General features: G+C 65.4%; 59 protein-coding genes and 2 pseudogenes (1 of these 61 running past the window's edge). 29 read left to right on the top strand and 32 right to left on the bottom strand.

Annotation, left to right across the window (positions count from 1 at the left end):
• Window positions 1–9: 9 nt before the first annotated feature.
• From F7O44_RS15430 to F7O44_RS15415, 4 genes are all read left to right on the top strand, one after another.
• On the top strand, window positions 10–1,059 hold the full coding sequence (locus F7O44_RS15430) for a hypothetical protein (protein ID WP_162451162.1): 1,050 nt from the start codon (window positions 10–12) through the stop codon (window positions 1,057–1,059).
• A 258-nt stretch (window positions 1,060–1,317) separates the two neighbouring features.
• Complete coding sequence (locus tag F7O44_RS15425; RefSeq protein ID WP_162451161.1) at window positions 1,318–1,719, top strand: hypothetical protein; 402 nt, start codon at window positions 1,318–1,320, stop codon at window positions 1,717–1,719.
• Complete coding sequence (locus F7O44_RS15420) at window positions 1,716–2,615, top strand: hypothetical protein (RefSeq protein WP_162451160.1); 900 nt, start codon at window positions 1,716–1,718, stop codon at window positions 2,613–2,615. Before F7O44_RS15425 ends, F7O44_RS15420 begins: the two co-directional genes overlap by 4 nt.
• Window positions 2,612–2,884 (top strand): hypothetical protein, encoded by a 273-nt coding sequence (locus F7O44_RS15415; protein ID WP_162451159.1) that lies wholly within the window; start codon window positions 2,612–2,614, stop codon window positions 2,882–2,884. Before F7O44_RS15420 ends, F7O44_RS15415 begins: the two co-directional genes overlap by 4 nt.
• A gap of 138 nt (window positions 2,885–3,022) precedes the next feature.
• On the opposite strand, the gene F7O44_RS15410 is transcribed toward F7O44_RS15415, so the two are convergent.
• The 6 genes and pseudogenes from F7O44_RS15410 to metG form a co-directional block, all read right to left on the bottom strand.
• Entirely contained in the window at window positions 3,023–4,024 is a 1,002-nt protein-coding gene (locus tag F7O44_RS15410) for a 4-(cytidine 5'-diphospho)-2-C-methyl-D-erythritol kinase (RefSeq protein ID WP_162451158.1), read from the bottom strand.
• A gap of 18 nt (window positions 4,025–4,042) precedes the next feature.
• Window positions 4,043–4,915 carry a 16S rRNA (adenine(1518)-N(6)/adenine(1519)-N(6))-dimethyltransferase RsmA gene (gene rsmA, locus F7O44_RS15405; RefSeq protein ID WP_162451157.1) on the bottom strand — a complete coding sequence of 291 codons (873 nt, stop codon included), beginning with the start codon at window positions 4,913–4,915 and terminating at the stop codon, window positions 4,043–4,045.
• A 150-nt stretch (window positions 4,916–5,065) separates the two neighbouring features.
• Window positions 5,066–5,302, bottom strand: a pseudogene (locus F7O44_RS32335) (transglycosylase family protein); the annotation flags it as partial.
• Window positions 5,303–5,425: 123 nt separating this feature from the next.
• Window positions 5,426–6,166, bottom strand: a pseudogene (locus F7O44_RS32330) (resuscitation-promoting factor); the annotation flags it as partial.
• A 327-nt stretch (window positions 6,167–6,493) separates the two neighbouring features.
• On the bottom strand, window positions 6,494–7,378 hold the full coding sequence (locus F7O44_RS15395; protein WP_162451155.1) for a TatD family hydrolase: 885 nt from the start codon (window positions 7,376–7,378) through the stop codon (window positions 6,494–6,496).
• A gap of 67 nt (window positions 7,379–7,445) precedes the next feature.
• Complete coding sequence (gene metG, locus F7O44_RS15390) at window positions 7,446–9,029, bottom strand: methionine--tRNA ligase (protein WP_162451154.1); 1,584 nt, start codon at window positions 9,027–9,029, stop codon at window positions 7,446–7,448.
• Between the two features lie 166 nt (window positions 9,030–9,195).
• On the opposite strand from metG, the gene F7O44_RS15385 reads away from it, so the two are divergent.
• From F7O44_RS15385 to F7O44_RS15375, 3 genes are read left to right on the top strand one after another with little or no spacing between them, the layout of a single operon-like run.
• Window positions 9,196–9,813 carry a TetR/AcrR family transcriptional regulator gene (locus F7O44_RS15385; RefSeq protein ID WP_162451153.1) on the top strand — a complete coding sequence of 206 codons (618 nt, stop codon included), beginning with the start codon at window positions 9,196–9,198 and terminating at the stop codon, window positions 9,811–9,813.
• A gap of 9 nt (window positions 9,814–9,822) precedes the next feature.
• The gene (locus F7O44_RS15380) at window positions 9,823–10,266 is read left to right on the top strand and encodes a cupin domain-containing protein (RefSeq protein ID WP_162451152.1); all 444 of its coding nucleotides are present in this window, start codon (window positions 9,823–9,825) and stop codon (window positions 10,264–10,266) included.
• 52 nt (window positions 10,267–10,318) lie between these two features.
• Window positions 10,319–11,275 (top strand): GNAT family N-acetyltransferase, encoded by a 957-nt coding sequence (locus F7O44_RS15375; RefSeq protein ID WP_162451151.1) that lies wholly within the window; start codon window positions 10,319–10,321, stop codon window positions 11,273–11,275.
• Here F7O44_RS15375 and cydB read toward each other — a convergent pair whose 3' ends face one another.
• Both cydB and F7O44_RS15365 read right to left on the bottom strand, forming a co-directional pair.
• Window positions 11,276–12,277 carry a cytochrome d ubiquinol oxidase subunit II gene (gene cydB, locus F7O44_RS15370; RefSeq protein ID WP_162451150.1) on the bottom strand — a complete coding sequence of 334 codons (1,002 nt, stop codon included), beginning with the start codon at window positions 12,275–12,277 and terminating at the stop codon, window positions 11,276–11,278.
• A gap of 33 nt (window positions 12,278–12,310) precedes the next feature.
• A complete protein-coding gene (locus tag F7O44_RS15365) occupies window positions 12,311–13,816 on the bottom strand; it encodes a cytochrome ubiquinol oxidase subunit I (RefSeq protein WP_162451149.1) in 1,506 nt (501 codons plus the stop codon).
• Window positions 13,817–13,965: 149 nt separating this feature from the next.
• Between F7O44_RS15365 and F7O44_RS15360 the strand changes: the two genes are divergently transcribed.
• Together F7O44_RS15360 and F7O44_RS15355 are read left to right on the top strand one after the other, a co-directional pair.
• Window positions 13,966–14,358: a BlaI/MecI/CopY family transcriptional regulator gene (locus tag F7O44_RS15360; RefSeq protein WP_162451478.1), complete on the top strand. Its 393-nt coding sequence runs from the start codon at window positions 13,966–13,968 to the stop codon at window positions 14,356–14,358.
• The gene (locus F7O44_RS15355) at window positions 14,355–15,263 is read left to right on the top strand and encodes a M56 family metallopeptidase (protein WP_222851399.1); all 909 of its coding nucleotides are present in this window, start codon (window positions 14,355–14,357) and stop codon (window positions 15,261–15,263) included. Before F7O44_RS15360 ends, F7O44_RS15355 begins: the two co-directional genes overlap by 4 nt.
• Before the next feature lie 54 nt (window positions 15,264–15,317).
• Here F7O44_RS15355 and F7O44_RS15350 read toward each other — a convergent pair whose 3' ends face one another.
• Window positions 15,318–15,956, bottom strand: coding sequence for an HhH-GDP family DNA glycosylase (locus F7O44_RS15350; RefSeq protein ID WP_162451148.1), 639 nt, complete (start codon window positions 15,954–15,956; stop codon window positions 15,318–15,320).
• Window positions 15,957–16,088: 132 nt separating this feature from the next.
• Here F7O44_RS15350 and F7O44_RS15345 point away from each other — a divergent pair, with 132 nt between their 5' ends.
• Complete coding sequence (locus F7O44_RS15345; protein ID WP_162451147.1) at window positions 16,089–16,550, top strand: VOC family protein; 462 nt, start codon at window positions 16,089–16,091, stop codon at window positions 16,548–16,550.
• A gap of 223 nt (window positions 16,551–16,773) precedes the next feature.
• Here the strand turns inward: F7O44_RS15345 and F7O44_RS15340 are convergent, their stop codons facing one another.
• The 4 genes from F7O44_RS15340 to F7O44_RS15325 form a co-directional block, all read right to left on the bottom strand.
• Complete coding sequence (locus F7O44_RS15340; protein WP_162451146.1) at window positions 16,774–17,853, bottom strand: RNA ligase (ATP); 1,080 nt, start codon at window positions 17,851–17,853, stop codon at window positions 16,774–16,776.
• Between the two features lie 232 nt (window positions 17,854–18,085).
• On the bottom strand, window positions 18,086–18,841 hold the full coding sequence (locus tag F7O44_RS15335; protein ID WP_162451145.1) for an SDR family NAD(P)-dependent oxidoreductase: 756 nt from the start codon (window positions 18,839–18,841) through the stop codon (window positions 18,086–18,088).
• Complete coding sequence (locus tag F7O44_RS15330; protein ID WP_162451144.1) at window positions 18,838–19,845, bottom strand: AAA family ATPase; 1,008 nt, start codon at window positions 19,843–19,845, stop codon at window positions 18,838–18,840. Before F7O44_RS15330 ends, F7O44_RS15335 begins: the two co-directional genes overlap by 4 nt.
• Before the next feature lie 88 nt (window positions 19,846–19,933).
• On the bottom strand, window positions 19,934–21,004 hold the full coding sequence (locus tag F7O44_RS15325; RefSeq protein ID WP_162451143.1) for a DUF4192 domain-containing protein: 1,071 nt from the start codon (window positions 21,002–21,004) through the stop codon (window positions 19,934–19,936).
• Window positions 21,005–21,336: 332 nt separating this feature from the next.
• Between F7O44_RS15325 and F7O44_RS15320 the strand changes: the two genes are divergently transcribed.
• The 3 genes from F7O44_RS15320 (at window position 21,337) to F7O44_RS15310 (ending at window position 23,524) form a co-directional block, all read left to right on the top strand.
• Window positions 21,337–22,104 (top strand): IclR family transcriptional regulator, encoded by a 768-nt coding sequence (locus tag F7O44_RS15320; RefSeq protein WP_187361373.1) that lies wholly within the window; start codon window positions 21,337–21,339, stop codon window positions 22,102–22,104.
• Window positions 22,105–22,175: 71 nt separating this feature from the next.
• On the top strand, window positions 22,176–23,039 hold the full coding sequence (locus F7O44_RS15315) for an A/G-specific adenine glycosylase (protein ID WP_162451142.1): 864 nt from the start codon (window positions 22,176–22,178) through the stop codon (window positions 23,037–23,039).
• Entirely contained in the window at window positions 23,036–23,524 is a 489-nt protein-coding gene (locus tag F7O44_RS15310; RefSeq protein WP_162451141.1) for a DUF2599 domain-containing protein, read from the top strand. The genes F7O44_RS15315 and F7O44_RS15310 overlap by 4 nt, the downstream gene beginning before the upstream one ends.
• A 54-nt stretch (window positions 23,525–23,578) precedes the next feature.
• Here the strand turns inward: F7O44_RS15310 and F7O44_RS15305 are convergent, their stop codons facing one another.
• Entirely contained in the window at window positions 23,579–24,319 is a 741-nt protein-coding gene (locus tag F7O44_RS15305; RefSeq protein ID WP_162451475.1) for an HAD-IIA family hydrolase, read from the bottom strand.
• 184 nt (window positions 24,320–24,503) lie between these two features.
• Here F7O44_RS15305 and F7O44_RS15300 point away from each other — a divergent pair, with 184 nt between their 5' ends.
• The 3 genes from F7O44_RS15300 to F7O44_RS15290 all read left to right on the top strand — a co-directional run bounded on the left by F7O44_RS15300 (window position 24,504) and on the right by F7O44_RS15290 (window position 26,016).
• Window positions 24,504–25,034, top strand: coding sequence for a hypothetical protein (locus F7O44_RS15300; RefSeq protein ID WP_162451140.1), 531 nt, complete (start codon window positions 24,504–24,506; stop codon window positions 25,032–25,034).
• 99 nt (window positions 25,035–25,133) lie between these two features.
• Window positions 25,134–25,535, top strand: coding sequence for a hypothetical protein (locus tag F7O44_RS15295; RefSeq protein WP_162451139.1), 402 nt, complete (start codon window positions 25,134–25,136; stop codon window positions 25,533–25,535).
• 100 nt (window positions 25,536–25,635) lie between these two features.
• Window positions 25,636–26,016, top strand: coding sequence for a hypothetical protein (locus F7O44_RS15290; protein WP_162451138.1), 381 nt, complete (start codon window positions 25,636–25,638; stop codon window positions 26,014–26,016).
• 175 nt (window positions 26,017–26,191) lie between these two features.
• Here F7O44_RS15290 and F7O44_RS15285 read toward each other — a convergent pair whose 3' ends face one another.
• The 5 genes from F7O44_RS15285 to F7O44_RS15265 all read right to left on the bottom strand — a co-directional run bounded on the left by F7O44_RS15285 (window position 26,192) and on the right by F7O44_RS15265 (window position 32,088).
• Complete coding sequence (locus tag F7O44_RS15285) at window positions 26,192–28,729, bottom strand: ATP-dependent Clp protease ATP-binding subunit (protein WP_162451137.1); 2,538 nt, start codon at window positions 28,727–28,729, stop codon at window positions 26,192–26,194.
• Window positions 28,730–29,008: 279 nt separating this feature from the next.
• Window positions 29,009–29,341: a DUF2516 family protein gene (locus F7O44_RS15280; RefSeq protein WP_162451136.1), complete on the bottom strand. Its 333-nt coding sequence runs from the start codon at window positions 29,339–29,341 to the stop codon at window positions 29,009–29,011.
• 270 nt (window positions 29,342–29,611) lie between these two features.
• Window positions 29,612–30,274 (bottom strand): hypothetical protein, encoded by a 663-nt coding sequence (locus F7O44_RS15275; RefSeq protein WP_162451135.1) that lies wholly within the window; start codon window positions 30,272–30,274, stop codon window positions 29,612–29,614.
• 52 nt (window positions 30,275–30,326) lie between these two features.
• Window positions 30,327–30,710, bottom strand: a complete 384-nt coding sequence (locus F7O44_RS15270) for a helix-turn-helix domain-containing protein (protein ID WP_162451134.1) — start codon at window positions 30,708–30,710, stop codon at window positions 30,327–30,329.
• A 58-nt stretch (window positions 30,711–30,768) separates the two neighbouring features.
• Window positions 30,769–32,088, bottom strand: coding sequence for a glycoside hydrolase family 15 protein (locus tag F7O44_RS15265; protein WP_222851398.1), 1,320 nt, complete (start codon window positions 32,086–32,088; stop codon window positions 30,769–30,771).
• A 164-nt stretch (window positions 32,089–32,252) separates the two neighbouring features.
• Between F7O44_RS15265 and F7O44_RS15260 the strand changes: the two genes are divergently transcribed.
• The gene (locus tag F7O44_RS15260) at window positions 32,253–33,500 is read left to right on the top strand and encodes an amino acid permease (RefSeq protein WP_162451132.1); all 1,248 of its coding nucleotides are present in this window, start codon (window positions 32,253–32,255) and stop codon (window positions 33,498–33,500) included.
• Window positions 33,501–33,523: 23 nt separating this feature from the next.
• Here F7O44_RS15260 and F7O44_RS15255 read toward each other — a convergent pair whose 3' ends face one another.
• Both F7O44_RS15255 and F7O44_RS15250 read right to left on the bottom strand, forming a co-directional pair.
• Window positions 33,524–34,471, bottom strand: coding sequence for an asparaginase (locus F7O44_RS15255; protein ID WP_162451131.1), 948 nt, complete (start codon window positions 34,469–34,471; stop codon window positions 33,524–33,526).
• The gene (locus F7O44_RS15250) at window positions 34,461–35,153 is read right to left on the bottom strand and encodes an SDR family NAD(P)-dependent oxidoreductase (RefSeq protein WP_162451130.1); all 693 of its coding nucleotides are present in this window, start codon (window positions 35,151–35,153) and stop codon (window positions 34,461–34,463) included. Before F7O44_RS15250 ends, F7O44_RS15255 begins: the two co-directional genes overlap by 11 nt.
• Window positions 35,154–35,255: 102 nt before the next feature.
• On the opposite strand from F7O44_RS15250, the gene dtd reads away from it, so the two are divergent.
• Window positions 35,256–35,735 (top strand): D-aminoacyl-tRNA deacylase, encoded by a 480-nt coding sequence (gene dtd, locus F7O44_RS15245; protein WP_162451129.1) that lies wholly within the window; start codon window positions 35,256–35,258, stop codon window positions 35,733–35,735.
• A 49-nt stretch (window positions 35,736–35,784) separates the two neighbouring features.
• Window positions 35,785–36,645, top strand: coding sequence for an NAD-dependent epimerase/dehydratase family protein (locus F7O44_RS15240; RefSeq protein WP_162451128.1), 861 nt, complete (start codon window positions 35,785–35,787; stop codon window positions 36,643–36,645).
• A gap of 77 nt (window positions 36,646–36,722) precedes the next feature.
• On the opposite strand, the gene ygfZ is transcribed toward F7O44_RS15240, so the two are convergent.
• A complete protein-coding gene (gene ygfZ / locus F7O44_RS15235; RefSeq protein WP_162451127.1) occupies window positions 36,723–37,718 on the bottom strand; it encodes a CAF17-like 4Fe-4S cluster assembly/insertion protein YgfZ in 996 nt (331 codons plus the stop codon).
• 71 nt (window positions 37,719–37,789) lie between these two features.
• A complete protein-coding gene (locus F7O44_RS15230) occupies window positions 37,790–38,308 on the bottom strand; it encodes a heme-binding beta-barrel domain-containing protein (RefSeq protein ID WP_162451126.1) in 519 nt (172 codons plus the stop codon).
• A gap of 228 nt (window positions 38,309–38,536) precedes the next feature.
• Between F7O44_RS15230 and F7O44_RS15225 the strand changes: the two genes are divergently transcribed.
• Window positions 38,537–38,899, top strand: coding sequence for a DsrE family protein (locus F7O44_RS15225; protein ID WP_162451125.1), 363 nt, complete (start codon window positions 38,537–38,539; stop codon window positions 38,897–38,899).
• A gap of 122 nt (window positions 38,900–39,021) precedes the next feature.
• Here the strand turns inward: F7O44_RS15225 and F7O44_RS15220 are convergent, their stop codons facing one another.
• The 6 genes from F7O44_RS15220 to F7O44_RS15195 all read right to left on the bottom strand — a co-directional run bounded on the left by F7O44_RS15220 (window position 39,022) and on the right by F7O44_RS15195 (window position 42,754).
• Entirely contained in the window at window positions 39,022–39,321 is a 300-nt protein-coding gene (locus tag F7O44_RS15220) for a DUF1416 domain-containing protein (protein WP_162451124.1), read from the bottom strand.
• Between the two features lie 4 nt (window positions 39,322–39,325).
• Complete coding sequence (locus F7O44_RS15215) at window positions 39,326–40,174, bottom strand: sulfurtransferase (protein WP_162451123.1); 849 nt, start codon at window positions 40,172–40,174, stop codon at window positions 39,326–39,328.
• Entirely contained in the window at window positions 40,171–40,614 is a 444-nt protein-coding gene (locus F7O44_RS15210; RefSeq protein WP_162451122.1) for a DUF4395 domain-containing protein, read from the bottom strand. Before F7O44_RS15210 ends, F7O44_RS15215 begins: the two co-directional genes overlap by 4 nt.
• A 285-nt stretch (window positions 40,615–40,899) precedes the next feature.
• Window positions 40,900–41,313, bottom strand: a complete 414-nt coding sequence (locus F7O44_RS15205) for a TlpA family protein disulfide reductase (RefSeq protein ID WP_162451121.1) — start codon at window positions 41,311–41,313, stop codon at window positions 40,900–40,902.
• Between the two features lie 134 nt (window positions 41,314–41,447).
• Window positions 41,448–42,335: a hypothetical protein gene (locus F7O44_RS15200; RefSeq protein WP_162451120.1), complete on the bottom strand. Its 888-nt coding sequence runs from the start codon at window positions 42,333–42,335 to the stop codon at window positions 41,448–41,450.
• A 158-nt stretch (window positions 42,336–42,493) separates the two neighbouring features.
• Window positions 42,494–42,754 (bottom strand): MoaD/ThiS family protein, encoded by a 261-nt coding sequence (locus F7O44_RS15195; protein ID WP_162451119.1) that lies wholly within the window; start codon window positions 42,752–42,754, stop codon window positions 42,494–42,496.
• A 285-nt stretch (window positions 42,755–43,039) separates the two neighbouring features.
• Between F7O44_RS15195 and F7O44_RS15190 the strand changes: the two genes are divergently transcribed.
• From F7O44_RS15190 to F7O44_RS15175, 4 genes are all read left to right on the top strand, one after another.
• On the top strand, window positions 43,040–43,837 hold the full coding sequence (locus F7O44_RS15190; RefSeq protein ID WP_162451118.1) for a winged helix-turn-helix transcriptional regulator: 798 nt from the start codon (window positions 43,040–43,042) through the stop codon (window positions 43,835–43,837).
• 77 nt (window positions 43,838–43,914) lie between these two features.
• The gene (gene mshD, locus F7O44_RS15185) at window positions 43,915–44,826 is read left to right on the top strand and encodes a mycothiol synthase (RefSeq protein ID WP_162451117.1); all 912 of its coding nucleotides are present in this window, start codon (window positions 43,915–43,917) and stop codon (window positions 44,824–44,826) included.
• 73 nt (window positions 44,827–44,899) lie between these two features.
• Window positions 44,900–46,987, top strand: coding sequence for an RNA degradosome polyphosphate kinase (locus tag F7O44_RS15180; protein ID WP_222851396.1), 2,088 nt, complete (start codon window positions 44,900–44,902; stop codon window positions 46,985–46,987).
• Window positions 46,984–48,537, top strand: a complete 1,554-nt coding sequence (locus F7O44_RS15175) for a CHAD domain-containing protein (protein WP_162451115.1) — start codon at window positions 46,984–46,986, stop codon at window positions 48,535–48,537. The genes F7O44_RS15180 and F7O44_RS15175 overlap by 4 nt, the downstream gene beginning before the upstream one ends.
• Window positions 48,538–48,557: 20 nt before the next feature.
• On the opposite strand, the gene F7O44_RS15170 is transcribed toward F7O44_RS15175, so the two are convergent.
• From F7O44_RS15170 to F7O44_RS15160, 3 genes are all read right to left on the bottom strand, one after another.
• On the bottom strand, window positions 48,558–49,169 hold the full coding sequence (locus F7O44_RS15170) for a DUF47 domain-containing protein (protein ID WP_162451474.1): 612 nt from the start codon (window positions 49,167–49,169) through the stop codon (window positions 48,558–48,560).
• 96 nt (window positions 49,170–49,265) lie between these two features.
• Window positions 49,266–50,477, bottom strand: coding sequence for a sensor histidine kinase (locus F7O44_RS15165; protein WP_222851394.1), 1,212 nt, complete (start codon window positions 50,475–50,477; stop codon window positions 49,266–49,268).
• 35 nt (window positions 50,478–50,512) lie between these two features.
• On the bottom strand, window positions 50,513–51,208 hold the full coding sequence (locus F7O44_RS15160; protein WP_162451113.1) for a response regulator transcription factor: 696 nt from the start codon (window positions 51,206–51,208) through the stop codon (window positions 50,513–50,515).
• Window positions 51,209–51,384: 176 nt separating this feature from the next.
• Between F7O44_RS15160 and F7O44_RS15155 the strand changes: the two genes are divergently transcribed.
• The 5 genes from F7O44_RS15155 to F7O44_RS15135 all read left to right on the top strand — a co-directional run.
• Entirely contained in the window at window positions 51,385–52,743 is a 1,359-nt protein-coding gene (locus tag F7O44_RS15155; RefSeq protein WP_222851393.1) for an MFS transporter, read from the top strand.
• A 57-nt stretch (window positions 52,744–52,800) separates the two neighbouring features.
• The gene (locus F7O44_RS15150) at window positions 52,801–53,481 is read left to right on the top strand and encodes a uracil-DNA glycosylase (protein ID WP_162451112.1); all 681 of its coding nucleotides are present in this window, start codon (window positions 52,801–52,803) and stop codon (window positions 53,479–53,481) included.
• Window positions 53,482–53,743: 262 nt separating this feature from the next.
• Entirely contained in the window at window positions 53,744–53,947 is a 204-nt protein-coding gene (locus F7O44_RS15145; RefSeq protein WP_162451111.1) for a cold-shock protein, read from the top strand.
• A gap of 501 nt (window positions 53,948–54,448) precedes the next feature.
• Window positions 54,449–55,024, top strand: coding sequence for an RNA polymerase sigma factor (locus F7O44_RS15140; protein ID WP_162451110.1), 576 nt, complete (start codon window positions 54,449–54,451; stop codon window positions 55,022–55,024).
• A protein-coding gene (locus tag F7O44_RS15135) for a hypothetical protein (RefSeq protein ID WP_162451109.1) crosses the window boundary here: on the top strand, window positions 55,017–55,129 show its 5' end (the start). Its footprint extends 553 nt past the window's final position; 113 of the gene's 666 nt are visible here — the first part of the coding sequence; the start codon lies at window positions 55,017–55,019; the stop codon falls past the right edge of the window. The genes F7O44_RS15140 and F7O44_RS15135 overlap by 8 nt, the downstream gene beginning before the upstream one ends.

Raw genomic sequence — 55,129 nt, 5'->3', positions numbered from 1 at the left:
GAGCCGCTGGTGAGGCCGGATCAATACAGCGGAATCGACCCGGTCGCCGCCAGGGACCTGGCCGCCGCGCTGGACGTCGCCGCCGCCGGACTCGAAGCCGATGGAGCCCGCATCATCGCACTGCTCGACCGGTGGGACGGCGACACCAGCGGCCTGAGCCGCTTCTCCCATGACGCGGACTGGTGCGCCGAGGCCGCGGAAGATGTCCGCTACCGCGCCTGCCTCATCGAGAACGACGCCGAGACTGTCGCCGCGTTGGCCACCATCACCGAACTCGACCACTGGTTCGAGCCGCACATGGTCGACACCATCGAGACCGGCAAAGCCTTCTTCCGACTCGGATCCATCGCCGCCGGAATCGAAGCCGCCGTGCTCGCCGCGCAGGGCCAGCAGATCGCGCCCGTCGGTCACCTGGATCGCATCAACCGAAAGATCGACTACTGGAGCGACCATCTCGATCGCCACCCGATGTCACGACGTGGAAGTGCACGCCTCCAACACTTTCAGGGCGCCCTCACCCAGTACAAGACCACACCGTGGTTCTACCAACAGCAACTTCACGACCTGTGGCGCAGAATACCTTTAGCCCGAAATCTAGCGGACAATAGATTCCTCAACTTTCCACTGACCGGAGCACCAGGCCAAGGCTTACTCAACCGCACCCTCGTCCCGCTGGGAATTGTTACCGGCGCCTACGATATCTTCGCCAATCGAGAGGGATTCGCCTCGGGCGACCCGCGGGCGATCTCGGATCTCGCCGCAGGAACGGCCCAGATCATCGGGACGTTCTCCGTCGCGGGTGTTGGCTTTGTCCCCGTAGTAGGCTGGGCGATTCTTGGAGCCGTGGCGCTCTACCACCTGGGCACGTGGATAGTCGACAACTGGGACGACATCGTGACCTGGGTGGGCGACGTCGGCGAGTGGGTTCTCGACACCGGCGGCGACATCTGGGATTGGGTTCGAGGTAGATACGACGAAGACATCGTGGCCCCCGGACGCCCTGATGACTACTACCCCGACGGACCACCACCTGTTGACGAGCCTATCGTGGTTGCCTGATGATCGCCGCCGCCCTAAACCCAACGACTCCTGGCCCGCCATATGGCAAGTAGCCCGCAATCCTCGGCGGCGCCGATCGACAATGGTGACTCCTTCCTCCCGGCTCGATGGGTTTTCAAATTCAGCGGAATCTACTGGGTTGTTATTGCGTCCCTGATCGCCTTGGCAGGGATAGCAAACGCACTATTCGGGACGATGAGACTTTCAGACCTGATCGAAGTTAATGACCTACTTGCGACCGCTCTCTTTCCTTTCACTATGAGCGTCATATTCGTGCCGGTTTTTATCGGGCAGAAGGCATGGAAATGGGAACTCTGGCCCGACCGCCTCATCGAAGGCCGGCTCAACTTCCCCTTCTTCAAACGCATTCGCACCATGCCCATCACCCACATCACCCGCGTAGAAACCATCCACTCAACCCGATGGCGACACCCCAAAAGCCTCCGCCAAGCCCCCTGGAGCGGCAAAGACGGCTACTTCTACTCCGGCCGCTTCTACGGCTGGATGCACCACGCCGTCGTCGCCTACGCCGACAACCACAACCAAGCCATCGTCATCGGCGTCGCCACCCAACACGACGCCGACACCCTCGCCCACCACATCAACACCCTCACCAAACCCGACTACTGGGACCTACTCCCCGGAGCCCACACCCCATGACCAGCGCCCAACCCACCGACCAGACCTTCGGCCCCGGCCACACGCCGACCCCGTGGTTCGAAGCCGACAACGACGCCACGTACGACGAGATTCTGGCCGACTTCGTCGAGGTGACCAGTACAACGCCCAAAGTGGGTGAGCTGCCGAAGCTGCTCGACGAACACCTCGCGGTGCTCGAAGGTGTCCTTGGCGGACAGCGGCTGGTCCGGCTGCCCACCTTCGAGAAGATCGCTGAACAGAACCGGGACACGGCGCTGGCAACGGCGCTACGCAGCTTGGTCGCGCAAGGAGCGGTCCGCATCGAGAACAGCGATGAACTCGACGAGGCAGTCAGGAACGGCGAGCCGTTCGTGCCGGTCGACCTCCGGCTGCGCCCGATGCTGGCGCTGCTACTCGACCTACGCGCCAGTGCCAAACGGGTGCTCATGGCCGAGCAGTTCGTGGGAGCCGTGCGCGAGTGGTGGTACCTGTACAGTCACGGCGATTTCCTGACTGTCCTCGAAAAGGTGACCGCAAACGGCGAGCACGAGTTCCTCTATCACTCGCCCGCGGTCTCCGCGGACTATCTGCCGTACCTGGTGGACCGCTTCCGCCGGGCCAAGACCGACGGCGAGGTGCTCAACCTGACCACGGACGACATCAAGAAGCGCACAGTCGGTCCACTGGCCGAAGCGGTCGAGGCGACAGAGTGTGTCACCCGGCTGACGGCGCTCATACCGTTCGACCATGGCGACCCCCGGCATGGCGAGCACATCGCCGCGTACTCCACGCCTGACGCTCTGTGGTTCGTTCATGTCGTGCGCCCGCAGGACCAGTCCGGGATCCGGGCGTACACCGTCTCGCCTGACACTCTGCGGGAGACGGTGGCACGGCTCGTCCACGGCGGGGCGCCATGACCGGCCCGAACGAGACCGAATGCCGCGCGGAGATGGGCGAACTCGGTGAGTCGATCGAACGGGTCCGGAACTACCAGACGATCGTCGACGCGATTACCGGTCCCGATGTCATCTCCGGCAAGGCTGGCGACGAACTCCGTGAGGACTGGGACGAGCGGGCGAAGAAACTGCGCAACCTCGCCGACGACGCCGAAGCGCAGATCCCCGACCTGATCGCAGGGGCCCGCGACCGTGACGAAGCACTTCAGGAGGACGCGGAGCACAGCTGATGGTGGATGGCAATCCGCGTCATAGTCACCAGGAAGCCTGATGTCACCGGCCGGCGGCAGTGAGGAAGCTTATTGTTGCTCTGGCAACCACAAGCTTCCTTATGGCCCGCCCGACGACGTCCCACCTCACGTGAGCATTCAAGAAGTGTGGTGTTCACCGAGCACTGGGCGCACTGGTCCTTTGACCGGCTCGGCCGCGAGGCAATGTCCAGTGGCCGCGAGCGTCGTCGCGACCGCTCGAGCATGAGATTCGTCTGCCGCAAGGAAGACACAGGTGGGTCCTGAGCCGGAGACGATACCCCCGAGCGCCCCAGCTTCGTGGCCGGCACGCAATGTGTCCTGGAGCGTGGGCTGCAGATCGACGGCGGCAGCTTGCATGTCGTTGGTCAGCAACGGTGCCACCGCCGAGGCATCTCCATGGAGTACGGCGCTCACGATCCGGGGATCGACGACAGGGCCTGCGGACCCTGGTGCCGCCCCGCCGTGTGCCCCGGCCGTCTGACTCCACAGAGCGGCCGCCTGCGGGCCCTCCTGCGCTCGTAGCGCGTCCAGGCGCCGGTACACGGCAGGGGTGGACAGCCGGGCCTCAGAGACGGCCAGGACCCAGTGCAGGGAGGCGCCGGTGCTCTGGGGCTCCAGCCGCTCACCGCGTCCCGTCCCGAGGGCGGTCCCACCGATCAACGAGAACGGCACGTCGCTGCCGAGACTCGCGGCCACCTCCGCCAGCCGCTCCACGGGCCAGTCCAGGCCCCACAGCTCGGCACAGGCGAGCAACGCACCCGCGGCGTCGGCGCTGCCGCCAGCCAGGCCCGCGGCTACCGGGATGTTCTTCCGGATCCGCAGACTGGCCCGGGGCCGGACCCCAGCGGCGTCAGCCAGCGCGTAGACGGCCCGGACCGCGAGGTTCGACTCGTCGGCCGGCACGCCGGTGCCGTACGGCCCGTCGACCCGCACAGTGACCTGTCTCGCGGCGCTGGCGGGCGGTGTAGGCGCGTCAGCGTCGTCGTCGGAGACGGTGATGTCGTCGTACAGCGACACCGCGTGGAAGAGCGTCGCCAGATCGTGGAAACCGTCCGGGCGCAACGGCCCGATGGCCAGCGCAAGATTGATCTTGGCTGGAACGCGCACATTCACCTGCACGCGACGAGTCTGCCACGATCACTGCCGGGGTGAGGTCCGGGCGGCGGCGATCCGGGCGAAGTCTTGGACGGTCAGCTGTTCACCCCGCGCCTTCGGATCGACCCGGGCCGCCTCGAGCACGTCCTCCGCCGCCGACGCCGAGCCGGCCCAGCCGGCCAATGCCGCTCGCAGCGTCTTGCGGCGCTGCGCGAACGCGGCGTCCACCACGGCGAACACCGCCTTGCGTTCCACGCCCTCGGGTGGTTCCCGCCGCCGCATCAGTACGAGCCCTGAGTCGACGTTCGGCACCGGCCAGAACACGGTGCGCCCCACGGCTCCAGCGCGGGTGACGTCGGCATACCACGCGGCCTTGACCGACGGCACACCGTAGGTCCGCGAGCCGGGCGGGGCGGCGAGCCGGTCAGCCACCTCCTTCTGCACCATGACGAGGACCCGCTGCAAGCTCGGAAAGGTCTCGAGCATGTGCAGGATCACCGGCACCGCGACGTTGTACGGCAGATTGGCTACCAGCGCCGTGGGCGGCGGTCCGGGAAGCTCCGCGACACGCAGCGCGTCGGCCCGCAGCACATCCAGCCGACCGGCCAGCGCCGGCGCGTATTTCTGCACTGTGGACGGCAGCGCGCCGGCAAGCACGGGATCGACCTCAACGGCAATGACCCGGGACACGTGCGGCAGCAATGCCAGGGTCAGCGACCCGAGTCCTGGTCCCACTTCGACCACGACGTCGCCCGGCCCGGATTCGGCGCAGCGGACAATCCGCCGCACCGTGTTCGGATCGGTGACGAAGTTCTGCCCCAAGGTCTTCGTCGGCCGCAGGCCCAGATCTGCCGCCAGCCGGCGGATATCCGCCGATCCGAGTAGCCGGGATTCGACGGAGGTCTCGTCACTCACCACACCCCGAGCATAGGGCCAAGGGACCGGCGTGCTCAGTTGCACGTTCGGGGGCTCCCCATACCGCGTGCCAGGGCATGTCACGCCTTCAGCGGGCGAAGGAGGAGGTGGTCCCTCCTTCACCCGCTGAAAGGGGACGATCGTGTTGAACTAGCTCGTCGGCAAGCCCAGCTTGCGGGCGCATGCAGGCCAGTCGCCGTAGTGGCCACGGGCGCTGCGCACCTTCTCGGCGATGCGGATCTGCTCGGACTTGCTGTTCTCGTGCGGGTAGCCGCTGCCACCGTAGGCATTCCAGGTCTGCAACGAGAACTGCAGGCCGCCGTAGTAGCCGTTACCGGTGTTGATCGACCAGTTGCCGCCCGATTCGCACTGCGCCAAGCGGTCCCAGACGCCGCCGTCGACGTTGTTGTCGCCGCCGCCACCACCGCCGTTGTCGTTGCCGCCGCCGTCGTTGCTGTCGTCTTCTTCTTCCTCAACGACAGGCGGCGGAGCCGGTTGCTTCGTGCCGATCAGCACGACCTCGTTCACCGGTTCGGCGACGACGGTCTCGGAGAGCGTCTCTTTCTCCTCGAGTTCACCATCGATGTAGGTCTTCTCGACCTCCCGCTCCATCAGGCCCTTCTTGCCCTCTGTCGCGACCGAGGTCTTGCCCACCTCGAGGGAGTCGTCTTCTTTCTCGGTGGACTCGAAGTCGATATCCACCTCGACGGTCTCGCGCTCGACGGTGACTCGCTTGACGACCACTTCGGCCTCGTCGCTGAGCTTGGTGTCGAGCGACGGCTCCACGATGTCGAGCTCACCGAGGTCGACGTCGAAGTCGGCGAGAGCCTCGCGGACGGTCAGCGCCGTAATGGTCAGCTCTTCTTCGTCGCCGTCGGCGATCAGCGTGATGTCCTTCGGAGTACGAACCTCGAAGTCCAGACCGCCACGACCGATGTCCAGCGATCGGGCGACCGACAAGTCGGCGCCATCATCACGGATCCCGAGTTCGGCAAGAGCCTCATCGACCGACAAAGCAGTGGTCCAGAAGGTCTCTTCTTCGCCATCGACGGTGACGGTTACCTCACGGCCGTAACGCACGGTGATCTCGGTGCCGTCTTCGATCTTGCTGTCCGGCGACGGAACTACCTCGTCGCGGCTGCCGATCTCGATACCTTGACTCTCCAGCACGGAACCAACGTCGTTGGAGAACGTGTGGACGGTCTCGGTTTCGCCGTCAACGGTGAGGACGACGGCATTGTTGAACGTCATGTACGCGACGCCACCAGCCACGAGGGCGGTGACGACGCTCGCGTTGATCGCGATCGTCTTGAAGGACGGACGCACGGTGCTCCTGTGGTTGCGCTTCCCGGGCACGGGGCAGGCAACTCCCTCTGCTCGCCTCACTTCGCACTCCGCACGGGTCCGAAGACCGGGAGTGCGAAGCTGGTCCGCTTGGTTGTCACCCGGAGCTTCCCCGACTCCGGCTCACAGTCACGGAACGGTAACGTACCTGGCGCAGATGTCAAGCTCGACACCACCTTGCGGCAAGAAATGTGGGCGCATAACCCGCTATGCAACCCCTTGCCGTGATGAGGATCACCATGCGCCGAGTGCCCTGTTTGTGTTGGCTTGGATCGAGTTGCAAACCGTCTCCAGGTCACGTTCCAGGACGTCCGCGATCGTCCGAACTGTCAGCGGGACCAGGTACGACGCGTTCGGGCGCCCGCGGTGCGGGTGTGGTGTGAGGAACGGCGCGTCGGTCTCCACCAAGACCTGGTCGAGGGGCGTCACTTTCAGCGCAGAGCGCAAAGCCTGCGAATTCTTGAATGTGATCGGCCCGGCGAAGGAGAGAAACCATCCTCGCTCCGCGCAATGCCGCGCCATCTCGGCGTCGCCGGAGAAGCAGTGGAACACCACTCGGTCGGGCAGATCCGCGTCGTCGAGCACCCGGAGGATGTCGCCGTGCGCGTCGCGATCATGGATCACCAGCGCAAGGTCACGCCGGCGAGCGATCTCGATGTGTCCACGGAAAGACTCCTCTTGCGGGGCGAACCCCGCCGACGTGGTGCGGAAATGGTCCAGCCCGGTCTCGCCGACGCCTCGCACCGTGTCACCGGCGCCGGCAAGCTCGTCGATACGTGACAGCGCATCGGTCAGCTCACCGCGCCCTGCCAGCCTCGGCGCCTCGTTCGGATGCACCGCGACAGTGGCGACGACATTCGAATATCGCTGTGCCATATCCAGGGCCATCGCCGAACTCGGCAGGTCGACGCCGACCTGGACGACCCGGGAGACCCCGACGTCCGCCGCGGCGGCAAGCGCCTCGTCCGGGCCGAACGTGTCACCGTCCGGGCCGTCGACGATGTCCATATGGCAATGGGTATCCGTCACGGGTGCGGGCAACGGCTCCGGTGCAGGCGGCCGCGAGAGATTCCGCTTCCGCCCGTCCTCCGTCGTTTCCGAACGTTGTATCCGGCTCATCGCTTTCCTTGTAACCCGACCAGGAACGTCGTCGACAGTGACCGTCCGGTCCGGCACGTCGTGACGTTCACGAGGCGTCGAGGCGAGGGAAGAGCGCCTCCCCTTTGGTCACCGTGGCGCCGGGGACGAGCTGCCCCCAGCGTCCGGCGTCACCAAGAGGCTGCCGGGCAAGGGGGCCCAGCGATGGCTCGGCGCCGAGGCTCTCCCATATCTTGACGCACGCCTTGGGCATGGCCGGGTTCAGGAGCACCGCCAGGACTCGCACCGACTCCGCGGCGGCATACAGGATGGTGGCGAGGCGCTCACGCTGTGTCTCGTCCTTGGCCACTGCCCAGGGCTGTTGCTCGGTGATGTAACCATTGACCGCGTCGACCAACGTCCACACCGCGTTCAGCGCTTCGTGCGGAGCGACTCTGTCTACCGCAGCGTCGGCGTCGGCCACCGCCTGCTGGGCGACTCCGGCCAGAACGTCTTCCGCCTCAGTGGACTCCCCTGGCGCCGGGAGCACCCCGTCGAAGTACTTCCCGACCATCGCGGAGACCCGCGAAGCGAGATTTCCCAGTCCGTTCGCCAATTCAGCCTGGTACCGCGCCGCAATGTCCTCCCACGAGAACGACCCGTCTTGGCCGAAGGCGATCGCACGCAGGAAGTAGTAACGGAACGCGTCGGAGCCGAACGTATCGATGATCTCGGCGGGAGCGATACCGGTGAGTTTGGATTTGCTCATCTTCTCGCCACCGACCAGAAGCCACCCGTGCGCAAACACCTTCTTGGGCAGCGGAATGCCGGCCGCCATCAGCATGGCCGGCCAGATCACCGCGTGAAAGCGCAGGATGTCCTTGCCCACGAAGTGGATGTCGGCCGGCCAGATCCGATTGAACCGGTCGTTGTCGGTGCCGTATCCCACCGCGGTCGCGTAGTTGAGCAGCGCGTCGATCCACACATAGATGACATGTGACTCGTCCCAGGGCACCGTGACGCCCCAGTCGAAGGTGGAGCGTGAGATCGACAGATCCTGCAAGCCCTGCTTCACAAAGCTGACGACCTCGTTGCGCGCGCTCTCCGGCTGGACGAAGTCCGGATTCTCCGCGTAGTGCGCGAGCAAACGGTCGGTGTAGGCCGACATCCGGAAGAAGTAGTTCTTCTCCGCCAGCATCTCGACTGGCCGGCCGTGAATGGCACACAGCTGCTGACCAGCGAACTCACCAGTGCCCTCGACCAGGTCGGCAGGCTGTTTGTATTCCTCGCATGCGACGCAATAGGCGCCCTCGTAGGTGCCTTCGAATATCTCGCCCGCCTCGTGGAGGCTCTGCATGAACTCCTGGACGCGGTCGACGTGACGCTGTTCAGTGGTCCGGATGAAGTCGTCGTTCGAGGCGTCGATGGTCTCCAGCACTGGCCGCCACGCGGTCTCGACCAGGCGGTCGGCCCAGGCGCGCGCGTCGACGCCGTTCGCCTCCGCGGTTCGCAGCACCTTCTCGCCGTGTTCGTCGGTGCCCGTCAGGAACCAAACGTCTTCTTGCCGCTGCCGGTGCCAACGGGCAACGAAATCGGTCACCACGGTGGTGTACGCATGGCCGATGTGGGGCGCGTCGTTGACGTAATAGATCGGCGTCGTGACGTAGAAGGCGTTGTCGGCAGACTCGGGCATGGCCTCGATCGTAGTCGTCTCCCACCGGACGCATCACCCGGGTTTGGGCACCTGGCACCGTTCCATGATCATGAGCTTTACATGCCCGAATATGACGCAAAGTGTTCGTGATCATGGCCAGGAGTGAGCTGCGGAAGGCCTAGGGTTAGCTGGTTGGGAGGTGACGATGGCCGATAGTGATCGCGCCGCGGGTACAAGCGTCTCGCTGACGCTTCAGGATCGGCCGCGGCCAGAACGTGCCGATGCCGCCCGAAACCGCAGGATCCTTCTCGATGCGGCTGCCCGGATCCTTCGAGACGACGGCGTGGCCGCGCTGTCCATGGAGACCGTCGCAGCGGCAGCAGGCGTCGGGATCGGCACCGTGTACCGGCGCTTCGGCGACCGCTCCGGTCTGGCGTATGCCCTTCTCGACCAGCACGAAAGAACATTCCAGGCCGGCTTCATGTTCGGCGCTCCGCCGCTCGGCCCGGGGGCGCCAGCGGCCGATCGGCTCCACGCTTTCCTGCACCGATGTGTCGACCTGCTCAGCGAACAGGCCGAGATACTCGCCATGGCCGAATCCAGCAGCCAGCACTACCAAACGGGCGCCTACGGCGTACGACGACGCCACATCTCGATGCTGCTCGACGAGATCAACCCGGAGCTCGACGCCACTTACCTCGCCGACGCACTGCTCGCAACCCTCTCCGGCCGCCTTTTCCTGCACCAGAACACCGACGACGGCATGAGCGCCGATCGCATCAAGTCAGGCTTGGACCAGCTCCTGCGGGGGATAACGGGTTAGTGTGACGCCATGTCTGCCGACCGGCCGCGGCCACACATCGCCGAAGAACTCGACCTCGAGCCGCACCCGGAAGGAGGCTGGTACCGGGAGACCTGGCGTTCCGATACCACTCTCTGGCCGGATGGATACAACGGCCAACGTGCAGCCGCGACATGCATCTACTTCCTTCTCGGCCCCGGTGAAGAGTCACGCTGGCACGTGGTGAAATCCGCGGAAATATGGCTCTGGCACCGCGGCGGCCCGCTTCAAATCAAGCTCGCCGGCGACGGTGAGGCACCCGGTTTGCAGCCGCAGACGCTGGTCCTAGGTCCGAACGTCGCCGCCGGCGAGTCCCCTCAAGTGATCGTCCCGCCTGGAATATGGCAGTCGGCCCAGCCCACCACCGACCAGAGTGTGCTGGTTTCGTGTGTCGTCTCGCCCGGCTTCGACTTCGCCGACTTCCACATGCTGTGAGCACGCGCCGATCCAACGACGCAGTTGCTCCGCTTCTGTTAACGTGCCCGGGATGACCTCGCCTACGCCTGACGCGCTGGCCGCGGCACACACCCTGCGACTACGACGCGTAGACGACGCGCTACCGGCACTTGGTCCGCTGACGCCCACCTCTGGCGCCACGATGATCACTGCCTCGATCGGAGACTCCCAAGCGGCCGGACTCGGCCAGACCAGCCGGGTGGCGCCCGAAGATTTCGCATCTTGTTTCCAGGCACTCCACCAGCATTCCCTCAAGGTCCGGCTCGACGGGTCCGATCTGACCGCCGCGCTGCACGCCCTGCTGAACAAGTGGCGAGATGTCATCGCCGGGGAACAGCAGGCCGACGACGAGACCGCGGCCTCCATCACCTGGCCCAGCCGCGACACCGCCGCTGTCTCCGCGCTGGTCCGGCATGGGTTCTTGCCAACAGCCGCCGTCGCGATTCACGAGCGGCCGGTGTCCACTCCGGGCGACACCGACCCCTCGGTGCGGATACGCCGCGCCGAGCCGGCAGACCTCGACAGCGTCGTGGCGCTTCAGCTGGAAGCGCTCCGCTACGACGAGCAGTTCGGCAGCTGTACCGTGCGCGAACCTACTGAACGGACGCTTCGTGCGCGTCTGACGGCAGCGCTGGCGAGGCACGACGGCACAATCATGCTCGCTGAACGAGGCCCCAAGGCCGTGGGCCTGGTGATCGTCGATCTGCCACCCCGAACGGAGTGGATCACGGGACTGGTCAACGTCAGCCGTGCGGGCTACCTCGAGTGTTTGAGCGTGACCGCTGAGGCGCGCGGGACGGGGATCGGGCGCGCCCTCGTCGATGCGGCGCACGAACGGTTCCGGGATGCCGCCATCGAGACGAAGCTGCTGCACTACTGTGTGGTCAATCCGGTCTCCGCGCCGTTCTGGCACGGACTCGGCTACCGGCCGCTCTGGACCCACTGGACGGCCCGCCCGCACAGCTCGATGTTCGGGCCGTCTCGGTGATCACGGAATGTGCTGGACCCCGATCCGGCGCCGGAACATCCAGTACACCCAGGACTGATATGCCAGCACCATCGGCACCAGCGGCACGGCTGCCCAGGTCATAACCGTCAGTGTGTAATTCGTGGATGACGCGTTCGCGATGGTCAGACCACCGATGTCAGACGTGGAAGGCAACACATTCGGGTACAGCGTGGAGAACAACGCCACACCGACAAGCACCACTGTGGCGAAGGTCGCGATGAACGCCCACCCTTCCCTGCCGCGCGTGTTCATCGCGGCCCCCGTGGTCAAAGACGCGATGGCGGCTGCCCCGGCGATCCACGCCAGCCAGGTCACCGAGCCGCCGCCGTGTGCTGCGACGGTCCAAAGCACGAAGACTCCGGTAGTCAGCACGCTGATCGCAGTGGCCCGGCCGGCCAACGCCCGGGCCCGGGTACGGATGTCACCGACGGTCTTGAGGGCGACGTAGTGCGCCCCGTGCACAAGCGCGAGCATGAGAGTCACGACGCCGCCGAGCAACGTGTACGGGGTGACGATGTCAGCCAATCCGCCGACGAAGTCATGCCGTGCGTCCAACGGCAGGCCTTGCACAAAACCCGCCAGTAACACGCCCCACAAGAACACCGGAAGCGCCGATCCCCAGAAAATCGCCCGGTCCCACCATCGCCTCCATTGCTCTGAGTCGTGTTTGGCGCGGTATTCGAAAGCCAGCCCACGCACGATCAGCGACATCAAGATGAGCACCAGGGGCAGGTAGTAAGCGGACCACGCGGTGGCATACCACTCGGGGAATGCGGCGAACGTCGCTCCGACGGCCGCCACCATCCAGACCTCGTTGCCGTCCCACACCGGCCCGATGGTGTTGATCAGCACCCGGCGCTCACGGTCGTTTCGGGCCAGGTTCCTGGTCAGCAGTCCAACCCCGAAGTCGAATCCCTCCAGCGCGAGGTAGCCGACCCACAAAACAGCTACCAGGACGAACCAGACGGTTGCCAGGTCCATGGCTCACCCATCCTTCTCATTGATCATGTGTGCTCAGTAGGCGAAAGTGAGTGGCTGATCAGCATCGTCATCTGGATCGGGTTGCAAGCCGTCGACGTCGTCGCCACCCGGCCCGGCGGCAGGCTCCCCGGAACGACCTCGCCCCCAGCGCGCCTCAGCACTGATATCGGGCAGGCCGGGGCGGGCGTATTTGACAAGAAGCCAGATCCAGAGCCATGTCAACCCCGCGTAGAGGACGGTGAATGCCGCCAGGGTGGCGAAGACACTGCCCGCGGTTGAGCCTGGAGTCACGCCGGATGCGGTCGGCATGAGGCCGAAGACCAGCCATGGTTGCCGGCCGATCTCGGTGAAGATCCATCCGAACGTATTGGCCGCCAGCGGCAGGAACGGCAGCACCACCGCGGCCCGCAGGGCCCACGCCGACGTCGGCACCCGGCCTCGCCTGGTGGACCACAATTGCCAGGCGGCGATCGCCGCGGCGAGTCCACCGAATCCGATCATGAGCCGGAACGTCCAGTAGGTGGCCGGGATGTTCGGCGCGTAGTCGCCGGGGCCGTAGAGCTCCTGGTACTCCTCCTGGATGTCATCGATCCCCTGGACTTCCCCTTCGAATGACCCGGTGGAAAGGAAGGACAGCAGATACGGGATCTCGATCGAATACAGGGCCCGGCTGCCGTCGAGACTTCCGACCGTGAACAGCGAGTACGGTGCCGCTTCCTGCGTCTCGTAGAGTGCTTCCGCGGCAGCCATCTTCATCGGCTGCACCTCGGTCATGACTTTGCTCTGGATATCACCCGTCACAGCGGTGCCGACACCGCCGATCAAGACGGTAATCGCTCCGATGCGCAGCGCCTTGCGGAACACTCCGGCGTCGCTTGCCCCTCCAGGCTCACCCATGACCGGTTCCCGGCGACCTTGAACCAAGTGCCACATCGCGATGCCGGCTACAACACCCCCGCCCACCAGGAACGCGGCGAAGATCGTATGAGGAAAGGTGATGAGTGTCACCTTGTTGGTCAGTACTGCCCAGAAATCGGTGAGCTCGGCGCGGCCCGCCTCCTCGTTGATCTCGTAGCCGACCGGATTCTGCATGAAGGAGTTGGCCGCCAGGATGAAGTATGCGGAAAACAACGTGGCACATGCGGTGACCCAGATAGCGGCCAGATGCACCTTGGGCGGGATGCGCCCCCACCCGAAGATCCACACCCCGACGAACACCGACTCCAGGTAGAAGGCCAGCAACGCCTCCATCGCCAGCGGCGCGCCGAAGATGTCCCCGACGAATCGGCTGAAGTCGCTCCAGTTGAGCCCGAATTGGAACTCCTGAACCAGCCCGGTCACGATTCCCACCGCCAGGTTGATCAGCAGCAATTTGCCGAAGAACTTGGCCAGCCGCAGCCATCGCTCGTCCTGGGTGCGCATCCAGATCGTCTGCATGATGGCAACGAGGAACGCCATCGAGATCGTGAACGGGACGAAGAAGTAATGGACCACGGTAGTGATCCCGAACTGCCATCTCGCCAGATCGACGACGTCCATCAGCACACTCCTTGATTACTACGAGCCGTCGTAGATACTACTAGGCGTAGTAATTACCTACTACATGGGGTCGTACTACGAGGGGTAGGTATGCTGGACCTGTGGCTCAAGGACGACGCGCGCAACTAGGCGAACTCGAACGGGCGGTCATGGACTATCTGTGGCACCTCACCCACGACTCCAATAACACCGGTCAAGACAGCCTTCCCGCAGGTCAACCGCAGGCGGCCACGGTGCGCCAGGTGCACGACGCACTCGGCAGCACCCGGGACATCGCCTACACCACGGTGATGACCGTGCTGGACCGGCTCGCCAAGAAGGGCGCCGTCGAGCAGATCAGGGACGGCCGCGCCTATCTCTACCGACCAGCTGTCAGCCTGGACGAACTCACCGCGGAGCTGATGCACGACGCCTTGGGCAACGCCGACGGCGCGAACCGCGCCTCAGCCCTCGTCCGCTTCGTCGACACCGCATCCGCTGACGACGCCGCGGCGTTGCGCGCTGCGCTGGCCGAACTGGAACGCCGGGACGACGTGACGTGATCACGCCACTGCCGATCACGGCCACGCCGGTGGTCCTCACCGTGCTGGCGTTGATCCTGGCTGGTCCAGCACCCGAGTGGCTCGCCCGGGCCCAGTGGCAGAGCCGGGTGCCGCGGGCCGCCCTTGTACTGTGGCAAGCGCTCACCCTGGCCGCGTTGTTGTCAGCCCTCGGTGCCGGCCTGTCGGTCGCCACCCTGGCCGCCTACTACGACCGGCCGGGCACCGGCATGCTGATCCTGCACACCGCGGCCGCCACGTTCACATTGTTGGTGCTGGCCCGACTGCTCTGGGCAGCTCACACGCTCGGCACAAGTCTTCGGGCCAGGCGCCGGCGGCATCGCCAGCTCGTTGATCTGGTCAGCCGGAAAGACCACCGTGCACCCGGGGCTCGGGTGCTCGACGCCCAAGAGGCCTTCGCCTACTGCCTGCCGGGACTGTCTGCGCGGCTGGTGGTCTCGTCGTCAGCTGTCGAAACGTTGAACGACGCCGAGATCCGCGCGGTTCTGGAACACGAACGAGCGCACGCAAGGGCCCGCCACGACCTCGTACTCGAGGGGTTCACGGCCCTGCACAATGCGTTTCCGCGGGTGGTACGCAGCCGTGCCGCTTTGGACACGGCCGCCGGGTTGATCGAGATGCTTGCCGACGACGCCGCCCGGCGCCGAGCCGGCGCGCTCCCGCTCGGACGGGCACTGGTCCGTCTGGCCGACGCTCAGGTGCCGGCAGGAGCGCTCGGCTCTGGGAGTGTCTCGCCGCTGGCCAGGATCCAGCGCCTCGGCAAGCCGATGCCACCTGCGCATCGCCATCTCGCAGCCGCGGTCTACATAGGTGCCGCGGCGCTCATCGTCGTCCCTACCCTTACGGTCGCCGGGCCATGGCTAGCTCACCTCGCCACGTTCGGATGACGACGCGCTCTCCTGTCCATCCCGCTTCCACCTACAGCTGAGGCGACGTAGGAGTCACGCTCCTTTCACGTCAGACACGACGTCGTCGCTGAGGGCCGCTCGCACACATCCGGCCGTCAGTGCCGGGAGATCGTCAGTAGACACCAGTTTGGCCAGACGGCCGGGATCGGTCGGGAAATCCAACTTCCGGGCACCGTCCAGCACACGTTTGTCGAGGTAGGGGGCGAGATCGGGCCATACGCCCTGTGCCTCACGGCAGAAGATGGCGGCACCTGCCGATCCGATGCCGGGAAACTCTTGCAACCGCCGCTCAACATCCGGGGTGTCCTCGGACGCCTGGTGCAGAATACGCAGGTCCCCCTTGTAGCGCTCGATGAGCGCCTCGGCGCCGTTGCCAAGCATCGTGGCCGTGCGCTCGTCGTAACGACGGTAGCGGCCTCGCCCAAGCGCGTCCACACGGTCCTGCCAGCTCGCTTCCAACATGCGCTCCGGCGTTCGGTACCCAGCTTTCGACAGCTCTCGGGCGGCAGCGACCGCGATGTCGGCGCTGATGCGGGCGGAGAGCAGCATGGACAACACGAGTAGCTGGTAGAGCGGGGAGGGCTTGTCCGCCATTTTGATGCCTGCCTGCTCAGCGAATGTTGTCCCATGCCGTTCCACGAGGGTCTTGGCTCGGTCGACTTGAGAAGCCATGCGAGCCGGTTACCCACATCGATGGCCGGCACACATGCAGCCTCGGTGCCGGTGGGAGGCCGATTCTGTCAGCGCGAGGTGTCAGGGTAGCTCCATGGATGCAGACGTACCCGCCATGGACGGAGCGCACCGATGAGCCGCCACATCCAGATCACCTTCGATGCCCACGATCCACGCGCATTGTCGTCCTTCTGGCGCGACGTACTAGGCTACGTCCACCCCATCCCGCCCGGAGCCGACCAGACCGCGCACGCCGACCCGCTGGCCGCGTGGGACCACTTCCTTGCAAAGAGCGGAGTGCCGGACGATCAGCGCAACGCCGCAGCAGCCATCGAAGACCCAGACGGACACGGCCCACGACTGTTCTTTCAGCGGGTGCCGGAAGACAAAGTCACCAAGAATCGTGTCCATCTCGATGTCCGTGCAGCCCCCGGGCTAAAGGGCGAGGAACGGATGGCCGCTTTGGAGACCGAGTGCGGACGGCTCGTCGCGCTGGGAGCAACTCGAGTACGTTGCCATGAGCCGGCGCCTCCCATGAGCGGGGGTTTCATCGTGATGACCGACCCCGAGGGCAACGAGTTCTGCCTTGACTGACGCAGCTTGAGCTGGCCTCGCACCCGAGGACGAAAAGATGCCGGGGCGACACGGAGAACGTGCGTGCGTGCGCCCATCCCGCGGCGAGCACATGGCGCGGTCAGACGGCAGTGGTCCGGGCAGGTTGACCGGCTTCGCCGACCCGGGCAAGAGGGGGCCTGGGATCACCCCTCTTGCCCGGGGGTCTCTGATGAGTCGTGCGTCATGGACGCTTCGCGACCGTCTACTCGTACTCCGTTCCGCCTTCACGTGTCAGATATGCGGGCGACACGAACTTGGCCACGGCACGCCCACCGGTCAACGCGGATCTCCGCTCACGGACGGGCCGCGCGACCAGACCTTCGCGCAGGTGCAGAGCGGTACGGCTGATGGATTCGGAACCGTTACTGAGGGCGAACAGCATGTCCTCGTCATAAGGCCCGGCGTAGAGACGTGGAGCCAGCGGAGGCGGATCTTCGAACTCACCCATGATGCTGACGAGCTCATCGGGATCGAGCCACCAGCCCATCGCCGCGGTTTCCACCCGAACATCGAAGACGGCATAACCAGGTCTCGGGCTATAGGCATCGGCACCGTAAGTCAGATCCTGCACTCCTTTTCCGTAGATCTCACCGAAGATGCCGACACTATGCGCGTTCATCATGTTCGCGATGTTGTTAGCGACCCAGGGGATGTTGTAGGCCAAGATGGTTCGCCAATAGAGATTTGATTGACTGTACACAAGGGCTCGCCTCTTCTTGGCATATCCTTTTGATGAGACGAAGTCTGAATTATTCACGCGAGTATAGAGACATGCGGTTCCGTGAATCTTCTCCGTAGCCACGACAGGTTCACCCACCTTGAACATATTCGGATACCGCTTGATGTCTTCGATTTCGATCCATGGCAGCAAGCCCGGCGCCGGCCCGACGGGACCGGCCAGGTGAATCGGCGTAGGCGGGGTCCACTTCGTTATACGCAGGGCGTCGGCGAAGTTGTGCCCACCAGCATGTGCCTTGGCCAAGTCAACTCCGGACAGTGCTGCCGGCCTGCACACTAAGCCCTGGGACAGCTGACCACGTAGCCGAATGGCTTTGACCCGGTTGCGCCCCACGCCTGCCAGCTGCCCAGTCAGGCCGATCTCGGCAATCAGATCGTCCGGCAAGATGGAGCCCTCGGGAATATAGACGGCCCATTCTCCGGTAGCGAATTCACCTTTAGGAACTACAGCCGAAAAGCGCCCGATTTGAGCTATTTCCAGCGAGTCCGCGTCAGGGTGAGGGGAGATGGTCAATTGCTCGGCCGTCACTCGAATGCTTGTCACAAAGAACAGCGTGCCAGGCCGTATACCGGCCCGCTAGGTTCAAGGGGCCCTAGACTTAATCAAGCCCGCACTTGACTTAGTATCGCCGTGGCCATGGCTCGTTGAATACACGCTGCAATGGCCGGAGACTCGCTTTCCAGCGTGTATTCAACGTGCCATCCCGCACGCTCGGCAACCACTCGTCCTGTCTGGCGCTCCCCGCCCCGCCGACTCATCAGGTTGCGGAACAGTTCTAGAATTCGGGCTCTCGCGCCAGCGCAGTCCGGCCGCCGTCGACCGGCACCGTGGCGCCGGTGACGAAACTTGCCTGATCTGACAAGAGGTAGGCGATGGTGGCCGCTGCCTCGTCCGGGCGTCCAATGCGCTCGAGTGCATGCAGCAACTCCGTTTGATGCCCCCACGTCGAACCCCGGGCGGCGAGATCATCCTGATAACGCTCTACCGCGATGGTGCCGAGAGCTACCGCGTTGGCCCGGATGCCATGGGGACCGTAATCGACCGCCACCGCCCGGGTCAGCCCTTCAATGGCGGCTTTCGCCGTCGCGTACGGCAAGCACCCGGGCACCGGCCGCTGCGCCTGATGAGATGACACATTGACAATGGCACCTCCGGTGCCGGCCGCCATGAAAGCCCGCACCGCCGCGGCGCATCCGACGACCACCGGGGTGAGATTGACCGCGATTGCGTCGGCGACCGCCTGCGCACCAACCGAGTGCAGTGAGACATCTCGGAAGACCGCGGCGTTGTTGACCCATCCACGCAGCGGGCCGTGCGTCCCCACGTGCTCGAGCGCGCGAGCCGTCACCGTCTCGTCGGAGGCGTCGCCGGCGACCACCGTCACCCGGTCGGCGGCAGGATGTTCGCCCGCCCATCGCAGTGCCGCGGCATCGAGGTCCAGGGCGACGACATGGGCACCGTCGGCGAGTAACTGTTCCACCACCGCGCGGCCCACGCCTCGGCCGGCGCCGGTGACCACGTACGAGCTCATCGCGCTGCCGCCGGACCGGGCACCTGGTCCAGCACTTCGGCCACCACGGCGGAAGTACTGATCTGCGTGGTCCATGCTTCCGGCGTCAACGTCAGCCGATGAGCCAGCGCCGCGACGGCGACCTCCTTGACGTCCTCAGGCACCACGTAGTCCCGGCCTTCTAGTACCGCCAAAGCACGGGCTGTCAGCAACAGCGCTTGCGAGCCGCGCGGAGAGGAACCGACCTCGATCGAGCGATGTCTCCGGGTAGCCACCGCTAGATCGACGCAGTAGGCGATGATCGACTGATCCACATCGACGCCCTCGACGCCCGCCTGGAGGGTCAGCAGACTGCTGGCGTCGACCACGGCAGACACCTCGGTCTCCTCGCGCCTGCGGGCCACCCGGCGGGCGAGCACGTCGGCCTCACGAGCCGCCTCCAGGTAGCCGGCTGACAGCCGGAGCATGAACCGATCCAGCTGGGCTTCAGGCAATGGATATGTGCCCTCGTACTCGACCGGATTCGAGGTGGCCAACAGATGGAACGGCCGCGCGAGCTGGAACGTGGTGCCTTCGACGGTGATCTGTTTCTCGGCCATCGCTTCGAGCAACGCCGACTGCGTCTTGGGAGGCGTGCGGTTGATCTCGTCCGCCAGCAGCAAACCGGTGAACAGCGGCCCAGGCCGGAACGAGAACTCACGCGGCCCGGGATCCCAGACGTAAGACCCGGTGACGTCGCCCGGCAAAAGGTCCGGAGTGCACTGCAGACGGCGAAACTCGAGGCCGAGAGCGCCCGCCAGGCTGCGCGCCGCCAACGTCTTGCCCAGCCCAGGGACATCCTCGAAGAGCACGTGACCACCTGCGAGGATTGCCGCCAGTGCAAGCCGCAGGCTGCGCTCCATCCCCACGACCGCGGTGCCGACCTCCTTCAAGACCGCCGCGCCGGCCTCCGCGATCTCGGCCACCGTGGCCGGTTGGGGTCCAGTACCGGCTAGGCCCGCCTCGCCAGCTCCGTCCGCCGTCATCAATCGACTCCCTCAACGAGCGCTGCTGAAGATCGCTCTTCAGACGACGTCAACAATATCCCGGTCCGGGTGATCCGGCGCGCCCGGTTCAGGCGGCCTGCTGCTCATTCCCCGTGACGGGCGCCTCCAATACACGGCGCGCACGTACAGCCATGGTGCGGATCTCCCGCGGATGGATGTGGTTGCTCAGCAATGTGTCGAGGATGAGCGCCATTTCGTATTCGGGGTCGTGCCGCAGCGCCCGCTCCAACGCGACCGCGGCGAGCGCGCCTTGGCCGTCTTGGTAGGCCACAGTCGCGAGAACCGTGCAAATCGGCGCCGCATGTTCGTCAACGGCACGCTGCGCCAGAGCCGTCAGGAATGCCAGGAATTCACGGAGATCGGTGTCCACGCTCCAAGCGATCATCCGGTCGCGTAGCCACTTGTCCTGAAGGCAGAGCAGCACATGGACCGCATCGGCGTCGTCGAGGCGGCAGCCCTCGCTGACGAAGCGTTCCAACATCCCCCGCGCGAGGCCCAGCGCTTGCGACCGCACCTGTTCCAGGCCGTCGTCGAGCATCCGCTCCGGCAACCGCGCCGCGGTCTCATCGAAGAGCTGACGCAGTGCGACAAGGCGCAGAGCCACCGGCCCAGCGATACTCTTGGCCAGCGCGTCCCGGTCTGGCAACACCGCCGCCCCGGATAGAGCACGTCGAGCCTCCAGCTCGGTCACCTCGCTGCTGGGCGAGTCCGGCAAGGGTGTGCCGTCCGCCGGACAACATGGTTTGAAGCACGTATAAGAGAACCATCGGCCGTCCCTGACAAGCAGCAATTCCAGCCAGGCAATGCCTCGCTGGTCGAGCTGGTCGAGCAATTGGTCGATCAGACCGGCCTCCGGCAGACGTCCGTCGCTGTCCGCTTGTTCTGTGAAACACACGGCGACCACGGCGTCGGGGTCCTCTCGAGCGATCCGGTCAACGAGGTCTGCCACGAATTCGTGCCGGAACGCCGGATCTGGTAGGTCGGCCCGGAGCGCGGCTCCGTTTCGGCTGCGCGGGCCGTGCAGCCCGACCATGACCAGACTCTCGGCAGGGTGGAATCCGACGAAGGAAGGGATGGCTCCGACCAGGTCGGCCGGCGAGCTCAGCCGTACGGGGCGAGGTTCAAGTATTGGCGTCATGGCCACGACACTCGCACTCAGGTAGTCAGGACCAACACCCGTGAAACACGGAATGTGGATAACTTCTTGTACGACTGTCCCAAGATTGTGGAAAACTATGCCTGCGCCGGCCCGACGGGAGCGGCCCCGGGTGGGAGATCCGCATACAGCCCGAAAGCCACCAAACCACGCAAAGTAGTGTGCGGCAATACTGCCGCCACGCTAATCTGTGTGGTTTCATCAAGTGCAACCTGTTGGCCAAACATATGGGATCGCACAAGCGCGAGGCCGGCCTGGGCTTGTCTGCCGACGCGGCCTTCGAGGTGCTGTTGACGAAATGAGGAGTTCGCGACATGGAACAGCCTGAGAACCCGGGAACGGTCTACTCGATCCGTGCGGTGCAGCGCGTCTGCAACATCCTCGACCTCATCCAGGAGAGCCCCGAAGGATTCTCTCTGACCCAGGTGGCCGAGGTGACACAGTTCCCAAAGAGCTCGGCATACCGCTATCTCGCAACTCTCGAGTCGCGTCGCTACGTGATGCGGGACCCGATCACCGGTCTCTTTCGTATCGGCCCGGCGTTCCTGCCTCTCCAGTCTCGTCAGCTCGCGGTGCTAGCCGACCGCGTCCGCCCTTACCTGACCGCCCTGCGAGACCAGTTCGAGGAGACGGTCAATCTCGGCATCCTCGATGGCTACCGGGTGTCCTACGTCGAAATCATCGAGAGCCCGCACACAGTGCGTCTGGCGGCCCGCGAGGGCGACCGCGACCAGCTGCATTGCACTGCCTTGGGCAAGGCTATCGCCACCACTCTGGACGACGACCGCGTCACCATGATCCTCGAGGCCGAAGGCATGCCGCAGCGCACTCCCAGAACCATCACCAGCATTCCGGAGTACCTTGAAGACCTTGCGGCTTCTCGTCAGCAGGGCTTTGCCATAGACGATTGCGAGAACGAATCCGACGGACGATGCGTCGCCGTCCCCCTCTCGCAGATCGGCATGCAGGCAGCTATCAGCATCTCCGCGCCTTCGTCGCGCCTATCGATGGACGACGTACCGCATATCGCCCACGCCCTCAGCGAGACGGCCAAGGCGCTCGCCAACGACACGAATCCGTGAGGACCGGATCGAGCTCCACAAACGACCTGGTCGATCGGGCGGCCGCCGAACTGTCGGTTAACCTGCTGTCGATGCATGACACGGTCATCGCGTGGTACTCCGCGCACGCCAGGGACCTCCCGTGGCGAGCGCCGGATCGAACGCCCTGGGGCGTGCTGGTCAGCGAAGTCATGCTGCAGCAGACACCCGTGGTTCGTGTCGAACCGGTCTGGCGTTCCTGGATGGCGCGCTGGCCCGAACCCGCGAGCCTGGCTGCCGAGGAGCCCGGTGCCGCCATCCGGGCATGGGGCCGGCTCGGATACCCACGCCGGGCGCTGCGGCTGCACGGTGCGGCCCGGGTCATCGCGGAGCGGCACGCCGGGAAGGTCCCGTCGTCGTATGAAGAGCTCTTGGCACTTCCCGGAATCGGTGATTACACGGCTGCGGCCGTCGCGTCATTCGCTTTCGGACAACGCCGTGCGGTTCTCGACACGAATGTCCGCCGGGTCTTGGCTCGCGCGGTGTCCGGAACGCAGTATCCGCCCAACGCGACCACCGCGGCCGAGCGGCGGCTGGCCGAGTCACTGCTCCCCGACACTGAAACAGCCGCCACATGGTCGGTTGCCGTCATGGAACTCGGAGCGCTGATCTGCACAGCTCGCAAGCCTCGATGCGACGCCTGTCCGATTGCGCATCAATGCGCCTGGCGGCTAGCCGGCGCGCCGCCACACGATGGGCCACCACGCCGCGGGCAGGCATGGGAGGGAACCGACCGGCAAGCTCGCGGCAGGCTGATGGCCGTGCTCCGGGAGGCGGATCATCCAGTTCCCAAGCCGGCCCTCGACGCCGTGTGGCCGGCCGCCGCACAGCGCGAGCGTGCGCTGGACGGCCTCGTGGCAGACGGTCTCGTCGAGCCACTCGACAACAACTTCTACCGGCTGCCGGGGGCAAGATGAAACGCTACGTCGCCGGTGTCGCTGTCGCTGTCGGCGTATTACTGACGAGCCCTTTGCTCGCTGTGCCAGCGCATGGCGCGCAAGGCCCGGCCGCCCGGCCCGATCCAGAACTGCGCGCACACGTGGCCGTGATCACGATCAGCCCCACGTCGCACGCCGGGCGGCCCGGCACGGAGACCAACAGTCCCTCCAGAGGCGAGTTCATCGACCGGGTCGAATGGATTCCGGACCCGAACGGCCGCCGACTCGCGGTGTATCCGACTGGCTACGCCCGGTACGACGCTCCGGCGTCGGAATGGCCGTCCGCATGGGCGGAAGTGATCCGGCTCGAGCCTGAGGCCGACCACGTGAATATGCGCGACCAGTTCCGCTGCCATGTCGAGTTCGCCCGGATCGCTGAGCCGGAGAAGCCGAGCTGGAACCTGGAGCTCTGGCGCCCCGATGCCGGCTATCTTGCGACCGTGCTCACGCAGTGCAACCCGTGATACGCCCGGATTCGCGCGGATCCCTGGACAACCGTTGGGCCGATGGCGGCAACGTCAGATGATCTCGACCAGGTCAGCCACGGAATCGATCACATGGTTCGGCCGGTACGGGTAGCGCTCAATGTCATCGCGCTGGGTGGAGCCGGTGAGCACCAGCCAGGTGGTCAAACCGGCTTCGATGCCGGCCACCACGTCAGTATCCATCCGGTCTCCCACCATCGCGGTGGTTTCGGAGTGTGCTTCTATCCGGTTCAGCGCGCTGCGGAACATCATCGGATTCGGCTTGCCGACATAGTACGGCTCACGCCTGGTGGCACGAGTGATCAAAGCCGCAACCGCGCCGGTAGCGGGCAGCGGACCGCTCTGCGACGGCCCGGTAGCGTCCGGATTGGTGGCGATGAAGCGTGCGCCGGACTCCACCAGCCGGATCGCTTTGGTGATCGCCTCGAAAGAGTAAGTCCGCGTCTCACCGAGAACGACATAGTCCGGTTTGGTGTCGGTGAGGACATAGCCGACCTCGTGTAGTGCCGTCGTCAGGCCTGCCTCGCCGATTACATATGCGCTTCCCCGCGGATGCTGGTCGGCGAGGAACTGCGCTGTGGCCAGGGCCGAGGTCCAGATCGATTCTTCGGGGATCTCGAGCCCCGATGCCGCCAGCCGGGCAGCGAGGTCACGTGGGGTGAATATGGAGTTGTTGGTCAACACTAGGAACCGTCGCTCCCGGTCGGCAAGCCGCTGCATGAACTCGGCGGCCCCCGGGATCGCCTTCTCTTCATGGACGAGCACGCCGTCCATGTCGGTCAGCCAGCACTCGATCTCACGGTCGCTCACATGGCCACTGTACGCCCGAGCCCGCGCTCGAAGGGCGAGCGCTCACCCATCGGACGTGCGGCATATACCAAATTTGTACTGCCCCATCACATCTGTTCGGTAGCCTCTCGACGGTTCGTTTCACAGCAACTATTCAGGAGTAACCACCATGACCCGCAAGAAGAGCATTCTGTCGCTTTTCGGTGCCGCGGCACTGACGATCTCCTTGACAGCCTGCGGCGGCGATGACAACGGCAGCGACAACAACGCCGGCATCACCCCTATGAGTGAAAACAACGACGACGCCACCGAAGACGAGGCGGCAACCGAAGACGAGGCCACCGAGGACGAAGCCACCGAGGACGAAGCCACCGACGAGGAGGCCACCGACAACCAAGCCGGCGGCGCCAGTGGCGAGTACTGCAGCGAGGTCGAGGCCATGGGCCTCGCCATGATGAACCCGCCGGACCCCACTGACGGGGAAGCCGTCGGCAGTGCTGGCGAGTCCTTCCAGGCCATTGCGGATATCGCTCCGGCCGACATCAAAGCCGACTGGCAAGCCATGGCCGACGCCTTTGTGTTGATCTCCGAGATCGACTACACCGACCCGGACTCCATCGCGGCCCTCGAAGAGTTGGACGTCGAGGTCTCCGCCGACCGGATCACCGATCACCTGATGAGTGAATGCGGCGTTAGCTGATCAGCCGCTCTGGAACGCGTAGACCTCGTCATGCGGGTCTCGACATTCCGATACAGTGCTTCGGTCACGTTTCAACTCACGATCCGAACAGGACGATTCATGACCCGTAAGACAAGGTTTGCTGCTCTAACCGCCGCCGTGGCCCTTGCCACGTCGCTTGCCGCGTGTGGCGGTGACGACAACGGTGGCAGCGCAGGGAACTATTGCGATCTCCTCGAGGAGATCGGCAACGCGTACGCCAACCCGGACTTCGAGGACCCCAACGCACTCGACGACATCGCCTCGCAGATGCAGCGCGTGGCTGATGCCGCACCGGACGACATCAAGGCCGACTGGGAGGCCTTGGCCGATGGCTTCGGCGACATTGCCGATGTTGACTTCGAGAACCTCGACCTCGAAGATCCAGCCGCCATGGACGCCCTCCAAGGGCTCGAGGAGCTCGGAGGCGCCAGCGATCGGGTGGGCGACCACATCGAGAGTGAGTGCGGGGACCTCAGTTAGTCCTCACTGAAACACCATCGAGTCCGCGTCATGCGGGTCACAAGATCCGATACAGTTCGTCGGTCTGGCTTTGAAACCAACGATCTGTAAAGGACGGTCCATGACCCGCATGACGCGTTTCACTGCTCTCGCCGCGGCGGTGGCTATCGCGCTTCCACTGGCCTCGTGCGGCGGCGATGCCGACTACTGCGACACCGTCCAAGATGTGATGGACGAGTACCAGGGTTTCGGCGTCGATGACCCCGCAGACTCCGACGGCATCAACGAACTCGCTTCTTCCATCGAGGACATCGCGGACGCCGCACCGGACGATATCGAATCCGACTGGCGAGTCACAGCCGATGCACTGCGTACCCTCGCCGATATGGACGACCCGGAAGTACTTGACCCGGAGACCCAGCAGCAGTTCGAAGAAGCCCAGCCTTCGTTCGACAACATCAGCCAGCATGTCATGGACGAGTGCGACATCGACCTGGCATAGCCGAAAATCGGCACCGGCTTCGCGCGGCGCTGCGACCCTAGACCCGTCCTGGCTCGACGTCGACAAAGCCGCTTCGCAGTTCCGAAATACGGCGGCCCCTGCCGGTAAAGTCCGGAAGGGGCCGCCGTATTCGGTGGTCTCAGCCGCCTGGGCCGATCAGCACAGTGTGCTCGGCTCAGCTGGTCTGGTCCGTCTGGTTCGATGCGCTTGTCGGTGCGGCACCAGCCTCGACCGGAGCCAAGTCCGGCAGCTCCGACTTGGTGGTGCCGGTAAAGGTGAACTTGGCCTCACGGCCTTCCCCTTCAACGTCGACCACCACGATCTCGCCAGCTTTGAGCTCGCCGAACAAGATCTTCTCGGACAGGGTGTCCTCGATGTCGCGCTGAATGCTCCGCCGCAGCGGCCTTGCACCCAGGACCGGGTCGAAGCCGTGCTCGGCAAGCAGTTCCTTGGCGCCCTGGGTCAACTCGAGGGCCATGTCCTTGTCGCGCAGCCGCTCGTCGACCTCCGCGATGCGCAGATCGACGATCCGGAGGATCTCCGTCTGCAACAACTGATGGAAGACGATGATGTCGTCGACACGGTTGAGGAACTCGGGCCGGAAGTGCTGCTTGAGCTCCTCGGTGACCTTCGACTTCATCCGGTCGTAGTTGTGCTCGTCATCCTCCGCGGCGGAGAAGCCGAGGTTGACACCCTTGGCGATGTCTCGGGTACCGAGGTTGGTGGTCATGATGATGATGGTGTTCTTGAAGTCCACCACTCGACCTTGGGCGTCGGTGAGCCGACCGTCCTCCAGAACTTGCAACAGTGAGTTGAAGATCTCTGGATGGGCCTTCTCCACCTCGTCGAACAGCACCACCGAGAATGGGCGCCGACGCACCTTCTCGGTCAGCTGTCCGCCTTCCTCGTAACCGACATAGCCGGGCGGGGATCCGAACAGCCTGGAGACGGTGTGCTTCTCCGAGAACTCACTCATGTCGAGCTGGATCAGCGACTCTTCGTCACCGAACAGGAACTCGGCGAGCGCCTTGGACAACTCGGTCTTACCGACACCGGACGGGCCGGCGAAGATGAACGAACCACCCGGACGCTTCGGGTCTTTCAGCCCGGCACGAGTCCGGCGGATCGACTTGGATAACGCCGAAATCGCGTCTTCCTGGCCGATGATGCGCTTGTGCAGCTCGTCTTCCATGTGCAGCAGCCGGGAAGTCTCCTCCTCGGTCAGCTTGAACACCGGGATGCCGGTGGCGAACGCCAGCACCTCAGCGATCAGTTCGTCGTCGACCTCAGCCACGACGTCAAGATCGCCGGCCTTCCACTGCTTCTCACGCTCGATCTTCTGCGCGATCAGCTGCTTCTCCTTGTCTCGCAAGGAGGCGGCCTTCTCGAAGTCCTGCGAATCGATCGCCGTTTCCTTCTCGCGCCGCACGTCGGCGATACGGTCGTCGAACTCGCGCAGATCCGGCGGCGCCGTCATCCGACGGATCCGCAACCGGGCCCCGGCCTCGTCGATCAGATCGATCGCCTTGTCCGGAAGGTAGCGGTCGGAGATGTACCGATCCGCCAGTTGAGCGGCGGCCACGAGGGCGCCGTCGGTCACGGATACGCGGTGGTGTGCCTCGTAGCGGTCCCGCAGACCCTTCAGGATCTCGATGGTGTGCGCGAGTGTGGGCTCCTGCACCTGGATGGGCTGGAACCGGCGCTCGAGAGCGGCGTCCTTCTCGACGTACTTGCGGTACTCGTCCAGCGTGGTAGCACCGATGGTCTGGAGTTCACCGCGGGCGAGCATCGGCTTCAAGATGCTGGCGGCGTCTATGGCACCCTCGGCGGCACCCGCACCGACAAGGGTGTGAATCTCGTCGATGAACAGGATGATGTCGCCGCGGGTCCGGATCTCCTTGAGGACCTTCTTCAGCCGCTCTTCGAAATCACCGCGGTAGCGCGACCCGGCAACCAGCGCACCGAGATCGAGTGTGTAGACATGCCGGTCCTTGAGCGTCTCGGGAACCTCGCCCTTGACGATCGCCTGCGCCAGGCCCTCGACCACAGCGGTCTTACCGACACCGGGCTCACCGATCAGCACCGGGTTGTTCTTGGTACGGCGCGACAGCACCTGCATGACACGCTCGATCTCGCGTTCCCGGCCGATGACCGGGTCGAGCTTGCCTTCGCGGGCGGCCTGCGTCAGGTTACGCCCGAACTGGTCGAGCACCAGCGAGCTGGACGGCGCCTCACCCTGTGGCCCGGCTCCGGCGGTAGCGGCTTCCTTGCCTCCCTGGTAGCCGGAGAGCAACTGGATGACCTGCTGGCGCACGCGACTCAGGTCGGCCCCGAGCTTGACCAGCACCTGCGCGGCCACGCCCTCGCCCTCTCGAATGAGGCCGAGGAGGATGTGTTCGGTGCCGATATAGCTGTGACCCAGCTGCAGAGCTTCACGCAGGCTGAGTTCAAGCACCTTCTTGGCGCGCGGAGTGAACGGGATGTGCCCGCTCGGCGCCTGCTGGCCTTGGCCGATGATCTCCTCGACCTGCTGGCGCACGGCCTCGAGCGAGATGCCCAAGCTCTCGAGCGCCTTGGCCGCCACACCCTCGCCCTCGTGGATGAGCCCGAGAAGGATGTGTTCGGTGCCGATGTAGTTGTGGTTGAGCATCCTGGCCTCTTCTTGAGCCAGGACGACGACGCGCCTCGCGCGGTCTGTAAACCTCTCGAACATCAGTGGCGCTCCCTTGCCGAGTGGTCGGCTGTGGAGGGCTGGCCCCCAGCTAACCCCTCGATGTTATCTCTGTCTCCTCGCCGAATACCCGGGTGTTCTCCCAGGGATGAGTCGACGTTGGCTCTATTTTCTCTTACCAGTGTGTTGGTCAACCTCTGCCGCCCCTCCCAGTTCGTCGTCCGAAGGCTCGGCGTTCCATAGCAAGAACACCACGTCCGGCCCTAGATGTTCCACTCCAGGCCCCCGTTGACGCCCGCGTTCGCTGCCGGCGAATTATGGCTACCAGGGGCCGTACGGGCCTTCGTTGCGATTCGATCCACGCCGGCCACCCCCGAACGCGCGCACAGCAGGGCGGACATCGATGACGTACACCGCGGCAGCGACAGTTCCCACGAGAGTCAGGATCATCACGCGCATCGGGAAGAAGGCGAGCTCGGTCACGAAAGCGATGACCAGGAAGGACAGCCAGGCCGGCTTGGTCAGTTTGCCAGCCGCCGGGAACGCGTCGGTAGGCACCCGCAACGCGTCGAACAGGGCGTAACCCTTGAGCCCAAGAGCCCCAATGGCCAGTACCAGGATCAGCAGCGCCTGAAAGTCACCGAACAAGTCCACAACACCACTCTACGCGTCAGCCGCCTTCCAGGACTCCTCACGCCCGCTTCCAAATGATCATGTTTGGTGGGTTTTCTCGGGCGTCACCATGCCTGTAGCCCTGTTGATGCCCGAGAAAACCCACCAAACATGATCATTTAGCGAGGGCGGGTCAGAGGGAGGGGAGGGCTCAGAGGGAGGGGAGGGGTGAGGCGAATGGAGATCAGAGCAGCGAGGTGGGAGTGGGGCGGCAGGCTCCGCCCCACTCCCACCTCGCCTCGTGGCTGAGATTCACGCCCGCGGCGTGATGTCCTCGTCACCGAACTTGTTGACGTCGACCTCGACGGCAGGATGATCGACATCCTCAGCCCGCTGGCTCAGATCGTCGGCGACCTGGTCGGCAGCGTCGGCAACGTCCTCCGCGGCGTCGGCTACCCGCTCGCGGATCGCCACCACTCGCTCACCGAGGGTTCGGTCGTATTCGCCGCGCCACTTGGCCACAACGCCCTCGCCGCGCTTGGCGAACTCGTCGTAGGTCTTCGACGCCTGCTCGGCTGCCTGCGTCGCGGCGTCACGCACCTTTGCCGGGATCTCGGTCATGAGTTCGTGCCGGCGCTCCCAGGAGAACGCCTCGCGGGCTCGGCCCGGCCACTCGGCCGCTTTGGTAGGGAGTTCTTTGAACCGCTCCGGAAGCTCTTCTCCGAACGACATCGCCTCCGCCGGCAACCCCGAAACACGCTGGCGCATGTCTTCGCGCACCTTCTCGTCGGTCACCGTGGAAGAGACGCGGGTGGACAGGTCGGCAAACCGGCTACGGACGTCGGCCCGGAACCGCTCGTCCGACACGGTCTCGACCACCCGCTCGGAGATCTCCCGGAGCGACGTCGCAGCCGCGTCCGCGGCGCCCGCCAGGGCCCGCACCGCCTTGTTTTCACTCGTTTGCTGAACAGACATGGTCACATCACCTTTTCTTGCTCTCGGAGCTGCTCGGTCGATCCGAGGACTCCTAGCTCTCCTGGCTGACTTCATCGCCGCTGGGCGGCTGGTCGACTCGGCCGGTGCCGTTGGCGGAGCGGAACGACGAGTAGATCTCGAGCAATGCTCGCTTCTGCGACTCGTTGAGCGCCGCGTCGGCGAGGATCGCGTATTCGACGTCGTGCCCCTCCCCCGTGTCATCCAGCAGGCCGGCCCGGACGTACAGCGCCTCCGACGAGATCCGTAACGCTTTCGCAATCTGTTGAAGCACCTCGGCCGAGGGCTTGCGCAATCCGCGCTCGATCTGGCTCAGATATGGGTTGCTCACCCCCGTGAGTTCGGCGAGTTGCCGAAGCGAGAGCTGCGCGGAGTTCCGCTGCTCTCTTAGGAACTCACCAATATTGGGCTTGGCCATGACTCACATGGTAGCTAACAATTGCAAGCAGATTGCAAGCGAATCCACGGGATCCGCGTCACAACACGGCTGGCACCACTGGGACGCCGCGCTCCATTTCAATCAGAGTCAGAATGACGATGGCCCCGGTCAGGCCGAGCGGCGCGACCGAAGCAGGGCGACCGCTCGCGTCGACCTTCTCCGGCAACGCACCTAGACCGGTGCGATGAAGATCAAGGAAATCGAGCAGACGTCTCGCGTCGGCGTGATCGCCGTGGCCGGCCAGCGCCAAGGCCAGCATGGCCGTCTCCGGGGTCCAGCCGACGTTGACGTCCTTTGCCCAGATCTCACCTGGCTTGTGCCCGCCGTTGGGGACCCGCAGGGCGCTCTCGGTGGCCAGAACGGCCCGGCGCACGCTCTCGGACGCGGGAGCAAACGGCGGCGCCAGGAAACTCACAGCCGCGTCCAGGCCGCCATCCGGAGCGGTCCGCGGGTATCCGTGAGGACCGAACTCCCGATCGATCGCCGCCTCGAGATCGAGCGCGGCCTGCCGCCAAGGCTCGGGATCGACGTCCAGGCCCGGCGCCAGCGCAATAGCCGAGCGCAATCCGAGCGACATGGGAGCAACAGTGCCGATCGTGACCTCGGTCTCGGGTCGCTCCCAGTAATCCGACGACGGCTCCGGCAGGCCGTCGTCACCGATCGAAGCCGTGATCGCATCGGCCGAAGCGATCACCGCCGGAGCCATCATCCGGGTCACCGCGGCGGCATGCGCCGGATCGGGCGCGGATTCGACCGCCAGCCAGGTGGCCCACGGTACCCAGCCGGCACCGTCCATCTGAGGTGCGCGCCCGTCGCTGACCGGGCCGGAGCCGTCGCTTCGGTACCGCGCCTCCCACAAGCCGTCCTCGGGGGCCACGCCGGCAAGAAAGCTGAGTACGAGGGCGGCGTCATAGTGGTACCCGGTCGTGGCCAACGCGGCCGTCACGAAGGCCGCATCGCGGGGCCACACATGCCGCCAAGCGGTGACCGGTGCCGCGATCGCGGCACCGGTCGAGTCGGTGAGCAGCCTGATGTCGCGAATCGCGCGCTCGGCCATGTCCGCGTACGCCCCGGACGGCGGTGTGCCGGCATTGAACCATGCTTGCTCAGCGGCGGCCGATTCCCAGGCCGGTTCATCACGGCCCACGGTCGACAGCACGCTGGTGCCTTCGTGATACTCGGCGCCGCTGTTGGCCTGAACCACCACGGGCGAGCCGTCGTGGCCGATCGCCAGCCCGTCAGCGCGCAGCGGGAGGACCGTGCCGTGGATCGGCGCCGCCGCCAGCGATGCAAAGGCCACCCCCGCCACCAGGACGGGAACTCCAAATCGGAACGGCAATCGGCGCGGCAAACCCATCGGGCCAGGTTACGAGAGGACGACCGGGGGGCCGACAGCGGCATGCGGGGTGAAAAGACCGGTCACCCCTCCGGCCTACTCACCCCCGAAAAGGTACCCGCCGTCGCTGGTTCCGTCCCGGTCCCATTGGCGGGAGGCAACGCGCCAAAGGCGAGAATGGGGGCGTGACCCCACCAGAATCCCGGCTCTCGCGCCGGCTCGGCACGGCCGACGCCGTCGTCATCGGGCTCAGCGCCATGATCGGCACGGGCGTGTTCGTGGTCTGGCAGCCGGCGGCCGAGCAGGCCGGTTCCTGGCTGATGCTCGGCCTGGGCATTGCGGCTGTCGCGGCGTTCTGCAATGCCACGTCGACCGCGCAACTGGCCGCGGTACATCCCCGAGCTGGGGGTGCCTACCACTATGGGCGAGAACGGCTTGGTCCACACTGGGGTGCCCTGGCCGGCTACGCGTTCGTCGTGGGCAAGATCGCTTCATGTGCCACGGCCGCGCTGGCCGTTGGGACATATTTGTGGCCGGAGCACGCGACCGCCGTGGCCCTCGGCGCCGTCGTGTTCCTGACGACGATCAACCTTGCCGGGGTCCAGAAGACCGCTCGGACCGCACGCATCATCCTGGCGGCAGTGCTCGCCGTGCTCGTTGCGGTCAGCGTCGGCGGCCTCGTGGGCACCGGTGACGCACCGGAACTGACCACACCCCTCGACGACGTCGGGCCACTCGGCGTGCTGGCCTCGGCGGCCGTCCTCTTCTACGCCTTCGCCGGTTACGCCCGGATCACGGTGCTCGGAGAGGAGGTTCGCGATCCGGCACGCTCGATCCCCCGCGCGGTGACCATCGGCCTGCTGCTCGTCTTCCTTTTGTACGTCGCGGTCGGAGCCGTCGTCCTCGCCGTCCTCGGAACGGAGGGGGCCGCGGCTTCCGAACAGCCGCTGCGAGCGGTGGCCGAGACAGCTGACGCCGGGTGGCTGGTCCCTGTTGTCACGGCCGGCGCGGGTGTCGCCGCCCTGGGAGCGCTACTGTCTCTGCTCGCCGGCGTCGGGCGGACATCGTTCGCCATGGCGGCCGAGGGTGACCTCCCACGCGTGCTGGCCGCTGTGCACCCGACCCGCAAAGTGCCCCACCTCGCCGAGCTAGGAGCCGGAATCGTCACCGCGTTGGCCGTGCTCTCCGGTGATCTGGTGCAAACCTTGTCGATCAGTGCCTTCGCCGTGCTGGTGTACTACGCCGTGGCCAATCTCGCGGCGTGGCGACTGAGTGCCGAGGAACGGCGGTGGCCACGCTGGCTGTCCGGACTCGGACTCGTGTTGTGCATCGCACTGGCCTTGTCGCTGCCGGCACGTTTGGTCGGCTTGGGAACGTTGCTGCTCGCGATGATGCTGGTGCTGCGCGCCGTCGTCGCGCGTATACGCAGGTAGGGCATCCGGCTTCGCCCGCCCAGCTAAACGCAAGGGCGAATCTCGCCGACCGGCCGGCCGCCGCCGAGCACCGGGGTGCTGATCAGTTCGTCGAGCACGGACGCCTCAACACCCAGCCGGCGCAATGCCGCCGCCATGACCACCGGGCGCGCCCGCGAGTTGCCGTCCTCGATCTTCAGGGCGACCGCCCGGCCGTCGTCCAGCGCCACCGCGTACACACCTTCGGCACCAGACTTGCCGAACAGGCCCGGAACGGCACTGATCAGCTTCGCTTCGTCGCGCCTCGTGCCGCTTGTGTACTCCGGGTGCGCCTGAATCGAACTCACGACGCGGCGCTCCGGCGAGTCAAGCGCCGCCACCGCCAACGTGCGGAACATCCGGGCCACACCAGCCAGCGTGATGGCATACAGCGGCGCACCACAGCCGTCCACGCCGGTATGCCCGACCGCATCCCCGGACAGTTCGCCCAGGGTGTCGCTGATCGCTCGCTGCAGCGGATGACCGGCAGCCAGGTAGTCCTGGGTGGACCACCCATTGACCACACAGGTCAAAAGCATCGCCGCATGTTTGCCTGAACAGTTGGCAGCGATGGCCGACGGCTGCTCGCCATGTCGGATGGCTGCGTTCCGAAAGGTCTCGTCCAGCGGCCAGTCCGGTGTGTTCCGCAGCGCCGACTCCTCCAAACCGGCCTTCTGCAGAATCCGGCGAGCACCGTCGAGGTGGAATGCCTCGCCGGAGTGGCTGGCGGCCGCGAGCGCCAACAACTCGCCGTCGAGCGGCGCACCCAGCCGGGCCATGGCCACTGCCTGCACCGGCTTGCTGGCAGAGCGCGGATACATCAAACGATCGGTGGGGCCCTCGCGAAACGCCACCGAACCGTCTGCGGCTAGCGCGATGATCGACCCCCGGTGCCGCGACTCCACCATCCCGGAGCGCACGACCTCGGCCATCACCACTGGATCAGTCGACATGGTGCGATCGTCGCACAGCGGCTCGCATCGTCGAGGCAGACGCCGATTGCGTCCTGCAAAGCGTGCCCTGGAGCGCTCGCGTCGCAGGACGCAGTCGTGGCGGCTTCAGACCAGGATTCACGAGGTTCACCGTGATACCGCGTGGCCCGAGATCACGCGCCATACCCTTCGTCATACCGACAAGCGCCGTCTTGCTCATGGCGTACAGGCTGTGGCCCGGGAACGGCAGGTACTCAACGACGTTGCTGCCGATGTTGATGATCCGGCCGCCTTCTGCCATGTGCGCCGCGGCCGCCTGGGCTGCGATGAACGGCCCGCGCACGTTGGCGGACAGGGTTCGGTCGAGCTCCTCCAGCCCAGCATCGGCCATCGGAACCACTGGGTACAAAGCCGCGTTGTTGATCAAGATGTCCAGCCCTCCAAGCTCGCCCGCGGCCTGGTTGACCGCGTCTACCAGCCCGGCGGCGTCGCTGCTGTCGACGTGCAGGGCCACCGCCCGTCCCCCACGTTCCCGGATCGCGTCCACGACTGCCGTAGCGCTGTCTTTGTCGTTGAGGTAGGTGATGGCGACATCCGCCCCGTCGGCTGCCAACCGTGCGGCGACGGCAGCTCCGATGCCCCTGCCGCCCCCGGTGACGAAGGCGATCTTGCCGCTGAGTTTGTTCAGATGTGTGCTGTTCATGAAGTCGATATTGGCAAGCTGAGCAGCGACGTTCCGGCGGGAATCGGACGTCGCGCGCGGCCGGTCGGCGGTGTCGCTCCGGCTGGTGACAGGATCGTGCTCATGCGAGCTGTAGTTCAGCGTGTGACGTCGGCATCGGTCCGCGTGGGCGGCGAGGTAGCCGGCGCCATCTATCCCGGGAGCGAACCTGGCGGCCCAGATCCGGCGGCCGGAGCAGCCGGCGCTTCGGGCCAGGGATTGCTCGTCTTGCTCGGTGTCACACACGACGACGACGAGGAGACCGCCGCCAAGCTGGCGCGTAAGGTGTGGGATCTGCGCATCCTCGACGGGGAGAAGTCCGCGTCCGACGTGTCCGCGCCGATCCTCGTCGTCAGTCAGTTCACCTTGTACGCCGACACCAGGAAGGGACGGCGGCCGTCATGGAGCGCCGCCGCCCCGGGCTCGGTCTCAGAGCCGCTGGTGACCGCATTCGCCGCGGCCCTGGGGAAGCTGGGCGCCAAGGTGGAGACGGGTGTGTTCGGGGCGGACATGAAGGTCAGCCTCGTCAACGACGGCCCGGTGACCCTCATCCTCGACGCCTGAGCAACCAACCACCAACGCACCGGACTTTTGCCGACGAAAGGCAGAGAACATGATCATCGTCACGGGTGGCAGCGGCAAGGCGGGCCGCGCTTGCGTCGCCGACCTGACCGAGCACGGGTACGACGTCACTTCCGTCGACCTTGTGCCGCCGGCCGACCCCACCGTCCGGCACACTCGTGTTGATCTGACCGATTTCGGCCAGGCGGTCTCCGCGCTCGGCGGCATCGACGAGCGGGTCTCCGGCGTCACCGGCATCGTGCATCTCGCCGCCATTCCCGCCCCCGGCCTGGCCTCCAATCCAGTCACCTTCAGCGTCAATACGGTCAGCACGTACAACGTGTTCGAGGCGGCCCGGCAGCTGGGCATCAAGAATGTGGTCTGGGCCTCGAGCGAGACCGTCCTCGGGCTGCCGTTCGATGTGCACCCGCCGTACGTCCCGGTGGACGAGGAGTACCCAGGGCGACCGGAAAGCGCATACTCGTTGTCCAAGCTCCTCGGCGAGGAGATGGCCAAGCAATTCTGCCGATGGGACCCAGAACTCAAGATCATCGGCCTGCGGCTTTCCAATGTGATGGAGCCGGACGACTACGTCCGCTTCGCGGATTTCCAGGACGAGCCCGGGCTCCGGAAGTGGAACCTGTGGAGCTACATCGACGCGCGAGACGCGGCACAGGCGATGCGGCTGGCGCTCGAATCCGACATCACCGGAGCGGAGGTGTTCGTGATCGCCAATGCCGACTCGGTCATGGAGGCAGGCAACGACGATCTGCTAGACGCGATCTATCCGGATATACCCAGGAAGAAGGCGCTGGACAGTCACGAGACACTACTGAGCATCGACAAGGCTCGGCGGATCCTTGGATACGAACCTCGGCACGGCTGGCGCAAGCCGGAACACCCTCCGAACTGATCACGGTGCGCACGGCGACGCCCGTGGCTGAGCGGTGCGAGTCGGGTCACGGCCACCGGGCGCCGAGGCACCTCATTTCACCGGAGCTGCGGGCGTACGTGCAAGCCAATCTCGGGGTCGACAACGACTTCCTGCGACGCCGCGACACCTCCGGCATCAAGGGGTGCGTCCACCGGGACGTTGCGCTTGATCACAGCCAGGGCGATCGGCCCGAGTTCGTGATGCCGCGCAGCCGATCCGACGAAGCCAACGGTCCGCTCGCCGGCCTTGACCTCGTCGCCATGCTCCGGCAGGTGGTCCACCGAGCCGTCGAGATGCAGCATGACCATCCGGCGAGGCGGCCGTCCGAGGGTGTGTACCCGCGCCACCGTCTCCTGGCCGCGGTAGCAGCCTTTGTCCAGGTGGACCGCTGAGTCGATCCAGGCAACCTCGTGCGGGATCGTGCGCTCGTCGGTTTCCCGGCCCAAGCGAGCTTCGCCCGCCTCGATTCGTAGTGCTTCGTAGGCCCAAATGCCTGCCAGTCCGGACTCGTCGCCCACGTAACTCCGTAGCTGTGACCGCGGAACGAATACATCCCGGCCGCGTGCGGTGACCCGGCTCAGATGAGCGGCCGCGGTGGTGACCGGCTCCCAGACCATCGCGAAATCATCCGTGACGTCGGCGACTTCGACCTGTGACCAGAAACGCATCGAGTCCAGATACCTCACGAGGCTCTCGGCTTGTCCGGGCTCCGTGTGGAACCAGATCGCTTCCGCGTCGTCAACGCCGTACAGCGCGTGTTCCACCCTGCCGTTGGCATCAAGCAGCAGGGCCGAGGTCGCCTCGCCGGGTTGCAGGCGTTCCATGTGCTGGGTCAAGAGCTGATGTAGCCAGGTCAGCCGGTCAGGTCCCGATACCCGGATCACGTCACGGTGCGAGAGATCGACCAATCCGGTACCGGCCGCCAGGCGCCGCTGTTCGCGCAACGGGTCACCGTAGTGGGCGGCGACGCCCTCGTCCGGCTCGAGAGCCTGGACGGCGCCGGAGGTGTCGAGCAAAGGACTGCGATACGACGGATTCACACTCACGACCATATGCAACACCGGCTCGGCCCGCGAGCTTCCCGTACCGGCGCCGAGTAACGGACCGGCACACAACGGGCCGGTCAGTCCGCGGCTTGGGACCCGCCGGTGACGCGCTTGAGCTCCGCCGACAGGTGTGGCTGGAGCTCCTGCCCCATGGCCGACATTTCGTACACATACATCAGGCTGCCGTCTACCAGGCCATACAGACGGTGGCCACTGCGGTAGTCCTTCGCGGTCTCGGTCTTCAGCACGCCGCGAGTGGCTAGTTCGACTCGAGCCGGCTCGATCTGGCCCAGATAGATCTCGACGAAACCGGTGGGATGAGTCAGCAGCACTTCGACTTGGTGATCGGGCTGCGGTCTCCAATAACCGGTCTCGCGCGCCGCCGGACGGGTGAGGTTGCCGTCTTCGTCCAGGATCCAGCTGCGGCTGACGTATGAGAGAAACGGCTTATGCGGTACGTACGTGAATTCGATCTCCTGCCCGAACCGGAACGACTCGATCGTCGGATAGTCGCCGAGCCCGGCGCCTTCCCACCGGCCGAGCAGCCAGGCGATGGGGACACAGTCCGGGTGGAGGTCGTCAGGGACTTCGATCACGGCGCCAAACCTCGGTGGGGGATCACGAGTTCAACCGACGACGTCAGGACTGGCCTTTGAAGAGCCTGAGCACGACGAGCAGCGCCATCAGGCCACTTGCGACGGCGACAAGCACCATGAGACTCGTAAACACGATTTCCAGCACGCCAAGAGTTTATCGGTAGGCTCCCGCGGCCCGGCAATCGGTCTCGCGAAACTCGTTGCGCCGGCACTGAATATCGTGGAGCCATGACCCAAACACTCGTCGTCAAGGTCACCGCCGGAGCAGACGCGCCCGAACGCTGCTCACAGGCGTTCACGGTCGCCTCCACCGCGCTCGCCAACGGCGCCGACGTCTCACTCTGGCTGACCGGCGAGTCAGCCTGGTTCGCGCTGCCCGGCCGGGCGGCAGAGTTCGATCTCCCGCATGCCGCGCCGCTACCCGACCTCCTCGACACGCTGCTGGCTAGTGGCACGGTGACGTTATGCACACAGTGTGCGGCGCGCCGGGAGATCGGCCCGGACGACGTGCTTCCAGGTGTGCGCATCGCTGGTGCGGCAACGTTCGTCGAAGAAGTGTTCGGCGACGGCGTGCAGGCCCTCGTCTACTGATTCCCGCGGCCTCCGGGAGCTCAGATGGTCAGCCGCTGTATCGGCAATGACGGCGTGAGCTTGTTCACCTGATCGCTCGTGCGGAAGCGATCAGGTGAACAAACGCCGCTCAGGCGAAGACGTCAGACAACGGTCACGTCGAGGGTATTGATAGCGCCCTTCGACGCCACAATCGAACGGTCCACCGGCTGCGCACCAGGCGCCAGCGTCCGGACCGTCCACTGCCCCGGTCCGGCGAAGAACCGGTACTGACCTGTCGCGCTCGTCGGCACCTCAGCCGTGAACTCTCCCGAGGCGTCCAGCAGGCGGACGTAGGCGCCGGACAGCGGCGCGTCGTCCCGGGAAACGACCCCCTGGATGACGGTCTCCTTGGCGAGATCCACTCCGTCGAGCGAAACGCCACCAGTTGTTGCTCCGCACATGTGCTCAGGCCTCCCCAGGCTCATCGCCGAGCGCCACAGGCACACCGACCAGCGAGCCGTACTCGGTCCACGATCCGTCGTAGTTCTTCACGTTCGGCACACCGAGGAGCTCCCGCAGCACGAACCATGTGTGCGACGAACGCTCGCCGATGCGGCAGTAGGCGATGGTGTCCTTGTTGAGGTCCACGCCTTCGTCGGCGTAGAGCTGGCGCAGCTCGTCGTCGGACCGGAAGGTGCCGTCGTCGTTCGCCGCTTTGCTCCAGGGAATGTTGGCCGCCGTCGGGATGTGGCCAGGAACCTGAGAAACCTCCTGGGGCAGGTGGGCCGGGGCGAGCAGCCGGCCTGCGTACTCGTCTGGCGAGCGGACATCGACGAGGTTCTGCGCACCGATGGAGTTGATCACTTCTTCGCGGAAGGCGCGGATGGAGTTGTCCGCCTCTTGCGCGACGTACTGCGTCGGCGCCCGCTCCGGGACGTCCTCTACGAGTTCGCGGTTGTCGAGTTCCCACTTCTTCCGTCCGCCGTCGAGCAGCCGGACGTCGGCATGACCGAACAGCTTGAACTGCCAATACGCGTACGCGGCGAACCAGTTGTTGTTGCCGCCGTACAGAATCACGGTGTCCGACGGCGAGATGCCGAGGCGGGAAAGCAGCGCCTCGAACTGCTCCTTGTTGACGAGGTCACGTCGCACGGGATCCTTCAGATCGGCGTTCCAGTTGACCTTGACCGCGCCCCGGATGTGGTTCTTGTCGTATGCCGTGGTGTCTTCGTCGACTTCGACGAGGACGACCTCGGGGTTATCGAGATTCTGCTCGACCCAATCGGCCGAGACGAGTACGGACTCGCGGCTCATGGAGTGACCTCCGGTGGTGTGTTGTTGGAACTACGGGTGGACAAAATACGGCGATAGGCCAGGTAGACCTCGCAGCCGAGACAGAAGCCGAAGGCAGCATTGAGAAACGCCGCCGCCAGCGCCGCACCAACTGCGATATAGGCCAGGACGGTCGCCCCCGCCAGGAGACCGATCAGACCCACGATGGCGAAGCCCAGCCCGACAGCCTGGGCGAACCGGGGTGGCGCCGGGTCTTCCAGGTCGGCGGGTGGTCCGAGCCGCGGCCGGACCAGCCGGGCGTAGACGAACGAGTACGGCGATGCCGCAGGGCCCCCCACCGCCCCGAGAGCGAAGACCAAGGCTTGAAAGCCCAGCAACCACGGGTTGCCGGTGATCAGCACTAGAGCAAGCACAACCGTGGTGATAGCGGCGGCAAAGCGTGGACCTCGTGGATCGATCATCGTAGAGATCTCCTGACGTGGACGGGCCGGGGAAGAACGCACACGTAGGGAGCGGGCAGCGAAAGCCACGCTGAAGGGCAGGCGGAAACCGCTCCCGTCAGGACATTCGACAGAGCATGGTGGACACGCGCCGGTAGTCGATGGCGCGGCGGCGGGTCAGCTCTGTGCGGAACACGCCTCTGAGACTAAGCCCCTTTTCCTCCCACGTCACACTGCGTCTCGTATTTTGATACGGCGCGTCTCATTTTTTGGGCGGCCCTGGTCAGCGGCTTGCTCCGCCGGGCATCACGCGGGCGGCAAAGAGGCCCGGACGTCGTCGAGGCTCGGCACACCCGTAGCCCGGCCCACCACCCGCCCCGCACCGTCGAGGACAAGCGTGGTGGGGGTCCTGGCGATACCCAGCCTGCGGACCAGGTCGAGATTGCTCTCCGCGTCGACCTCGATATGTTCGACGCCGCGCTCGGTGCCCGCCACATGCGACAACGTCCCACGCACGGCACGGCATGGCTGACAGAACGCCGTGGAGAACTGCACCAGCGTGGCACGGTCGCCGAGATCGCCACCGAGCTGCTCGCTGAGGTCAGGCTCCGCGTCGGAGACTTCCGGCACCGCACGCATGGTGCCGTCGCTACGGCGTCGCCACAGCCCGAAAGCCGTGGCCAGCGCGAGCACCGCTACCACAACGACAAGTCCGGTCATAGGCTCCATAACTCTCCCGGTGCCCGGTTTTCTTCCTTCGACGACACTCCGCACGGCCCGAGCCGGTCATCCGTGTCCACGCCGAAAGCGCATACAACGGTAAAATCACCGTAGCGCGCGACCCAAAGCCCTGGTCAGCCGACCAGCAGGCGCCCGAGCACGTAGGCGGTCGGCGCGGCCGCCACGAACGGCCCAGCGACACGTAGCGGCACGATTACCGACAACGCGGCAACAGCGCGCGGCTCGACTGTGGCACGCTCCGGAGCCTCGACGTCGATAGACGACGCCTCGCCGCCCTGGGCCGAGGCTAGATCCGGCACGGTGACTTCTTCTGGAACGGACACCAACGCCGGGGCCTCACCGGCGCTGACCTCACCGGCAAGCCGATCGGCGATCGCGGAAGTCACTGCGGCCATCACACCGGCGAAAGCGGAGATCACGACGGCGCTGACCGCCGGCACCGCGTCGCCGACCGGGCCCACCACGACGACAAGGACGGCAGCGGCAATGCTGGCCAGCAGCACGCCCAGGACCCTGCGGATGGCTCTCGATATGGGCAGCACCTCGGCCAATGCCGCGGCGGCCACGCCCAGCAGCGCCAGCGCGACGACCGCTGTGCCGTCGGGCGTGAGCCGTAATGCCAACCACGCCACGGGCAAGGTGGCCAGCACACATGAAGTGACTACCAGCGCCAGAGCTGAGTTGAGTCCCGGCCGCCCGTCACGACGCAACAGCTGGACGACGAAGGCGACCAGCACGGTGGGCCCGAGCACGACGGCCATCGGCGCGAGCTCCGGAGTGCCGTTGAACTCGACCCAGATCAAAGTGCCAAGTCCACCAGCCAGCGCCAGCCATGCGGCTGGGCGCGCCGAGCGCATGTTAGACGCACGCACCACGCCCATGGCGAATACGACCTGGATGAGGGCGATCCCACCAGCCATCAAAGCCGTACTGGAGGCTGAGGCCAGAGTAAGCACACCTGCCAGCAAAGCAGCGATGAAGGAATACCGGGCGGAAGGCACTCATCAATCCTTACAGACCGACTCTGCCGGCTTCCGCCGGTTAGGCAACAACTCGGCAACAGTCCGGTCAATGACCGGCCTGTAACGTGACCCACGACACAGCCGACCCGTCCGGTGGCGGTGTGACAGCGAGACCGAAGCCACCGTTTCGGGTTCTATCAACCGCCGGCGTAGGGCGGCAGCAGTTCGACCACCGAGCCTTCGGCGAGCAGAACCTGCGCCGGATCACGGGACCCGGCCGGTGTTTCGTCCACGATGACCGCACAGATGCCGAGCACGGCGGAAAAACGAGAGTCCTCACCGTGCACCGTACGGGCTGCCCGAAAGGCCTCGTCAAGAGTCGAAACGTCGAATGCCTCCTCGGTCACGCCGGCCGCGGCACGCAAGGCGGCCCAGTAGCGCAGCGTCACTTTCGCCATGTCGTCATCTCATCACACTTTCGGCGTTGTTTCGCCAGCTTCACGCCATGCGAATAGTTGTACTCGCCGGCCGGTGGCCAGCCGGGCAACGTCCGGCGATGCCGTCCGATCAAGGCGGTCCCGCACCCGGATGCCCCCTGTACGACGGCGTCAGCGACGGCTGGAGCCGGGCTCGATTCACCGCAAACCCACTCCGTTCGCTATTGTTAGCGGCAGGTAAGGACCTGGGCGACGGAGCTCCCCGGGTCCTTTTGCGTTTACACGGCTGGCGACAGGAGACGTGATATGGCAACTATCGTCCTACTCACCAACGCCCCACAGCCCTCTGACGAGGTCCTTCCGGCGCTGGGGTTGCTCCTGCACGACGTGCGGGTTCTGCCGGCCGAAGGATCGGCATTGGTCGACGCGCCGGCCGGTGACGTGATCATCGTCGACGCCCGGCGTGATCTGCCTCAGGCGCGCAGTCTGACCCGGCTGCTGCGCACCACCGGTGTCGACGCCCCGCTCCTGGCCATCGCCACCGAAGGCGGCCTGGCCGCCATCACGGCCGACTGGGGCATAGACGACGTCGTCCTCGAAAGCGCGGGACCAGCCGAGGTCGAAGCCCGGCTGCGGCTCGCGCAAGGCAAACTCGCCGCTGTGCACGACGACGAGCCCAACGAGATCCGCTCCGGTGATCTCGTCATCGACGAAGCCACGTACACAGCGCGAGTCGGGCGTCGCACTCTTGAACTCACCTACAAAGAGTTCGAGCTGCTCAAGTTTCTCGCCCAGCATCAGGGCCGGGTCTTCACCCGGGCTCAGCTCCTCCAGGAAGTGTGGGGGTATGACTACTTCGGTGGCACCCGGACGGTGGACGTCCACGTGCGCCGGCTGCGCGCCAAACTCGGCGCCGAACACGAAGCGCTGATCGGCACCGTCCGCAACGTCGGCTATCGGTTCGTACCACCACAGCAGCGCGCATCCAGGCAGACCACCTCCGCGCCGTCCGTCGTCGAACTTCCCGAGGACAACCATTCAGTTGAACTCACAGTGCGAGACGACTCTCCTACGTCCCTGGATGCGGTGCGCTTGCAGCGCTGATCCCGTACCCGCGCCGGCCATGCTCGCCGCCCTGACCCGCACCGGGGCCGGCTCACTTCATCCGCGATGATGCGGATGTGAGAATCCTCAGGGACACGACATTCAACGACACGGTTCTGGACGAGTTGCGTGCGCTCGCCGAACGCGCTGAAGCCACGGACGGCCACGCGCCGTTCTCCGACGACCTCTGGCAGCACGCGCTGGCCGGGCGGATCGACGTCGCGCTGGTCGCAGGGCCGGACTCGGGCGGGGCTGCCCCGAAGGGCGTGGCGTTCGCCGGCTCGCAAGGCACCCGCCGCGCCGCGGAACTCCTGGTCGATCCGGAGGCGCGCGGTCAGGGCTATGGCGCGGCCCTCCTGACGGAGCTGCTCTCGTCTGTGGACGACGAGCTATGGATCTGGTCACACGGTGACCACCCGGCAGCGCGTGCGCTCGCGGCGCGACATGACCTCGTTCGGGCCAGAGAACTACTTCAACTGCGCCGGCCCGCATCCGCGCCGGTGCCGGAGACGATCGCACCGGAGGGCATCACCGTCCGTACCTTCGTACCCGGACAAGACGAAGCAGCCTGGGTCTCGGCCAACGCCGCCGCCTTCTCCTGGCATCCGGAGCAGGGAAGCCGCACGCTCGCGGACATCCGCGCTGCGGAGGCGGAGCCCTGGTTCGACCCCGAAGGCTTCTTCATCGCCGTCGACCCGGCCGGTGACGTCGCCGGCTTCCACTGGACCAAATGCCATCCGCCAGCCCCAGACCTTCCGGAGGCACGGCCGGTGGGCGAGGTCTATGTGTTGGGCGTCATACCGCGCGCTCAGGGCAGCGGGCTCGGCGCCCATCTGACGGCCCTGGGCCTGGCGCACCTCGCGTCCGTCCCTGGCGTCGACGAGATCATGCTCTACGTCGAAGGCGACAATGCCCCGGCGTTGAAGGTCTATGAGCGGCTGGGTTTCCGCCGGCATTCCGTCGACGTGGCCTACCGCAGGCGCGCCTGAAAGCGATCCGTCAGGTTACCGCCGCATCACGAGGACCAACGCATCTACCTACTGTTCATATGATCATGTCAACATGGGTGATATGGCCCCTGAGCAGTCCACCCCGGAGGAACGCTACCTCGACCGCGAGCTGTCCTGGTTGGCTTTCAACACCCGGGTCCTGGAACTCGCCGAGGATCCAGACGTGCCACTGCTCGAACGGGCCCGCTTTCTCTCCATCTTCTCCAGCAATCTGGACGAGTTCTACATGGTCAGGATCGCGGGCCTGAAACGCCGCATAGCGGCCGGTGTGGCCGTTCCGGCCGCCAGCGGGCTGCTTCCCCGGGGGCTGTTGGAACGCGCCCTCGAGCGCTCGCGAGAGCTGATGACGCGGCAAACCCAGTGTTTCCGAACCGACGTGCTCCCCGCACTGGTCAAGGAGAACATCGAGCTCCCCCGCTGGGACGACCTCGACGCCGCCGAACACGACAAACTCCGCACGCTGTTCCAAGAGCGAATATTCCCCGTCCTCACACCGCTCGCGGTCGATCCCGCGCACCCGTTCCCCTACATCTCCGGGCTATCGCTCAATCTGGCCGTCATGCTCCGCAACCCGCTCAACGAGACCGAGCATTTCGCCCGGGTGAAGGTGCCACCGAACTTCCCGCGTTTCCTGCCGGTGTCCGAACAACGTTTCGTTCCGCTCGAAGACATCATCGCCGCGCATTTGTCGTTGCTGTTCCCCGGCATGCAGATCCAGCAGCATCACACGTTCCGGGTCACGCGCAACGAGGATCTCGAGGTGGAGGAGGACGACGCCGAGAATCTGCTCACGGCGATGGAACGCGAGCTGATGCGGCGCAGATTCGGGCCGGCGGTACGGCTGGAAGTCGAGGAAACGGTCGATCCACACGTCCTGGACCTCCTGCAACGCGAACTCGGTGTGAGCCACCACGAGACGTTCTCACTACCCGGCCCGCTCGACCTCACTGGTCTCAGCGGCATTGCCGACCTCGACCGAGCTGAGCTCAAGTACCGCCCGTTCCTTCCTGCCACCCATCGCGACCTGCCCGACGTCGAGTCAGCAGCGCCGGCGGACATGTTCGCGGCCATCTCCCAGGGAGACGTCCTCGTCCATCATCCGTACGACTCCTTCTCGACCAGCGTGCAACGGTTCATCGAGCAGGCGGCGGCGGATCCCCACGTGCTGGCGATCAAGCAGACGCTGTACCGCACCAGCGGCGATTCACCTATCATCGACGCACTCGTGGACGCCGCGGAGGCAGGCAAGCAGGTCCTCGCACTGGTCGAGATCAAAGCCCGGTTCGACGAACAGGCCAACATCACGTGGGCACGAAAGCTCGAGCAGGCGGGTGTGCACGTGGTCTACGGTCTGGTGGGGCTGAAGACACATTGCAAGCTCTGTCTCGTGGTTCGCGACGAGGCGGGCGGCATCCGGCGTTACAGCCATATCGGCACCGGTAACTACCATCCCAAGACCGCACGGCTCTACGAAGATCTGGGGCTGCTCACCGCCGATCCCGACGTCGCCGAGGATGCCAACCACCTGTTCAACACCTTGTCGGGTTACTCGATCGAGTCGGAGTACCGCCGTCTGCTGGTGGCACCGCATTCGCTGCGTCCAGGCATCCTGAACCGGATCCACCGGGAGATCGAGCATCATGAAGCCGGCCGGCCGGCACGGATCCGGTTCAAGCTGAATTCGTTGGTGGACGAAGAGACGATCGATGCCTTGTACGCCGCATCCCAGGCCGGTGTCCCCGTCGACATCTGGATCCGTGGCATCTGCAGCCTGCGTGCGGGGGTTCCCGGCCTCTCGGACAACATCCGCGCGGTCAGCATCCTCGGTCGCTTTCTCGAGCACTCGCGCATCATGGCGTTCGAGAACGGCGGTCAGCCTGAGTACTGGATCGGTTCGGCCGACCTGATGCACCGCAATCTCGACCGCCGCGTCGAGGTCCTCGTCAAGCTCAACAGCACCCAACATCTAGAGGACCTGAACGCCATGTTCGATCTCGCCTTCGAACCTGGTACCTCCGCCTGGCATCTGCAGCCGGACGGCGTCTGGAAACGCGTTCACACCGGGCCCGACGGCGAACCGCTCGCCGATCTGCAGCAAGAACTGATCGATCGCAAGCGACGCCGGAGGACTGCCACGTGACAGAACCGGGACAGATGTCTCACCCTCACACCGAGCGTGAGGTCGAGCACAAGTTCCGCGTTCATGGGCTGTTCAACGTCCCGGATCTGCATGGTGTCGAAGGCGTGGACGCCGTTGACGACCTCGGCACGGTCGAGCTCGTGTCGTCCTACTTCGACACGCCGGACCTCCGGCTCGCCCGGGAAGGCATCACGCTGCGGCGCCGTACGGGCGACGATCAAGGGTGGCACCTGAAGATCCCGGCTGATCGCACCTCCTCCGAGGTGCGCGATGAGATCCGGTTGCCACTAGAAGCATCCGCCGCCGCTCCGCCGGTGGCGCTGCTCGACATCATCCGGGTCATCGTCCGGACGGCGCCCGTGCAGCTCGTCTCGGTCCTTCGGACGGACCGCTCGAAATTGGAGATTCGGAACGGCAAGGGCAGGCCTGTCGCCGAACTCGTCGACGACACCGTCCATGTGATCTCGCCGGATGGCACTGTCACCGCACGATTCCGGGAGCTGGAACTCGAGCAGCGCCAGGCCGGTAAGGTCCTCGATCACGTCGCCGAAGCCTTGGCCTCAGCAGGCGCGGTCAGCGGCGAGTTCGTGGCGAAGGTCGTGCGCGCGCTCGGCCCTGCCGCTGCCTCGGCAGCTGAGATACCACCGGCCGAGCCTCCACAGCCGGACAGCCCCGCGGGCAGCGCCGCAACCGCCTACGTCGTCAAGCAGGCGCGGGCCCTGCGCGACGCCGACATCGCCTTTCGCCGCCATCCGGAGCAATCGGAAGACGCCGTACACAAGATGCGGGTTGCGGCACGCCGGCTGAGGTCGGCCATCCGTACCTTCCGGCCGCTGCTGGACCCAGGGTGGGCCGGCCACATGCGCGGCGAGCTCGCATGGTTCGCCCGAGGCCTGGGTGAGCTACGAGAGTACGAGGTACTGCGGGCACGGCTGCGCGCCCACGTCACAGAACTCCCGGCTGAAGTACCCGCTGAGCGGGCCCGTCAATATCTGGACGCCGAGCTGGAGACCTCGGTCCAACGCGCCCGGGCCGCCGCATCGGAGTTGCTCGGCGCCGGCCGCTACGTGGCGCTTCATGAGGAGTTCGCCCGTACCGGGGGCCGTCCGCCACTGACCGGCCAAGACCCGGGGCTTGCCCGCGACGTTCTCCCACAGTTGGTGCGCGGGGCGTGGGAGCGGCTGTGGTCCGCCGCCAGTGATCTCAACGGTGAGTCGGACCCGCAGCAGTGGCATGACGTACGGCTCTTGGCCAAGCGCACTCGCTATGCTGCTGAATGCGTCGCCCTCGCACTGGGCGACGATGCCAGGGCGTTCGCCAGGCAAATGGAGCGTTTGACCGAACTGCTCGGCGAACACCAGGACGCCGCCCAAGCGGGCGAGCTGCTAGAGCGCCTCGCTCAACAGTCGCACGACACCGAGACGGCCTTCGGGCTCGGCGCGCTCGCCACTATCGAGCGTGGTTACGCACGGGAGGCCCGGCAGCGGTTCGCTTCGATCTGGCTGCAAGCCAGCCACCCACGATGGCGTGGCTGGTTCACCGCGCTCTAAATGGCCTGTGCTTGAGCCGGTCACGACTCTTTCAGGGCGATCTGTTCGACGATGTTGGCCACCGTCTCGAACCCGTCCACGGCCGATTCCAGGATCTCGATCACGTCTTTGAGTTTGTGCACCGTCAAAGCGTCGTACTCTCCGGAGAAGATACGGGCCAGTAACCGGCGATAGGTCTGGTCGGCCTCGTTCTCCAAGCGGTTGATCTCGATCCAGTACTTCGTGAGCTGGGCGGCGGTCCGTAGCCGCGGCATGGCCTCGGCCGTGAGCTCAGCGGCGCGGTCCAGCACATCCACCATCGCGGCGACGCCGGTCGGCAGGTCCTTGACCCGGTACAACACCATGAAGTCGAGTGCGGCCTCGACGTCGTCGAGGATGTCGTCGAGCCCGCCTGCGAGCCGGTAGATGTCGTCCCGGTGAAATGGTGGTTTGGTCCCGGAGTTGACCCGCTTCATGATGTCGTGGGTGTGCTCGTCACCGGTGTGTTCGATGTCCTTGAGCGTCGCCACCAGGGCGGCTCGGTCGGCATCCGGGGCGAGCGCCTCGGACAACACCCGAACCCCGGCCCGGAGGTTCTGCGCCGAAGCCGTGAACAGATCGTAGAAGATGGGGTCACCTGGTGAAAGTCGCATCCGTAGGCGCACGAGTAACTTCCTGACGAGGGATGGGTCTGGAGGCGGTGCCTCGCATGGCCGGACGGTAGACACGCTAAAGCGTCGAGATGAACCCTAGCGCAACGGACCGCGCTCGAAGTCAGTCATCTTGCTCACATCATCCCTTAAGTGGACCGTGAAGCGACAGCCGTGGTGGTGATTGGTAACCGAAACCGACCCCGAGTGCGCCTCGATGAGACCTTGGGCAATCGCCAGGCCGAGTCCGCCGCCACGCTCGTCGCGTATCCGGGAGTCGTCACCACGGAAGGCGATGTCGAACACCCTCGGCAAGTCCGCCTCTGGGATGCCACCGCACTCGTCGACGACGCTCAGCGACACCGCTCCCTCGTGAATCTCGGTCTCGACCGCGACCGTCCCACCGGCAGGCGTGTGCCGGATCGCGTTGTCGAGCAGATTGTCCAGCGCCCGGCAGAACTCGCGGGCCGATACCTCGACGGCTGGAAGCCGGCCGATCCGTTCGGTGATCTGCACACCCTTCACCTCGGCCGCGGCGTAGGCGTTGGCCATGGCGTCCGCGACCACGTCTCCCAGCCAGACCCTCTCCTTGGCCAGCCGCAGTGCCCCGCTGTTGATCCTGGACAACTCGAACAGATCCTCCACCAGGCCGGTGAGACGCTCGGCATCGGACCGGATCTGCCGGTGATATCTCGAGATGGTCGTGGCGTCGTCGGCGACATCGTCGTCGAGTGCTTCGGCCATGGCCCGGATGGTCGCCAGCGGCGCGCGCAGGTCATGTGACACCCAGGCGATCAGCTCTCGGTGTGAACCTTCCAGCGCGCGCTCCCGCTTCCGCGACTCGTCGAGTTGCCGGTACACCTCTGCCAGCTCGGTCGCGAGCGATCCCAGCTCCCCCGGCCCGGTGACCTCCGGCACGCCCGTGATGACGCCGTCACCACCGACCATGGTCCGGGCGTACGCCCCCACTTGCCGGGTGCCGACGCCGATGTCGTCGCCCATCTGAAATGCCGCGCCCACGGCCACGGCCGCCGCGACGACCAGGACGATGGTCAACGCGACGAGGTCATGGGTGGAGATGAACATGGCGAACGCGGCCGCCACGACGCCGGCCACGGTGACCAGCACTGACGAGAGGGCCACGATCAGCGCCTGCGCCCGCACCGGATGCCCTCTGGAGCGGCGCAGCACCGTCGCGCCGATCACTCCTGCCCCGGCGGAGGCGACCAAGGTGATCCCTAGCAGGATCACCGCCTCGTCGACCGGCACACCGCAGATCACGGCGATGACTCCGGCCACGATCAGAGCCACCACCAGGATGGTCCCTGTGAGAAGCCACCGCCTGATCATGGCTGGAACCGATACCCGACTCCGCGGACCGTCTGGAGGTGCCGTGGCGCGGATGGATCGCGTTCGATCTTCTCGCGCAGCCGCCGCACGTGGACGGTCACGGTGGACGTGTCTCCGAAACGCCACCCCCACACGGTCTCGAGCAGTTCCTCACGCCGGAATGCCCGTCCTGGATTGGCAAGAAAATGAACCAGGAGGTCGAATTCCTTGGCGGTCAACGCGATCTGTTCGCCCCCGAGCACGGCTTCGTGACCGACGACGTCGATCTCGATGCCGCCTCCGGACAGTGTCTCGACCGAACTGTGCGCCACGCCGCCTGTCGAACGGCGCAGTACCGCTCGCACCCGCGCGGCGAGTTCACGTGGCGAGAACGGCTTGGTGACGTAATCGTCCGCACCGATGTCCAGCCCGGTGATCCGATCGCTCTCTTCACCGAGCGCGGTCAGCATCACCACCGGTATCGGCGCTACCTGACGCAGCCGCCGACATACCTCGAGGCCGTCCATGCCCGGAAGCATCAGGTCGAGCACGACGATGTCCGGCAGCGTGGCAAGAGCCTGTTTCAGCCCTGCCACACCATCGGTGGCGTAGTCCACCTCGAAGCCGTCCCGGATCAGGTACCGGCCGACTACGTCTGCCAGCGCCGGATCGTCGTCCACCACAAGCACCCGCGAGGCCGCGTCAGTACTCATGGACTCAACAATCGCCCATCGGCACCCGAGATGTCGCCCCCGCGGGCGATGTTTTCCCACTTCGTAAGGTTTGCGCCCAGGTAGGCAATGGGGCGCTGCCCGGTAGACAACGCGCTCACCGAGCACGGAGCCCGTCTCGGTACATAACGATGCCGTAACATGGTCCGATCCGTTCGGTGCTGTTCAGCGCGGTACAGCTCGAACCGTCCGCACCAACCAGCTCGACCAAGGAACTCTTCCTTTTGCCTGCGCTCATCCCCCTCTCGCGTCCGTCCTCATACCGACCGTCGTCATACCGCAAGGCGAACAGCTTCTACGGCTGGCACATCGTCGCGTACTCGACGATCGCTCTGGCCGCCTCCGGACCCGGGCAGACCGCGGCCGTGTCGGTTTTCATCGATCCGATGATGGCCGACCTCGGTATCTCTCGCTCGGCCATATCCACGGCCTATCTGATCGGCACGCTGGTCGGTGCGCTGATCATGCCGTGGATCGGCCGGGCGCTGGACCGCTACGGTGTCCGGCGCACCATGGCTACCATCGGCGCGGCGTTCGGCGGGGTCCTGGTCTCGCTCGCGGCCGTCAGCGAGATCGTCGGCCTGACGGCAGGGTTCGCCGGAATCCGGATGGCCGGACAAGGGGCTCTGTCGCTGACCGCCACAACGGCGACCGCCCTGTGGTTCACCCGCCGGCGAGGGACCGCGATGGGCATCGTCTCGGCGCTGGGAGCGGTCGGAATATCGATGACACCCCTGGTCATGGAGGGGTTCATCGCAAGCCACGGATGGCGGCTCGCCTGGGCGGTCGAAGGCGTGGCGATCTGGCTGGTCGTCATTCCCATCGCGCTGCTCGGCATGCGTGACCGGCCGGCGGATCTCGGTCAGCTCCCCGACGGCGATACTCCGTCCAGCGACAGCAACGCCGATCGAAACGCCGCCTGGGGAGCAACCGTCGCACAGGCCGTCCGGGCGCCCTACTTCTGGGTGGTCACGGGAGGGGTGGCCGCCTGCGGGTTGTTGTCGACCGCGGTCAACTTCCACCAGATCAGCCTGCTGTCCGAACGCGGCCTCTCAACCACCGCGGCTGCCGGCAACTTCCTGTGGCAAACGATCGCCATGCTGCTGGCCACCCTCGCGGTGGGCGCGCTCACGGATCGAGTCCGGCCTCGATGGCTGATCGTCGGCGCCATGCTCAGTTTGTCGGCCGGGCTCGTCTGGGGCACCCAGATCACCCCTGGGATGTCAGCCGTGATCTTCGGCGCACTGCTAGGCGGAGCAGGTGGCGGGATGCGCGTCCTGGAGGCCGCCACGTTTCCGCGGTACTTCGGTACCGCGCACCTGGGCTCGATCCGCGGGCTGGTCACTGCCATCTCCGTCGGATCCACGGCTTTCGGTCCGCTGATCTACGCCTACGCTTATCAGGTCGCCGGCTCGTACACCACGGTACTGCTGGCCACCGCGCCGATCCCGGTCCTGATCGCCATCGCGGCATTACTCGTACGCCCTCCCGCACCTGCCGTGCGTTCACGGCTGTGATGTGCGCCGTCCGGCACCACGCACCGCCAACGCCGGTCTCCCCTAGAGTTGGACACCATGGCGGAGGCTAAACCCTTGCACGAACTAGTAGAGCCGGGCTGGGCACGCGCACTGGAGCCGGTGGCTGAGCAGATCACCGCGATGGGCGCTTTCCTGCGCTCCGAGATCAACGCCGGGCGCTCGTACCTGCCCGAAGGGAAGAACATCCTGCGGGCCTTCACCCAGCCGTTCGAAGACGTCCGGGTGCTCATCGTGGGCCAGGATCCTTACCCCACGCCTGGACACGCGGTCGGTCTCAGCTTTTCCGTGGCACCACACGTCCGGCCGCTGCCACCGAGTCTGGTCAACATCTTCCGGGAGTACTCCGACGACCTCGGCTACCCGGAGCCCAGCAACGGCGATCTCACTCCGTGGACCGAGCACGGCGTCCTATTGCTCAACCGCGCGCTGACCGTGGCGCCACGACAACCGGCAGCACATCGAGGCAAGGGCTGGGAAGTGATCACCGATCAAGCAATCCGCGCTCTGGTGATGAGGAACACACCATTCGTGGCCATCCTCTGGGGACGCGACGCTCGCAACCTTCGCCCACTGCTAGGCGACACACCATGTATCGAGTCCGCGCATCCAAGCCCGATGTCGGCCCACAATGGTTTCTTTGGATCACGGCCCTTTAGCCGAGCCAACAGTCTCCTCAGTACCCTGGGTGTGGAACAGATAGACTGGAAACTTTCTTAACAGATACGATCCCACATTGTTCACGGTTCGGAAGGACCCTTTGACAAAAAGAGCGAACATCGTATGCTGCGGGTCGCGGGCTCAAGGTGGTACTGTTTCCGCGGTTGCAGTAACAGTTCCTCGCACGTCCTTGACCGCCCGTGGATTGTTATAGCGGGCGTTTTTCGCTTCTCTGTGCCCAGCACGGTAGCGGGAGACGGCAGCAGCAACCGGAGTCGCACCGCGCGGCGCCAAAACACCGTCCCCTAGGAGGACACAGCACATGGCACAGGGAACCGTCAAGTGGTTCAACGCCGAGAAGGGTTTCGGCTTCATCGCGCAAGACAACGGCGAAGCCGATGTCTTTGTGCACTACTCGGCCATCCAGGTTGAGGGCTACCGCACTCTGGATGAGAACCAGCGCGTCGAGTTCGAGATCACCCAAGGCCCCAAGGGCCCGCAGGCCGATCAGGTTCGCCCGATCTGAGCCGACGTTCTCCGTGGCGACGGTAGGTATCGAACGCTACTGCCGACCGCTTACCAACTGCTCGCCACAGCACTCCAGTAGTGGAACGCCCCCTTGCACATAGGTCGCCAAGGGGGCGTTCCTCTGCTTTAGAAAGGCTTACCTCTCCTTGCGAGTTCCTTAACGAGAAATGCACTTGTAGGATCCGTTTCGCAAACGATACTAATTTGTTATGTAATCGAGTTCAATCGGGCAAAACGGCAAACGTGTCGCCCGCCACTGATCCTCTCGCACGAATGTTTCCGGCGATCTGCCGTCTGAAATCAAGCATCCTTGTCGACGATAGGCGCTCTCCGAATAAACCACAGAGAGCATGATCAATACGTGGTCACTTCAGTACGCAGCGCGCCTTTCAACGATCACGATTCCGCTCTGGCAGAAGAACGTGTGCGGGTGTGGCCGAAGAGAATGGCGTTCACGCAATCTCTGTGAGCAGTTCGGTCCGTATCCTCAGACGTGCACATGTTCACCCATGCGGATCGAGCCTCGGATGCCGCTCTGGTCGAAGGTCTCGCACTCGGAGACCATCCGGCAGCGGCGGCCTTCGTGCGCCGATTTCAGGGTGCGGTATTCGGCTTGTCGATATCCATCACGCGAGATTCCGCGCTGGCGGAGGATGTGAGCCAGGAAGTCTTCTTGCGCGCGTGGCGTGCGGCGCATACTTTCGATCCCCGGCGGGCATCCGCACTCACCTGGCTGCTGACCATCACCCGTAATGCCGCCATCGATGCCGTCCGAATACGACGTGGCACCCCCATCGACGACGAGGCGCTAGAACGGCTCGTTCACGATGCGCACAGGGAGCCGGACCCGGCGGTGCCGATCCTGCATCGCCTCGAGGCGGAGCGGGCGATCCGCAGGCTCCGGGCCCTGGCACCGGAACAGGCCCGCGCCGTCGTGCTGGCGGTGCTCGGAGGATGCACGGCCGCCGAGGTCGGCCAGCACGAGGGCATCCCACTCGGCACCGCAAAGACACGTATCCGCTCCGGTCTACGGCGGTTGCGTGCCCTGATGGAGACGGAGGAGCGTCATGACTGAACCACATCCCACCGAGGATTCGCTCCTGGATCTCGCCCTCGGTGACGTCTCCGAACCGGCCCAGCAGTCACTGATCCACCACCTGGCGTCCTGTTCCGACTGCCG

This window comes from Phytoactinopolyspora mesophila (assembly GCF_010122465.1).
GTDB lineage: Bacteria > Actinomycetota > Actinomycetes > Jiangellales > Jiangellaceae > Phytoactinopolyspora > Phytoactinopolyspora mesophila.
Note: the sequence above shows the minus strand (reverse complement) of the source record. Positions and strands in the feature narration are given on the sequence as shown.

What these genes read in the sequence shown, in the direction of transcription:
- F7O44_RS15305 (WP_162451475.1), bottom strand. Translation starts at nt 24,319, where the DNA reads ATGGACGGCGTGCTCGTCCATGAAGAGAAGGCGATCCCGGGGGCCGCC.
- F7O44_RS15180 (WP_222851396.1), top strand. Translation starts at nt 44,900, where the DNA reads ATGGGTGATATGGCCCCTGAGCAGTCCACCCCGGAGGAACGCTACCTC.
- ygfZ (WP_162451127.1), bottom strand. Translation starts at nt 37,718, where the DNA reads ATGGTCGTGAGTGTGAATCCGTCGTATCGCAGTCCTTTGCTCGACACC.
- F7O44_RS15160 (WP_162451113.1), bottom strand. Translation starts at nt 51,208, where the DNA reads ATGAGTACTGACGCGGCCTCGCGGGTGCTTGTGGTGGACGACGATCCG.
- F7O44_RS15395 (WP_162451155.1), bottom strand. Translation starts at nt 7,378, where the DNA reads ATGAGCCGGATACAACGTTCGGAAACGACGGAGGACGGGCGGAAGCGG.
- dtd (WP_162451129.1), top strand. Translation starts at nt 35,256, where the DNA reads ATGCGAGCTGTAGTTCAGCGTGTGACGTCGGCATCGGTCCGCGTGGGC.
- F7O44_RS15325 (WP_162451143.1), bottom strand. Translation starts at nt 21,004, where the DNA reads ATGACGCCAATACTTGAACCTCGCCCCGTACGGCTGAGCTCGCCGGCC.
- F7O44_RS15380 (WP_162451152.1), top strand. Translation starts at nt 9,823, where the DNA reads ATGTCTGCCGACCGGCCGCGGCCACACATCGCCGAAGAACTCGACCTC.
- F7O44_RS15255 (WP_162451131.1), bottom strand. Translation starts at nt 34,471, where the DNA reads ATGTCGACTGATCCAGTGGTGATGGCCGAGGTCGTGCGCTCCGGGATG.
- F7O44_RS15425 (WP_162451161.1), top strand. Translation starts at nt 1,318, where the DNA reads ATGAGCGTCATATTCGTGCCGGTTTTTATCGGGCAGAAGGCATGGAAA.
- F7O44_RS15170 (WP_162451474.1), bottom strand. Translation starts at nt 49,169, where the DNA reads ATGCGACTTTCACCAGGTGACCCCATCTTCTACGATCTGTTCACGGCT.
- F7O44_RS15150 (WP_162451112.1), top strand. Translation starts at nt 52,801, where the DNA reads ATGGCGGAGGCTAAACCCTTGCACGAACTAGTAGAGCCGGGCTGGGCA.
- F7O44_RS15360 (WP_162451478.1), top strand. Translation starts at nt 13,966, where the DNA reads ATGGACTATCTGTGGCACCTCACCCACGACTCCAATAACACCGGTCAA.
- F7O44_RS15265 (WP_222851398.1), bottom strand. Translation starts at nt 32,088, where the DNA reads ATGGGTTTGCCGCGCCGATTGCCGTTCCGATTTGGAGTTCCCGTCCTG.
- F7O44_RS15195 (WP_162451119.1), bottom strand. Translation starts at nt 42,754, where the DNA reads ATGGCGAAAGTGACGCTGCGCTACTGGGCCGCCTTGCGTGCCGCGGCC.
- F7O44_RS15225 (WP_162451125.1), top strand. Translation starts at nt 38,537, where the DNA reads ATGACCCAAACACTCGTCGTCAAGGTCACCGCCGGAGCAGACGCGCCC.
- F7O44_RS15285 (WP_162451137.1), bottom strand. Translation starts at nt 28,729, where the DNA reads ATGTTCGAGAGGTTTACAGACCGCGCGAGGCGCGTCGTCGTCCTGGCT.
- F7O44_RS15350 (WP_162451148.1), bottom strand. Translation starts at nt 15,956, where the DNA reads ATGGCTTCTCAAGTCGACCGAGCCAAGACCCTCGTGGAACGGCATGGG.
- F7O44_RS15205 (WP_162451121.1), bottom strand. Translation starts at nt 41,313, where the DNA reads ATGACCGGACTTGTCGTTGTGGTAGCGGTGCTCGCGCTGGCCACGGCT.
- F7O44_RS15375 (WP_162451151.1), top strand. Translation starts at nt 10,319, where the DNA reads ATGACCTCGCCTACGCCTGACGCGCTGGCCGCGGCACACACCCTGCGA.
- F7O44_RS15385 (WP_162451153.1), top strand. Translation starts at nt 9,196, where the DNA reads ATGGCCGATAGTGATCGCGCCGCGGGTACAAGCGTCTCGCTGACGCTT.
- F7O44_RS15345 (WP_162451147.1), top strand. Translation starts at nt 16,089, where the DNA reads ATGAGCCGCCACATCCAGATCACCTTCGATGCCCACGATCCACGCGCA.
- F7O44_RS15290 (WP_162451138.1), top strand. Translation starts at nt 25,636, where the DNA reads ATGACCCGCATGACGCGTTTCACTGCTCTCGCCGCGGCGGTGGCTATC.
- F7O44_RS15330 (WP_162451144.1), bottom strand. Translation starts at nt 19,845, where the DNA reads ATGACGGCGGACGGAGCTGGCGAGGCGGGCCTAGCCGGTACTGGACCC.
- metG (WP_162451154.1), bottom strand. Translation starts at nt 9,029, where the DNA reads ATGCCCGAGTCTGCCGACAACGCCTTCTACGTCACGACGCCGATCTAT.
- F7O44_RS15335 (WP_162451145.1), bottom strand. Translation starts at nt 18,841, where the DNA reads ATGAGCTCGTACGTGGTCACCGGCGCCGGCCGAGGCGTGGGCCGCGCG.
- F7O44_RS15270 (WP_162451134.1), bottom strand. Translation starts at nt 30,710, where the DNA reads ATGGCCAAGCCCAATATTGGTGAGTTCCTAAGAGAGCAGCGGAACTCC.
- F7O44_RS15420 (WP_162451160.1), top strand. Translation starts at nt 1,716, where the DNA reads ATGACCAGCGCCCAACCCACCGACCAGACCTTCGGCCCCGGCCACACG.
- F7O44_RS15310 (WP_162451141.1), top strand. Translation starts at nt 23,036, where the DNA reads ATGAAACGCTACGTCGCCGGTGTCGCTGTCGCTGTCGGCGTATTACTG.
- F7O44_RS15210 (WP_162451122.1), bottom strand. Translation starts at nt 40,614, where the DNA reads ATGATCGATCCACGAGGTCCACGCTTTGCCGCCGCTATCACCACGGTT.
- cydB (WP_162451150.1), bottom strand. Translation starts at nt 12,277, where the DNA reads ATGGACCTGGCAACCGTCTGGTTCGTCCTGGTAGCTGTTTTGTGGGTC.
- F7O44_RS15415 (WP_162451159.1), top strand. Translation starts at nt 2,612, where the DNA reads ATGACCGGCCCGAACGAGACCGAATGCCGCGCGGAGATGGGCGAACTC.
- F7O44_RS15300 (WP_162451140.1), top strand. Translation starts at nt 24,504, where the DNA reads ATGACCCGCAAGAAGAGCATTCTGTCGCTTTTCGGTGCCGCGGCACTG.
- F7O44_RS15145 (WP_162451111.1), top strand. Translation starts at nt 53,744, where the DNA reads ATGGCACAGGGAACCGTCAAGTGGTTCAACGCCGAGAAGGGTTTCGGC.
- F7O44_RS15240 (WP_162451128.1), top strand. Translation starts at nt 35,785, where the DNA reads ATGATCATCGTCACGGGTGGCAGCGGCAAGGCGGGCCGCGCTTGCGTC.
- F7O44_RS15250 (WP_162451130.1), bottom strand. Translation starts at nt 35,153, where the DNA reads ATGAACAGCACACATCTGAACAAACTCAGCGGCAAGATCGCCTTCGTC.
- F7O44_RS15140 (WP_162451110.1), top strand. Translation starts at nt 54,449, where the DNA reads ATGTTCACCCATGCGGATCGAGCCTCGGATGCCGCTCTGGTCGAAGGT.
- F7O44_RS15295 (WP_162451139.1), top strand. Translation starts at nt 25,134, where the DNA reads ATGACCCGTAAGACAAGGTTTGCTGCTCTAACCGCCGCCGTGGCCCTT.
- F7O44_RS15190 (WP_162451118.1), top strand. Translation starts at nt 43,040, where the DNA reads ATGGCAACTATCGTCCTACTCACCAACGCCCCACAGCCCTCTGACGAG.
- F7O44_RS15365 (WP_162451149.1), bottom strand. Translation starts at nt 13,816, where the DNA reads ATGGACGTCGTCGATCTGGCGAGATGGCAGTTCGGGATCACTACCGTG.
- F7O44_RS15215 (WP_162451123.1), bottom strand. Translation starts at nt 40,174, where the DNA reads ATGAGCCGCGAGTCCGTACTCGTCTCGGCCGATTGGGTCGAGCAGAAT.
- F7O44_RS15220 (WP_162451124.1), bottom strand. Translation starts at nt 39,321, where the DNA reads ATGTGCGGAGCAACAACTGGTGGCGTTTCGCTCGACGGAGTGGATCTC.
- F7O44_RS15275 (WP_162451135.1), bottom strand. Translation starts at nt 30,274, where the DNA reads ATGTCTGTTCAGCAAACGAGTGAAAACAAGGCGGTGCGGGCCCTGGCG.
- F7O44_RS15320 (WP_187361373.1), top strand. Translation starts at nt 21,337, where the DNA reads ATGGAACAGCCTGAGAACCCGGGAACGGTCTACTCGATCCGTGCGGTG.
- F7O44_RS15315 (WP_162451142.1), top strand. Translation starts at nt 22,176, where the DNA reads ATGCATGACACGGTCATCGCGTGGTACTCCGCGCACGCCAGGGACCTC.